39 protein-coding genes are annotated in these 44,517 nt (G+C 74.4%); 14 read left to right on the top strand and 25 right to left on the bottom strand.

Annotated elements, in window-relative coordinates:
• Positions 1-409: 409 nt before the first annotated feature.
• A complete protein-coding gene (locus ACGFSC_RS42290; protein WP_359915518.1) occupies positions 410-1,414 on the bottom strand; it encodes a stage II sporulation protein M in 1,005 nt (334 codons plus the stop codon).
• A gap of 308 nt (positions 1,415-1,722) precedes the next feature.
• On the opposite strand from ACGFSC_RS42290, the gene ACGFSC_RS42295 reads away from it, so the two are divergent.
• Positions 1,723-2,757, top strand: coding sequence for an RDD family protein (locus tag ACGFSC_RS42295; protein ID WP_359915516.1), 1,035 nt, complete (start codon positions 1,723-1,725; stop codon positions 2,755-2,757).
• A 67-nt stretch (positions 2,758-2,824) separates the two neighbouring features.
• Here ACGFSC_RS42295 and ACGFSC_RS42300 read toward each other — a convergent pair whose 3' ends face one another.
• Complete coding sequence (locus ACGFSC_RS42300; RefSeq protein ID WP_359915514.1) at positions 2,825-3,463, bottom strand: hypothetical protein; 639 nt, start codon at positions 3,461-3,463, stop codon at positions 2,825-2,827.
• Between the two features lie 108 nt (positions 3,464-3,571).
• On the opposite strand from ACGFSC_RS42300, the gene ACGFSC_RS42305 reads away from it, so the two are divergent.
• Together ACGFSC_RS42305 and ACGFSC_RS42310 are read left to right on the top strand one after the other, a co-directional pair.
• Positions 3,572-4,084: a SigE family RNA polymerase sigma factor gene (locus ACGFSC_RS42305; RefSeq protein WP_359915512.1), complete on the top strand. Its 513-nt coding sequence runs from the start codon at positions 3,572-3,574 to the stop codon at positions 4,082-4,084.
• Positions 4,081-5,130, top strand: a complete 1,050-nt coding sequence (locus ACGFSC_RS42310) for a hypothetical protein (RefSeq protein ID WP_359915510.1) — start codon at positions 4,081-4,083, stop codon at positions 5,128-5,130. Before ACGFSC_RS42305 ends, ACGFSC_RS42310 begins: the two co-directional genes overlap by 4 nt.
• Before the next feature lie 94 nt (positions 5,131-5,224).
• Here the strand turns inward: ACGFSC_RS42310 and ahcY are convergent, their stop codons facing one another.
• The 6 genes from ahcY to ACGFSC_RS42340 all read right to left on the bottom strand — a co-directional run bounded on the left by ahcY (position 5,225) and on the right by ACGFSC_RS42340 (position 11,677).
• Positions 5,225-6,673 carry an adenosylhomocysteinase gene (ahcY, locus tag ACGFSC_RS42315; RefSeq protein ID WP_359910063.1) on the bottom strand — a complete coding sequence of 483 codons (1,449 nt, stop codon included), beginning with the start codon at positions 6,671-6,673 and terminating at the stop codon, positions 5,225-5,227.
• 341 nt (positions 6,674-7,014) lie between these two features.
• Positions 7,015-7,992 carry a cation diffusion facilitator family transporter gene (locus ACGFSC_RS42320; protein ID WP_359910066.1) on the bottom strand — a complete coding sequence of 326 codons (978 nt, stop codon included), beginning with the start codon at positions 7,990-7,992 and terminating at the stop codon, positions 7,015-7,017.
• Positions 7,993-8,148: 156 nt separating this feature from the next.
• On the bottom strand, positions 8,149-9,396 hold the full coding sequence (locus ACGFSC_RS42325; RefSeq protein ID WP_359910069.1) for an SIS domain-containing protein: 1,248 nt from the start codon (positions 9,394-9,396) through the stop codon (positions 8,149-8,151).
• A 94-nt stretch (positions 9,397-9,490) separates the two neighbouring features.
• Positions 9,491-9,673, bottom strand: coding sequence for a Trm112 family protein (locus ACGFSC_RS42330; protein ID WP_224284587.1), 183 nt, complete (start codon positions 9,671-9,673; stop codon positions 9,491-9,493).
• 88 nt (positions 9,674-9,761) lie between these two features.
• Positions 9,762-11,147 (bottom strand): phosphomannomutase/phosphoglucomutase, encoded by a 1,386-nt coding sequence (locus ACGFSC_RS42335; RefSeq protein ID WP_359910073.1) that lies wholly within the window; start codon positions 11,145-11,147, stop codon positions 9,762-9,764.
• 164 nt (positions 11,148-11,311) lie between these two features.
• Complete coding sequence (locus ACGFSC_RS42340) at positions 11,312-11,677, bottom strand: DUF3499 domain-containing protein (RefSeq protein ID WP_359910076.1); 366 nt, start codon at positions 11,675-11,677, stop codon at positions 11,312-11,314.
• 164 nt (positions 11,678-11,841) lie between these two features.
• Between ACGFSC_RS42340 and ACGFSC_RS42345 the strand changes: the two genes are divergently transcribed.
• The gene (locus ACGFSC_RS42345) at positions 11,842-12,294 is read left to right on the top strand and encodes a metallopeptidase family protein (RefSeq protein WP_359910079.1); all 453 of its coding nucleotides are present in this window, start codon (positions 11,842-11,844) and stop codon (positions 12,292-12,294) included.
• A 41-nt stretch (positions 12,295-12,335) separates the two neighbouring features.
• Here ACGFSC_RS42345 and ACGFSC_RS42350 read toward each other — a convergent pair whose 3' ends face one another.
• The 3 genes from ACGFSC_RS42350 to ACGFSC_RS42360 all read right to left on the bottom strand — a co-directional run bounded on the left by ACGFSC_RS42350 (position 12,336) and on the right by ACGFSC_RS42360 (position 18,460).
• Positions 12,336-14,078, bottom strand: a complete 1,743-nt coding sequence (locus tag ACGFSC_RS42350) for a DUF5719 family protein (RefSeq protein WP_359910081.1) — start codon at positions 14,076-14,078, stop codon at positions 12,336-12,338.
• A 6-nt stretch (positions 14,079-14,084) separates the two neighbouring features.
• Entirely contained in the window at positions 14,085-17,963 is a 3,879-nt protein-coding gene (locus tag ACGFSC_RS42355) for a glycosyltransferase family 2 protein (RefSeq protein WP_359910084.1), read from the bottom strand.
• A 224-nt stretch (positions 17,964-18,187) separates the two neighbouring features.
• On the bottom strand, positions 18,188-18,460 hold the full coding sequence (locus ACGFSC_RS42360) for a WhiB family transcriptional regulator (RefSeq protein WP_030062195.1): 273 nt from the start codon (positions 18,458-18,460) through the stop codon (positions 18,188-18,190).
• 621 nt (positions 18,461-19,081) lie between these two features.
• On the opposite strand from ACGFSC_RS42360, the gene ACGFSC_RS42365 reads away from it, so the two are divergent.
• The 3 genes from ACGFSC_RS42365 to ACGFSC_RS42375 are packed head-to-tail and all read left to right on the top strand — an operon-like array spanning position 19,082 to position 22,065.
• Entirely contained in the window at positions 19,082-19,723 is a 642-nt protein-coding gene (locus ACGFSC_RS42365; RefSeq protein WP_359910087.1) for a cysteine dioxygenase family protein, read from the top strand.
• Positions 19,724-19,765: 42 nt separating this feature from the next.
• Positions 19,766-20,776: a 2-phospho-L-lactate transferase gene (gene cofD / locus ACGFSC_RS42370; RefSeq protein WP_359910090.1), complete on the top strand. Its 1,011-nt coding sequence runs from the start codon at positions 19,766-19,768 to the stop codon at positions 20,774-20,776.
• Positions 20,773-22,065: a coenzyme F420-0:L-glutamate ligase gene (locus ACGFSC_RS42375; protein WP_359910093.1), complete on the top strand. Its 1,293-nt coding sequence runs from the start codon at positions 20,773-20,775 to the stop codon at positions 22,063-22,065. The genes cofD and ACGFSC_RS42375 overlap by 4 nt, the downstream gene beginning before the upstream one ends.
• Before the next feature lie 33 nt (positions 22,066-22,098).
• Here ACGFSC_RS42375 and ACGFSC_RS42380 read toward each other — a convergent pair whose 3' ends face one another.
• Both ACGFSC_RS42380 and ACGFSC_RS42385 read right to left on the bottom strand, forming a co-directional pair.
• Positions 22,099-23,010 (bottom strand): DNA-3-methyladenine glycosylase 2 family protein, encoded by a 912-nt coding sequence (locus ACGFSC_RS42380; protein WP_359910096.1) that lies wholly within the window; start codon positions 23,008-23,010, stop codon positions 22,099-22,101.
• 164 nt (positions 23,011-23,174) lie between these two features.
• The gene (locus ACGFSC_RS42385; RefSeq protein WP_359910098.1) at positions 23,175-24,593 is read right to left on the bottom strand and encodes an N-acetylmuramoyl-L-alanine amidase; all 1,419 of its coding nucleotides are present in this window, start codon (positions 24,591-24,593) and stop codon (positions 23,175-23,177) included.
• A 104-nt stretch (positions 24,594-24,697) separates the two neighbouring features.
• Here ACGFSC_RS42385 and ACGFSC_RS42390 point away from each other — a divergent pair, with 104 nt between their 5' ends.
• The 3 genes from ACGFSC_RS42390 to ACGFSC_RS42400 all read left to right on the top strand — a co-directional run bounded on the left by ACGFSC_RS42390 (position 24,698) and on the right by ACGFSC_RS42400 (position 28,645).
• Complete coding sequence (locus ACGFSC_RS42390) at positions 24,698-25,489, top strand: TIGR03089 family protein (RefSeq protein WP_359910100.1); 792 nt, start codon at positions 24,698-24,700, stop codon at positions 25,487-25,489.
• Between the two features lie 36 nt (positions 25,490-25,525).
• Positions 25,526-26,818, top strand: coding sequence for an LCP family protein (locus ACGFSC_RS42395; RefSeq protein ID WP_359910103.1), 1,293 nt, complete (start codon positions 25,526-25,528; stop codon positions 26,816-26,818).
• Positions 26,819-27,043: 225 nt separating this feature from the next.
• Positions 27,044-28,645: an LCP family protein gene (locus ACGFSC_RS42400; RefSeq protein WP_359910106.1), complete on the top strand. Its 1,602-nt coding sequence runs from the start codon at positions 27,044-27,046 to the stop codon at positions 28,643-28,645.
• A gap of 60 nt (positions 28,646-28,705) precedes the next feature.
• Here the strand turns inward: ACGFSC_RS42400 and ACGFSC_RS42405 are convergent, their stop codons facing one another.
• From ACGFSC_RS42405 to ssuE, 6 genes are all read right to left on the bottom strand, one after another.
• Complete coding sequence (locus tag ACGFSC_RS42405) at positions 28,706-29,320, bottom strand: acyltransferase (protein ID WP_359910109.1); 615 nt, start codon at positions 29,318-29,320, stop codon at positions 28,706-28,708.
• Between the two features lie 87 nt (positions 29,321-29,407).
• Positions 29,408-30,448 (bottom strand): glycosyltransferase family 2 protein, encoded by a 1,041-nt coding sequence (locus tag ACGFSC_RS42410; protein ID WP_359910112.1) that lies wholly within the window; start codon positions 30,446-30,448, stop codon positions 29,408-29,410.
• 161 nt (positions 30,449-30,609) lie between these two features.
• Positions 30,610-32,646 (bottom strand): hypothetical protein, encoded by a 2,037-nt coding sequence (locus ACGFSC_RS42415; RefSeq protein WP_359910115.1) that lies wholly within the window; start codon positions 32,644-32,646, stop codon positions 30,610-30,612.
• Positions 32,647-32,818: 172 nt separating this feature from the next.
• Complete coding sequence (locus tag ACGFSC_RS42420; RefSeq protein WP_359910118.1) at positions 32,819-35,386, bottom strand: ABC transporter permease; 2,568 nt, start codon at positions 35,384-35,386, stop codon at positions 32,819-32,821.
• A 19-nt stretch (positions 35,387-35,405) separates the two neighbouring features.
• Positions 35,406-36,194 carry an ABC transporter ATP-binding protein gene (locus ACGFSC_RS42425; RefSeq protein ID WP_359910121.1) on the bottom strand — a complete coding sequence of 263 codons (789 nt, stop codon included), beginning with the start codon at positions 36,192-36,194 and terminating at the stop codon, positions 35,406-35,408.
• Positions 36,195-36,517: 323 nt separating this feature from the next.
• The gene (ssuE, locus tag ACGFSC_RS42430; RefSeq protein WP_359910124.1) at positions 36,518-37,072 is read right to left on the bottom strand and encodes an NADPH-dependent FMN reductase; all 555 of its coding nucleotides are present in this window, start codon (positions 37,070-37,072) and stop codon (positions 36,518-36,520) included.
• A 457-nt stretch (positions 37,073-37,529) separates the two neighbouring features.
• Here ssuE and ACGFSC_RS42435 point away from each other — a divergent pair, with 457 nt between their 5' ends.
• Together ACGFSC_RS42435 and ACGFSC_RS42440 are read left to right on the top strand one after the other, a co-directional pair.
• Complete coding sequence (locus ACGFSC_RS42435; RefSeq protein ID WP_359910127.1) at positions 37,530-38,870, top strand: LCP family protein; 1,341 nt, start codon at positions 37,530-37,532, stop codon at positions 38,868-38,870.
• Positions 38,871-38,908: 38 nt separating this feature from the next.
• Positions 38,909-39,394: a hypothetical protein gene (locus tag ACGFSC_RS42440; protein ID WP_359910129.1), complete on the top strand. Its 486-nt coding sequence runs from the start codon at positions 38,909-38,911 to the stop codon at positions 39,392-39,394.
• Positions 39,395-39,427: 33 nt separating this feature from the next.
• On the opposite strand, the gene ACGFSC_RS42445 is transcribed toward ACGFSC_RS42440, so the two are convergent.
• Both ACGFSC_RS42445 and ACGFSC_RS42450 read right to left on the bottom strand, forming a co-directional pair.
• A complete protein-coding gene (locus ACGFSC_RS42445) occupies positions 39,428-40,006 on the bottom strand; it encodes a hypothetical protein (protein ID WP_359910131.1) in 579 nt (192 codons plus the stop codon).
• A 318-nt stretch (positions 40,007-40,324) separates the two neighbouring features.
• Entirely contained in the window at positions 40,325-40,819 is a 495-nt protein-coding gene (locus ACGFSC_RS42450) for a peptidylprolyl isomerase (protein WP_359910133.1), read from the bottom strand.
• 161 nt (positions 40,820-40,980) lie between these two features.
• Between ACGFSC_RS42450 and ACGFSC_RS42455 the strand changes: the two genes are divergently transcribed.
• Positions 40,981-41,364: a MerR family transcriptional regulator gene (locus ACGFSC_RS42455; protein WP_359910136.1), complete on the top strand. Its 384-nt coding sequence runs from the start codon at positions 40,981-40,983 to the stop codon at positions 41,362-41,364.
• Positions 41,365-41,419: 55 nt separating this feature from the next.
• Here ACGFSC_RS42455 and ACGFSC_RS42460 read toward each other — a convergent pair whose 3' ends face one another.
• Entirely contained in the window at positions 41,420-42,073 is a 654-nt protein-coding gene (locus ACGFSC_RS42460; protein ID WP_359910139.1) for a methyltransferase domain-containing protein, read from the bottom strand.
• Between the two features lie 124 nt (positions 42,074-42,197).
• On the opposite strand from ACGFSC_RS42460, the gene ACGFSC_RS42465 reads away from it, so the two are divergent.
• A complete protein-coding gene (locus ACGFSC_RS42465; RefSeq protein WP_359910142.1) occupies positions 42,198-42,794 on the top strand; it encodes an NAD(P)H-dependent oxidoreductase in 597 nt (198 codons plus the stop codon).
• Here ACGFSC_RS42465 and ACGFSC_RS42470 read toward each other — a convergent pair.
• From ACGFSC_RS42470 to ACGFSC_RS42480, 3 genes are all read right to left on the bottom strand, one after another.
• On the bottom strand, positions 42,787-43,284 hold the full coding sequence (locus tag ACGFSC_RS42470) for a GNAT family N-acetyltransferase (protein ID WP_359910145.1): 498 nt from the start codon (positions 43,282-43,284) through the stop codon (positions 42,787-42,789). The two genes, ACGFSC_RS42465 and ACGFSC_RS42470, sit on opposite strands and share 8 nt — an antisense overlap.
• Positions 43,285-43,402: 118 nt before the next feature.
• Positions 43,403-44,269 (bottom strand): oxidoreductase, encoded by an 867-nt coding sequence (locus ACGFSC_RS42475; protein WP_359910148.1) that lies wholly within the window; start codon positions 44,267-44,269, stop codon positions 43,403-43,405.
• A gap of 160 nt (positions 44,270-44,429) precedes the next feature.
• Positions 44,430-44,517 (bottom strand): acyl-CoA dehydrogenase family protein (locus tag ACGFSC_RS42480; protein WP_157846636.1); only part of this gene is annotated, 88 nt, incomplete at its 5' end.

A 44,517-nucleotide genomic window follows, 5' to 3' on the forward strand; every position in this document is an offset into this window, starting at 1 on the left:
TTTGGCACGCTGTTGAGTTCTCAAGGAACGGACGCTTCCTTCGGACCGCCTTCCAGCGGACCCTCCGGGCTTCGTTCTTTCGTGTTTCCAGCTTACCAGACGTTTTCCGCTCCGTTTACCGGGGCTTCATTCATCCGATTCCCGCTGGCGGGATTTCCTGCGAACTTCGTTCCGAAGCCTATCAAGGCTTTCGGAGTGCTCAGTCCGTGGGATTTGCTTCGTCGGAGGGTGCGCATTTCGTGAAATGCACTCGCCTCGATTCGGCGGTGTCGTAGACACTAACGCCCGGAACCGACCGTTGTCCAGTCAGTCCCAACCGTTGAAACCTACTAGCCCGCCCTCACCACGTCAATGGTTTGGCCGGACGAGAGGAAGACTAGCAGGTCAGGGGCCTGTGGATCACATCGGCTCAGGCGGCGACCGGCTGGAGGTCCGCCCGGTCGGCCGCCTCCAGATCGCCGAACTCCCCGCCCTCGGCGGCCCTTCGGCCCAGCACCAGGGCGTAGAGGAGGAAGGCCGCCTCGGCCAGCACGCCGATGGAGATGCGGGCCCAGGTCGGCAGGCCGGACGGGGTCACGAAGGCTTCCAGGACGCCGGAGACGGCCAGGACCGTCGCCAGGCCGATCGACATGCCGATGATCGCGCGGCCCTGTTCGGCCAGCGCCACCGAGCGGGTGCGCGGGCCGGGGTCGATCACGGTCCAGCCGAGGCGCAGCCCGAGGCCGCCGGCCACGAAGACCGCGGTCAGCTCCAGCAGGCCGTGCGGAATGAGGAGGCCGAGGAAGACGTCGAGCCGCCCGGCGGAGGCCATCAGTCCGACGCCGATGCCGAGGTTCACCACGTTGGTCCACATCACGTAGAGCACCGGAACGCCCAGCGCGATCCCGAACAGCAGGCACTGCACGGCGATCCAGGCGTTGTTCGTCCACACCTGTGCCGCGAAGGAGCTGGCCGGCCGGTCCGAGTAGTACGCCTCGTACTGGCCGCCGGGGCGGGTCAGCTCGCCGAGGTGCTCGGGGGCGATCAGGCTGTTGCGGACCTCGGGGTGGGTGGCCATCCACCACGCGAGCAGTGCGGTGGCCACCATGGAGACGATCGCCACCGGTACCCACCAGCGGCGCGCGCGGTAGAGCGCGGCGGGGAAGCTCACCGCGTAATAGCGGGCGACGTCCTGCCAGCCGTTGGTCCGGGCGCCGGTGACCGCGCTGCGGGCGCGCGAGACCAGTCCGGTCAGCCGGCTCACCAGGGCCGGGTCGGGCGCGGCGGCCTGGACCTTGGCGAGGTGTCCGGTGGCGCGCTGGTAGAGCGTGACCAGTTCGTCGGCCTCCTCCCCGCCGAGCCGGCGCCGGCGGGCGAGGGCGTCCAGCCGGGCCCACTCCCCCTGGTGGGTGGCGACGAAGACGTCCAGGTCCATTTCGGCGGCTCCATGATCGGCGGCGGGCGCGGACGTGCGTGCGCGGGCGGGTGCGTCCAGGCGGGCGGCGGGTCCGGGCGGACACGTGCGGCCCAGCATGCCAGCAGCGGCCGCCGCCGCGGCCGCCGGGATCTCACTTCCCGTGCGCCCACTGGGCCCCGTATGTTTGCGGCTGCGGATCAGACTGCGGAGAGCGGGTCAGGGGGGCCGATCCGGGGTGATTCCCTCCCCCGGCACTGCCGCACTCCCAGGAGCGGATCTCCATGGGTGAGCCGTACGGGCTCCAAGAACGTGAACGGACAGGTGTCTTGAGCGACCTGGTGACGGGTGAGGCGGTCGTTCTCGGCCTCCGGACGGCGAAGCTTCCGAGCAGGGCCCTGGCGATCGTGATCGACCTGCTGGTGGAGTTCGCGGCCCTGCTGGTGTTCACGCTGCTGCTGAGCCTCGCCCTGATCGGGCTCGACGGCGCGGCGCTGGCCGCCACGATGATCGGCCTGACGGTGTTCTTCCTGGTGGCCGTGCCCGTGATGGTCGAGACCCTCACCCGCGGCCGTTCGCTCGGCAAGGCCGCGCTCGGCCTGCGGGTGGTGCGCACCGACGGCGGGCCGGTGCGGTTCCGGCACTCGCTGGTGCGCGGGCTGGTCGGCTTCTTCGAGATGATCGTGCTGACCGGCGCCCCGGCCGTGATCACCTCGGTGGTGCACTCGGACGGCAAGCGGCTGGGCGACATCTTCGCCGGGACGGTGGTCGTCCGCGAGCGCACCCCGGGCGCGGGCGGCACCGCCTCCCCGCTGCCGCCGGTCCACCCGCACCTGCTGCAGGCGATGGGCCACGAGCTGGTCGCGATGGACCTGTCCGCCGTACCCGAGCCGCTCTGGCTGGCCATCCGCCAACTGCTGGGCCGGGTCGGCCAGTTGGATCCGGCGGTGATGCTCCGGATGTCCACCCGGCTCGCCGAGGACCTGTCCGCCCGGATCGGCCACCCGATCGCGCCGGGGCTGCACCCGGCGGCGTACCTGGGCGCGGTGCTCACCGAGCGCCAGCGGCGGGAGTGGATGCGGGCCCAGGAGCAGCTGTGGGCGGCCGGACGGGGACCCGCCCAGGTGCCCGCTCCCCGTCCGGCCTCCGGTCCGGTCCCCGCGCCGGCTCCGACGGTCACGGCCGACGGACGGCCCGTCCGCGTCCTCGGCCTGCCGGCGCAGCGGCTCGCACCGGTGGCACCGACCGCGCCCGCCGCACCGCCGGTGCCCGTACCGCCCGCCGCCCCGGCATCGCCCCCGGCCCCGGCGGCTCCGTCCCTCGACAAGCCCGCCGCCGACACCGGCTTCGCCCCGCCCGCCTGAGCCGAGCCGGGTCGAGCCGGGGCGGGTCGGATCGGATCGGCCGGGCCGCCACGGCCCTGCCGGACCGCTACTCCTCCTCCGTCCCCACCCGCCAGGCGTTCGGCGGCGACGCCAGTTCCTCCAGCTCGATCCCCTCCGCCGCCAGCACCACGTCCCCCGCCAGGTGCACCACCTGCTGCTCGCCCGTCTCCAGGTCCGCCACCTGGTACCGCTCGACCAGCAGCGGCCCGGAATCCGTCTCGTGGGTGTCGACGCCCTCCAGCAGCCACCCCTGGTCGAGGGTGCGCGGAGCCAGCACCGGCTCGGTGAAGGCCACCAGCCGCACCCGCGCGCTCGCCCCCTCCGCCAGCCTCAGCAGCCGGGCGGTGGCGACCAGGAAGCCCGGCGAGCGGCCGGTGAAGGCGTGCGCCCGGTCGTGGCCCTCCGCCGCGTGCTCGCCGCCGGGGTCGGCCGCGTCGGTGCGGACCCAGGCCACCCCGTCCACCGCTCCGCCGCGCACCTGCCAGCCCCCGGCCCGCAGCTCCATCCGCAGCGGCCGGGCGCGCGAGTCCAGCGTGAGGTCGGTGCTGCCGAGCACCCGGCCGTCCGGCGCGTAGGTCTTGGAGACGTACCGCCACCCGGCCGCCCCGGGCGCGCAGCTGAAGCGCTCCTCCCCGAGCGGGACGTGGTCATGAGGGTCGTGGAGCGAGTACCGGCCGTTGGGCATGCCGGAAAGCCTACGTGCGCGCCGCGCGTGCAACCTTCCGCCCGGTGCCCGCATTAGAGCGGCGGACGGCGCGGCTGTGCGTCGCCACCACGACGAGAGGGGGTGCGGATGGCGAAGCGGACGCGCGACGCGGAGTTCACGGAGTACGTGGCCTCCAGGAGCGGCTGGCTGCGCAAGGTCGCCTATCTGCTGTGCGGGGACTGGCACCGGGCCGACGACCTGGTGCAGGAGTGCGCGACCAAGCTGTACGTGAACTGGTCACGGGCCGGCCGGGTCGAGAACCTGGACGGCTACGCCCGCAGGGTGCTGGTCAACACCTTCCTCGCCGAGCAGCGCTCGTCCTGGTGGCGGCGGACGTCGCGGACCGCGACGCCGGTGGACGTCGCCTCGGTGGCGGCCGACCTCGACGTCCAGCTCGACCTGCGCAGGGCGCTGGCCGCGCTGCCGCCCAGGCAACGGGCCACCGTGGTGCTCCGGTACTACTGCGACCTCACGGTCGATCAGACCGCCGAGGCGATGCGCTGCTCCTCGGGCAATGTGAAGAGCCAGACCTCGCGCGCTCTCGCCACCCTCCGGACGACGCTCGCCGCTCGCCCCACCACCGCCGAGAGGACGTCATGAGGACGCACGAGCAGCGTGATCTCACCGCCCGGCTGGGCGCCCTCACCGAGACCCCGGCGCCGCCCGCCGCGCTCGACACCTCGGCGGTGATCGCCCGCGGGCGGGTCCGGCTGCGCCGCCGCCGGCAGGCGCTGATCGGCGTGGTGGCCGGGTCGACCGCCACCGTGCTGGCCGGCGTGCTGCTGTTGCGCCCGGCCGGCGGGCCGCCCGCACCTGCCGTCCCCGCGCCGACCTCCCCGGCCTCGCCCACGCCGTCCCCGACCGCCGTCCCGACGCCGACGGCGTCCACCGGCCCGCTGAGCGCCGAGGCCCGCTTCGGCTGGCTGCCGCCGTGGCTGGCCCGACCGGCCGTCGGCTACGCGAACAGCGACGGACGGTCCGTCACCACCGCGGCCACCACGACCGCCGTCGAGAACGCCGTCCCCGCCCTGAAGCTCGAACTGCTGCGCGGCCCCGGCGAGCCCCTCGCCCCCGGGGTGCACACGGTCGCCGCGCCCGCGGTCGCCGGCCGGGAGGCCCAGTGGCTGGTCACCGACGCCTCGGGAGTCCCGGTCGGCCTGCGCTGGATGACCGCCTCCGGTCGCTGGGCCGATCTGAGGGCCACGCTGTGGATCGGGGCGAAGGTCAAGGAGGACCTGCTCAGGGTCGCGGCCGGGGTCGAGTTCGGCGGCCGGGACGTCCCGTTCCCGGTGCGGCCGACCGGCGTGCCCGCCGAGTTCGAGCCGCGGAACATCGAGGTCCACCGGCCGTCGAAGGACACCGAGCCCCCGTGGAGCGCCATCCTGTCGTACACCGTCGACGGGAAGTGGCTGAGCGTCACCGTCCAGCCGGAGAGCTTCGGGGTGTTCGTCGACGGCAGGCCGGACGGCGGCACCCCGGTGTGCCGCGTCGACAAGGGCGTCCGGCTCTGCGCCAACGGGACGGCCGCGGGGAGCCGGCCGGTGCAACAGGCCGGCGGACTGGCGGGCCTGCTCAGCCGGTTCACCGTGCTCGGTGCTGACGAGGCCTCCTGGACGGCGACGGGGCCCGCGGACCGGCCCCGCTGACGGAAGCGGCCGACGAACCTGCCGACGGGCCCCGCAGACGCCGGCGGCCGGCGCCCCCCGAGGGGAGGGCGCCGGCCGCCGGACGGTTCACCGATCAGTAGCGGTACTGCTCGGCCTTGTACGGGCCGTCGACCGGGACGCCGATGTAGTCGGCCTGGTCCTGGGTCAGGGTGGTCAGCTTCACGCCCAGCGCGTCGAGGTGCAGGCGGGCGACCTTCTCGTCCAGGTGCTTCGGCAGCACGTAGACGCCGATCGGGTACTGCTCGGTCTTCGTGAACAGCTCGATCTGGGCGATCGTCTGGTTGGCGAAGGAGTTGGACATCACGAAGGACGGGTGGCCGGTCGCGTTGCCCAGGTTCAGCAGGCGGCCCTCGGACAGCATGATGATGGTGTGGCCGTCGGCGAAGCGCCACTCGTGGACCTGCGGCTTGACCTCGGTCTTCACGATGCCGGGCAGCTTCGCCAGGCCCGCGATGTCGATCTCGTTGTCGAAGTGGCCGATGTTGCCGACGATCGCCTGGTGCTTCATCTGCTCCATGTGCGAGGCAAGGATGATGTCCTTGTTGCCCGTGGTGGTGATGAAGATGTCCGCGATCGAGACGACGTCCTCCAGGGTGGTGACCTGGTAGCCGTCCATCGCGGCCTGGAGCGCGCAGATCGGGTCGATCTCGGTGATGATCACGCGGGCGCCCTGGCCGCGCAGCGACTCGGCGCAGCCCTTGCCGACGTCGCCGTAGCCGCAGACGACGGCGACCTTGCCGCCGATCAGGACGTCGGTGGCGCGGTTGATGCCGTCGATCAGCGAGTGGCGGCAGCCGTACTTGTTGTCGAACTTCGACTTGGTGACGGCGTCGTTGACGTTGATGGCCGGGAACAGCAGCTTGCCGTCACGGTGCATCTCGTACAGGCGGTGGACACCGGTGGTGGTCTCCTCGGTCACGCCCTTGATCGTGGCGGCGACCTCGGTCCACTTGTTCGGGGTGTCCTTGAGGGTGCGGTTGAGCAGCTCCAGGATGATCCGGAACTCGTCGTTGTCCGCGGTGGACGGGTCCGGCGCGGCACCGGCCTTCTCGAACTCGACGCCCTTGTGGATCAGCAGGGTGGCGTCGCCGCCGTCGTCCAGGATCATGTTCGGGGTCTTGCCGTCAGGCCAGGTCAGGGCCTGCTCGGTGCACCACCAGTACTCGTCCAGGGTCTCGCCCTTCCAGGCGAAGACCGGCACGCCCTGCGGGTTCTCCGGGGTGCCCTCCGGGCCGACGGCGATGGCCGCGGCCGCGTGGTCCTGGGTGGAGAAGATGTTGCAGGAGCACCAGCGGACCTCGGCACCGAGCGCCGTCAGGGTCTCGATCAGGACGGCGGTCTGCACGGTCATGTGCAGCGAGCCGGTGATGCGGGCGCCGGCCAGCGGCTGCGACTCGGCGTACTCGGCGCGGATCGCCATCAGACCGGGCATCTCGTGCTCGGCCAGCTGGATCTCCTTGCGGCCGAACGGCGCCAGGGAAAGGTCGGCGACCTTGAAGTCACCGGTGATGTCGGTCGACATGCGTCTGCTCCTCGCTGATGGGGGTGGGGCCAAAGGTCCGGGCGTGCGTCGCGTGCGTCAGGCCGTACGGGTGCACGGCCACGCCGGAACAGCCGGGTCCGTGGTGGACCGGCTTCCCGTTGCGCAGCACAAACCGTCGGAGGACCTCTCTCCCTCGACCGGCGCACACCCTACGGGTGCGGACCGCCGATCGACCGCCATCAGCAGCGACGTTCTGGCTCTGGTGACGAATCTACACCGACGGCCCCGCCGGCCGTCCGCCGATGACCGATTTCGGCCCCCGGCCCGAGCGGCGCTCCAGCCGGGCCCCAGGGGCCCCGGCCGCGGGGCCGGGGCGGGGTTCAGTGCGCGTCGGCCGGGCCCGGACCACCGGGCGTGGCGGCCGGGTCGTCGCCCGCCGCGGCCTTCTCGGCGCTGTACACGTCGGGCTCCAGGTAGATCGCCCGGGCGATCGGGACGACCGCGCGGACCCGCTCCTCGGCCGCGTCGATCGCCGCCGCCACCCGGGCGGCACTGTCCTCGGCGTTGACGGCGATCTTGGCGGCGACCAGCAGCTCCTCCGGGCCGAGGTGCAGGGTGCGCATGTGGATCACCCCGGTGACCGTCTCGCCGTCCACCAGCGCCTCCCGGATCCGGTGCACCGAGTCCTTGTTCGCCGACTCGCCGAGCAGCAGCGACTTGGTCTCCATGGCGAGCACCACGGCGATCACCACCAGCAGGACGCCGATGCACAGGGTGCCGACGCCGTCCCAGACGCCGTTCCCGGTGATCACGGTGAGCCCGACGCCGAACAGCGCGAGCACCAGACCGATCAGCGCACCGGTGTCCTCCAGCAGCACCACCGGCAGCTCCGGCGCCTTCGCGGTGCGGATGAACTGCACCCAGCCCTGCCGGCCCTTGGCCTTGGCGGACTCCCGCATCGCGGTGAGGAAGGACCAGCCCTCCATCGCTATGGCGAAGACCAGCACGCCGACCGCCCAGCCCCAGGCGTCCAGGGTCTCCGGGTGGCTGATCTTGTGCCAGCCCTCGTAGATCGCGAACAGGCCACCGACGCTGAACAGCACGACGGCCACCAGGAAGCCGTACACGTAGCGCTCGCGGCCGTACCCGAAGGGATGCTCCTCGTCGGCCTCCCGGCGCGCCCGCTTGCCGCCGATCAGCAGCAGCACCTGGTTGCCGGAGTCGGCCACCGAGTGCACGCCCTCGGCCAGCATCGAGGAGGAACCGGTGAAGCCGAAGGCGGTGAACTTGGCCGCCGCGATCGCCAGGTTCGCGGACAGTGCCGCGATCAGTGCCTTGGTGCCGCCTTCGGTACTCACGCGACCGCCTCGCTGCGCTCGGCGGGCGCTTCGCACAATACGCGCCCTCTGATGATGAGCTCGCTTCGCTCACACATGCCTCGAAAGTCCTCACGGGTCGATCAGCTCGTCGAGCGCTTACCGTACCGGCCCGGAGGTTCCACCCGGCCGACCGTCTCAGGACTGCGCGGCGAGCCCCAGGTAGACGGCGGCGAAGTCGGTCAGCGCGACCAGGTCGGCCAGCGCGTGCAGCGGGTCCGGCCGGGCGCTCGCGTACTCGGTCAGCCGGACGTCGTGCGCGGCGGCCAGCCGGTGCGCCCGGCTCACGCCGAAACTGCGCGGCCCCGCGTCCTCCTCCGGCACCTCGGCCGGGCCGTCCTGCCCGTCCTCGGCCGCCGGGCCGGCCGCGCCCGGGGCGTGCCGCAGCAGCAGCACCTGAAGGTGCAGCGGGTCCGGCTCCTCGACCCGGTCGCGGAAGAAGTCGTCCGGGTCGGCACCCGCGCCCAACTGCCCGGTGAACATGCCGCGGTGGGCGGTGAGCACCTGCGGCAGCGGCCCGGCCAGCGCCGGGCGCCCGGCCCGGTCGGCCAGCTGGGCGGCGAACCGGGTGGCGGCCGCCCCCGCGATCGGGCCCTCGGCCCACAGCAGCGGGACCGTCCCGGCCAGCCGGGCGGCCAGGCCCTTCGCCGGGTTGGTGTACGCGGCGGCGTCCGGACGGCAGCGCACGGCGGTGGCGTCCAGCAGGTCGGCGACGGCCGGCAGCGCGTCGTACGGGAGCTGGGTGAGGCCGATCTTCTGGGCCAGCGCCAGCAGCGGGGTGAGGTGGGACCAGAGCGCCGCCGGGTCCTCGGCCGGCAGGTCCGGCTCGGCGGCCGCCACCGGCGCGAGGTCCTCGGACGACGCCGAGGCCACGAAGGGCAGCGGAAGGGCGCGCACCTGCAGCGCGGCCTCGGCCAGCGCGCTGCCGGCCGGGGCGGTGACGACGATCGCGCAGCCGCGCGCGTACGCCTGCTCGGCGAGGCCGACCAGGCCCTGCTCGCCGCCGTCGGCGGAACTGATCACCAGCAGGTCCAGCGGGCCGGCCCAGCCGGGCAGCTGCCAGCCGAGCCCGGCGGTGAAGGCGGGCGGGGCGCCGGCCCGGTCGGCGCGCGGGGCGGCCGCCTCGGTCGGCGGCAGCGGGGTGACCAGGGAGGCCGTGCCGGCCAGCGCGGACAGCATCTCGGCGGCGGTCAGCGCGCTGCCGTGCCCGGCGACCAGGACGGAACGCGGCCGGCCGTCCGGCCGCAGCCGGTCGAGCCCGGCCGCCTCGGCCCGGCGCAGCGCGGTGCGGACCCGTGCGCCCGCGCCGGCCAGGGCCAGCAGGGCGCGGTCGTGGTCGGCGCGCCGAAGGGCGGCCGGATCGTCGAGCAGGGTGTCGTCGAGCATGCGGCGAACCTCCGGCTGCGGTCCTCTGGGCGCGCGCTCCGCTGCGCGCCGGGCGGTCGGGGTGGGGCTTTCGCCCCGGGCAACGCCCCCAGCATCAGGCCGGGCGGCGGGCCTCGTCCACCAGGAGGACCGGAATGCCCTCGCGGACCGGGTACGCGAGGCCGCAGTCCGCGCCGGTGCAGACCAGCTCGGGCTGCTCCTCGGTGCCGCCCTCGGCGAGCGCGGCCCGGCACTGCGGGCAGACCAGGATCTCCAGCAGGAAGGATTCGAGCTTCATGGGGCTCTCCAAAGTTCGGGGGTGGCACGGAGGTGCCCCGGCCGATAGGAAATCCTACCGGCCGGGGCACCGGGGCCCGTGATCAGGCTCAGCCGCGGACGACGGCGAGCACGCCGTCGCGCAGCTCGGCCATCTTCGCCGGGTCCTTGGCCTCGACGTTCAGGCGCAGCAGCGGCTCGGTGTTGGAGGCGCGCAGGTTGAACCACCAGTCCGGGCCGGCCACGGTCAGGCCGTCCAGCTCGTCCACCGTGGTGCCCTCGGCGCCGGCGAAGGCGGCGCGGACGGCGGCCGTGCTGGCGGCCTGGTCGGCCACGGTGCTGTTGATCTCGCCGGAGGCCGCGTAGCGGTCGTACTCGGCGGTGAGCGCGGACAGCGTGCCCGGCTGGCCGCCGAGCGCGGCCAGCACGTGCAGGGCGGCCAGCATGCCGGTGTCGGCGCGCCAGAAGTCGCGGAAGTAGTAGTGCGCGGAGTGCTCGCCGCCGAAGACGGCGTCGGTCTCGGCCATCTCCTGCTTGATGAAGGAGTGGCCGACCCGGGTGCGCACCGGCTTGGCGCCGAGCTCGCGGACCACCTCGGGGACGGTCCAGGAGGTGATCAGGTTGTGGATGACCGTCGGCTCGGCCTCGCCGGCGGCGCGGGCGCGGGCGATCTCGCGGACGGCGACCAGGGCGGTGATCGCCGACGGGGAGACCGGCTCGCCGCGCTCGTCCACGACGAAGCAGCGGTCGGCGTCGCCGTCGAAGGCCAGGCCGATGTCGGCGCCGACCTCGCGGACCCGCGCCTGGAGGTCGACCAGGTTCTTCGGGTCGAGCGGGTTGGCCTCGTGGTTCGGGAAGGTGCCGTCCAGCTCGAAGTACATCGGCACGAGCTCGATCGGCAGGCCGTCGAAGACGGTCGGCACGGTGTGGCCGCCCATGCCGTTGCCGGCGTCCACCGCGACCTTGAGCCGGCGGATCCCGGTGAGGTCGACCAGGCCCAGCAGGTGGTCGGCGTAGCCGCGCAGGGTGTCCTGGGCGGACAGCTCGCCCGGCTTCACGTCCTTGGCCGGGACGGTGACGGTGTCGTCCTCGGCGGTCCAGGACTCGACCAGCTCGCGGATCTCGGTCAGGCCGGTGTCCTGGCCGACCGGGGCGGCGCCGGCCCGGCACAGCTTGATGCCGTTGTACTGGGCCGGGTTGTGGCTGGCGGTGAACATCGCGCCGGGCAGGTCCAGCTTGCCGCTGGCGTAGTACAGCTGGTCGGTGGAGCACAGCCCGATCTGCACCACGTCGGCGCCGTAGGCCGCGGCGCCCTCGGCGAAGGCCAGGCTCAGCGCCGGGGAGGAGGGCCGCATGTCGTGCCCGACCACGATCGCGGACGCGCCGGTGACCTGCACGAACGCGGCACCGAAGGCCCGGGACAGGCTCTCGTCCCACTGGTCCGGGACGACGCCCCGGACGTCGTACGCCTTCACGAGCTGCTTGAGGTCGCGCACTGCGGCTCCACCCTGGTCTTAGGACTGATCACGGAACGTCTGGGCCACCGCGCGTCGGATCGACGGGCGCGGTGACGGTAGACGGGCAGCGTACCCGGGCCGGACGAACACCCCGTGCCGGGTTGGTCCCGATCAGGCACGATCCGCCCGGCGGACCCCGGGCCTCAGTTGTCGGGCGAGCGCAGGACCCGGAGGTGGCCGCGGCGGCCGCCCTCGGTGGACTCGCCCTCGGGGCCGCGGCCCTGACGGGGGTTCTGCGGGCGGGCGGCCTCGCGAACGGCGTTGGCCAGCGCCTCCAGGTCGTCGCTGCTGCGGCGCAGCGGCCCGGCCTCGGCGGCGAGCCGGACGACCTCCCAGCCGCGCGGGGCGGTGAGGCGCTCGGCGTGCTCGGCGCACAGGTCGTAGCAGTGCGGCTCGGCGTAGGTGGCGAGCGGGCCGAGGACGGCGGTGGAGTCCGCGTAGACGTACGTCAGCGTCGCGACGGCCGGCCGGCCGCACGCGGTCCGCGAACAACGACGTACAGAGCTCACGAGGGTGGACGGTACCGCACTCCTCGCCGGGGAGCGAAGACCGCCTGCCCGGAAGGGGTGCCGTGTCGCACCGCGGGCGCCGGGGCCGCGTATCCAACGCCCCGTGCGATTCCCCGCCGGAGTGGTCCACTTCCGACCGTCCAAGGACTACCCTCGGCAGTGATATGGACAGCTCCGCACCGCAGTCATCGACAGGCCCGGCGCGCCGCCCCCGGCACCGCGACCGGCACGGGCGGGGCCTGCGCGGCCCGCTGGCGCCGCCCCAGGTGCCGATCTCGCTCACCCGCTCCGAACTGTTCGACGACTACGTGCGCGAGTCGGTGGAGCGCCTCGAACGGCGTTGGCCGCAGTTGATCGAGGTGGAGTTCGCCGTCCAGGAGGTGCCGCTGCACGAGCCGGACGGCGCCGACGCCGAGGACGGCGTGCCGCTGGGGCGGGTGTCGCCGGGCAAGCAGGGGCACAAGAGCCAGATCGTGGTGTACCGGCGGCCGGTGGAGATCCGGGCGAAGACCCGCGAGGACCGCGCGGCGCTGGTGCACGAGATCCTGATCGAGCAGGTCGCCGAGCTGCTGGGGCTGTCCCCGGACGCCATCGACCCGCGCTACGACGAGGACTGATCCCCCCGGGGCGGCACCAAGGGTGCCGCCCCGTCGGCTGCTCAGCGCAGGACGACGCCCGGATCCTGGCCGGCCTGCGGGACCTTGACGGTGCTGCGGTCGTCGCGCAGCGCCTGGACGGTGAACATCGGCACGTCCTTGGCCGGCAGGGAGAGCATCCGGGCGGCCACCACCGGGCCGCCCGAGACGGTCTCCGCGGTGAGCGCGAAGACGCCGTTCAGCCCGGCGGGCTCGGGCGCCGGGAGGGCGACCGTGCCGCCGGCCGGGACCTGGACCTCCTTGGTGGCCGGGGTGCCGCCGCCGCTGCCGGCCGAGGCGGTGACCCGGACGGTGGCGGCCTCGCCGCTGGAGGTCAGGTAGAGCGTGGAGGCGCCGGCCCGGTTGTCGGCGACGGTGGCGCGGGCTCCGACCGGGTTGCTGCCGGTGAGCCAGGCCGCGTCGGTCTTGCCGTTGGCCGCCGCCCGGTCGATCCGCAGTCCGGCGACGATCGGGGTGCGGTGCTTGTCGTCGCTGGGCGACAGCCGCAGCCCGGCGACCTCGTCGCGGGTGACCTTGCCGAGGTCGACGGCGGCCACCATGCCCGCCTTGACGTGGATCGACTCGTTGCCGGCCGGGCTGAACCAGCCGTTCTTGCCGGACAGCTGGATCTTCAGGTCGGCGTCGTCCTCCGGCGGCGCCCAGACCACCAGGCGGGCGGAGGCGGTGTCGGCGGGCAGGCCGGGCAGCACCTGGACGGGGGCCGGGTCGGCCGAGGCCGGGATCCAGTCCGCGCCCTTGCCGCCGTCGGCGGCGTGCAGCGCGGCGCCGACCCGTCCCGAGCGCACCACCACGTGCACCGCGAGGTCGGCGACCGCGCCCTTGCTGATGGTCGACAGCAGGACGGCCTGGGAGCTGCCGGGCGCGACGGTGATCCCGTTGGCCGAGTCGTTGTCGATCAGGCCCTTGTCGCCGTACAGCTTGATGTCCACCACCGCGGCGGAGGACTCGGTGTTGACCAGGCTGACGTAGTCGACCCGGTCGCCGGCGGTGCTGGCCCCGGCGAACCAGAAGCCGGTCCCGGCCGGGGCGCAGGTGAGGCCGGACAGGCCGAGGCCGCGCTGCTCGGTGACCACCGTGGTCTGGGTGACGGTGAAGCCGGGGGCGAGGGCGCCGGTGGCGACCGCCCCGGTGCCGGGCGCGGCGTCGCCGTTGGCGGCCGGGCCGGTGGCCGGGGTTCCGGGCTTGGGCACCGTCAGCCGGGCGTCGGCGGGCGCCGCGTTCTTGTCCTGGGCCGGGGCGGCGGGGGCGCCCGAGCCGGTCGGGGCCGGGGCGGCGGGGGCCGTCGGGGCCGCCGGCGCGGCGGTCGGCTGGGCGGCGGGCACGGCCGGCGCGGCCGCGTCGGAGAGCCAGCCGGCCCCGCCGGTGGCGGAGCCCGTCCCGGGCGGGGTGTAGGCGGTGAGCGTGGTCGAGCCGGTCAGGCTCTGGATCGGCTGCGGGCAGACCACCGAGGTCCGCTCGACCTGCTCGGTGGTGGGGGCGGCCCCGGTGGCCGCCTTGGCCGGGGCGGCCGGCGGGCGCACCTCGGCGATCCCGAACACCGCCGCGAGCACCACGGCCGCGGCGAGCAGGGACGGGGTGGTCCTGGCCCCGCCGCCGGCACCTGCGGCCCCCCCGGCGAACGGGCTGCGGCTGCGGCCGGGCCGGGCGGCCGGGGCCGCCCCGGTCGGCTCCGCCGCGAAGGCGGGCCCGGCCGGCCCGGCGGCCTCGCCGGCGCCGGACTTCTTCCTGAATGCGGGCTTCTTCATCGCGGGTCAGCTCCCCGATCCGTGCTGGTGCGGGTACCGGCCGGGGCCGTTGGGGTCGTTCGGGTCGTAGTAGGGCTCGCCCTGCTGCTGGCCAGGCAGCCAGGGCTGCTGCTCCGGCTGCTGCTGGTGGCCGTCGTACCCGTGGGCGTCGTAGCCGTACGGCTGCTGCTGTTCGGGCTGGTACGGCTGCTCGTAGCCCTGCGGCCGGGTGCCGTCGTACCCGTGGTTCTCGTAGCCGTGGGCGTCGTAGCCCTGGCCGCCGTACGGCGCGGCGACCGGCTGCTGGGCCGCGTACTGGTCGTAGCTGTACGGGTCGGCCTGCTGGTACGCCTGGTACGGGTCGGTGTACTGCTCGGCGTCCTGGATGGCGGCGGCCGCCTGGACGGCTCCGGTCACCGGCTCGCCGGCGGGCTGGGCCGGGATCGCGCCCGGCCGGTCGTACACCCCGGACTCGTCGGCACCGCCCTCGGCGCCGTCCGCGCCCTCGCCGCCCTCGCCGCGCTCGGCCATCCGGCGGGCCCGGCGGCTGCCGGGGGCGGGGGCCTGCGCCTGGGCGGCGGCGGCCAGCGCGGCGGCCGCGACGGCCTCCTCGGGCAGGTCGTCGTCCTTGTGGCTGCGGCGACCGGGCAGGGCCAGCACCAGGATGGTGAGGCCGAGCAGCACCTGGGCCCAGATCCAGCCGGTGTGGGCGGCGCCGCCCTCCCGGGTGACGGTCAGCTTCCCGCCGGCGGCCGGGAGCTTGAAGCCCTGCGCCCAGCCGTCGACCGTGGTGGGCTCCAGCGCGGTGCCGTCCACGGTGGCCTTCCACTCCGTGGCGGCGGACTCGGCGAGCCGCAGCACCCGGCCGTCCGGACCGGCCGGGACGGTGGCGGACAGGTCGCGGGCCCCGGACGGGACGACCACCGGGTTGGCACCGGGGGCGGTGATCACCGCGCGGACCGCGGGGGTGCCGTTGACCTGCCAGAGCGCGGCGGCACCGTCCTGGTTGGCCTTGACCAGGCCGGGGGTGGTGTCCAGGACGTCCTTGAAGACGTCGATCACCGGCTGCTGGACCAGCACGTAGGCGATGCCGTAGCCGGCCAGCGCGCTCGCCTGGTCGGCACCGGAGCCGGCCAGCAGGCTGCCGACCATCTTGTTCAGGCCGTCCTGGGTGCCGGTCGCCGGGTCGACGGTGGACTCGGCCTGGCCGAGCGTCAGCCCGGCGCCGCGCAGCACGGTGTAGCGGACCGCGCCGCCGCTCTTCTCCCCGGTGACGACCAGGGTGCGGGCCCGGTCGGTGGTGCCGGCCTCCTCGGCGATGAACGCGGGGACCTGGTCGGCCTGGCCTCGGTGCAGCGGGCCGCCGGCGCCGGTCAGCGCCCACCACAGGCCGGTGCCCAGCGGCGCCAGCACGGCCGTGGCCACCACCAGGGCGGCCACCGGCTGGCGCCAGCCGAAGGCGATCCCGGCCACGCGGGCGTTGGCGCCGTCGGCGCCGATCGCGGCGGCGGCCAGCAGGGCGATGCCGGCGATCAGGGTGGCCGGGCCGGCCCAGGCGGGCACCGCCGGGCCGCCGGAGGCCGGGGTGACGGAGGTGCCCGCCACCGCGACCGAGAAGACCAGGCCGGCACCGGCCGCACCCCAGGCGACGAGCACCGCGCGGCGGCGGTCGGCGCGCAGCAGCGCGGCCAGCGCGGCGAGCACGACACCCGCCGAGAGCCAGATCGGCGGCACCCCGGCGCCGCCCGGGTTGACCAGCAGCAGGCCGGCCGCGCTCGCGCCGCTGCCGTGCAGGCCGGGCAGCCCGGCCTCCAGCAGCAGCCGCTGCGGGTGCGACAGCACCGCGAGCGACCACGGCGCCAGCACCACGACGGGCACCGCCAGGATCACCAGGACGCGCAGGCCGAGCAGGCGCAGCGCCGCGCCGCCGGAGCCGAAGGCGCCGCCGCGCAGCACCGCGGCGACCAGCATCGCCAGGCAGAGCGGTACCGCGAGCGCCCAGGTCAGCGGGACGAAGGCGGTGGCCAGGGTGAGCAGCAGGACGGCCATCCAGACCGGGCGCCAGCCCGGGCGGGCGCCCTTGGCGGCGCTCTCGTCCCGGATGCCGAGGCCGGCCGCGATGGCGGCGGCGCGGGCCAGCGGCGGCAGCAGCACGGCGAGCACGGCGGTGCCGATCCGGCCCTGGGCGAGCGCGCCGGTCGCGGCGGGCAGCAGCGCGTAGGTGGCGCTGGCCCAGGCGCGGACCACCTTGGAGTCCAGCAGCGGCCGGGACACCAGGTAGGCGCTGACCGCGGCCAGCGGGACGGCGAGCACCACGATCAGGGTGAGCGCGAGGTCGGCGTGGTCGAAGAGCAGCCAGGAGAGCACGGCCAGCACGCCGAGGTACGGCGGCGCGGCGGCGGTGGAGCCGGTGCCGACCGGGTGCCAGGCGTCCGCGTACATCGACCAGAGGCCGCCGGCCCCGTCGGCCGCGGGCAGCAGGGCGCCGCCGAACAGCTCGCCGCTGCCGAACAGGCCGCGGCAGGCGATCAGGGCGAACACCAGCACGGCCGCGAACAGCACCGGCGCCGGGCGCCGGGCGAGCTTCTTGAGCAGCGCGAACTGCTCGACGACCAGGTCCTCGGCGTCCTCGTCGCCGCCGGCCTCGGCCGAGCCGTGCCGGCCGCTGTCGTCGCCGCCCCCTATCCCGAGCGAGCCGACGACGCCCTCGACCGCCAGCCGGGTGGTGGCGCCGGGGGCCGGGAAGAGCGTGCGGTCGTCCAGGGCGTCCGCCGCCCGGGACCGGGCACGGCGCTTGCGCGCGGCCAACAGCCGCGGGAAGCGGACGAGTTCGTGGCCGAGGCCGGCGAGTTCGTCGAAGGCCTGGCGCGGGTCCTTGCCGAGCAGGTTGGTGACGGCCCGCAGCAGGGTGCCGAGCACCAGCCGCAGCAGGACGTAGGGGAAGAGCGCGCCCTTGCAGTTGGTGAGCAGGGTGTAGACCGCGCCGGCCTTGTCCACCCGGTGCGGGTGGGAGGGGCCGCAGTCGATCGCGCGGCGCTCGCGGGAGGACGCCTCGGCGTGCCGCAGCACGGCGTCGGGGGCGACCACCACGCGGTGGCCGGCGGCGTTGACCCGCCAGCAGAAGTCGGTGTCGTCCCGCATCAGCGGGAGCGCCCTGTCGAAGCCGCCGAGCTCCTCGAAGACGTCCCGGCGCACCAGCATGCCGGCGCTGGAGACGGCGAGCACCGGGCGGACCTGGTCGTGCTGGCCCTGGTCCTGCTCGCGGCGGTCCAGGCCGGTCCAGCGGCGGCCGGAGTGGGCGATGGTGACGCCGACCTCCAGCAGCTGGCGGCGGTCGTACCAGCTGCGCAGCTTGGGGCCGACCACGGCGGCGCTGGGGGTGGAGTCGGCGACCTGGAGCAGCCGGCGCAGCGCGTCGGTCTGCGGTTCGCAGTCGTCGTGCAGCAGCCAGAGCCATTCGACCGGCCGGGTCTCGCGGGGGCCGCCGCGGCCGAGGTCGTCCTCCTGGGCGAGCGGGTCGCCGAAGTCGTCCCAGCCGCCGGTGACCGGGTCGTAGCCGGAGGGGTCGAGCCGGTACGGCAGGTCTTCCGGACGCAGGGGCGCGCTGCTCGACACGGCCTCGGCGACGGCGGTGCCGAAGCCGGCCCGGCGGCCGAGGACCAGCGGGCCGCTGTCCGGCAGCCAGTCGGCGAGGGTGTCGGCGAGCAGTTGCGGAGAGTTGTCGGTGGATCCGGTGTCGACGGCGAGGATCCGCTGGACCTGGCGGTCCTGACCGAGCAGGCCGGCCATGGCCTGCGGCAGCCAGCGGGCGCCGTCGTGCGAGACGATCACGGCGGTGACCAGGTGGCGCGGGTAGGCGGGCGGCCGGGAAGCGGTGGAGCCGCTCTGGTGGCTGTAGACGGTCATCGCGTGCGCGGGCCCCAGTTCTCGGTGGACACAGCCGGTGAACGGCAACCGGATGGCGCACCACACTAACGGCTCCGGGTGGCCGCTTCGTCCGGGGTGTGCGTGCGGAGACCGTGAAGGGGGCCCCGGGAACACGAAAGCGCCCCACCACCGCGGTGAGGCGCCCGTACGGCTGTGCGGCTGTCCGTCGCTGTCGAAGGGTCAGCGAGGGTCGGGGCCGCCCGTCAGACCGCGCTCTTCTTGAGCCGGCGGCGCTCGCGCTCGGAGAGGCCGCCCCAGATGCCGAAGCGCTCGTCATTGGCGAGCGCGTACTCCAGGCACTCGGAGCGGACCTCGCAGGCGAGGCAGACCTTCTTGGCCTCGCGGGTCGAGCCGCCCTTCTCGGGGAAGAAGGACTCGGGGTCGGTCTGGGCGCACAACGCGCGCTCCTGCCAGCCGAGTTCCTCCTCGTCCTCCGCGATGCCGTCCCCGATCAACAGCTCAAAGAGCTCGCTCATGTGGCGCGCCTCCTCTGCCCCTACTTGGCGTCCCCGTGGTTGCCGTTGCCTCGTGCGGCCGACGACACGAGTGAAATTACAGTTGCGTCACTCTGGCCCAGTCAAGCCGAGCTCTGGTATTGGGGCCGGGATTCACTCCCTGGCACCAAGCCGTTACGAATAGTGTACATATACGGACACATCGGACCTTCTGCCTCAAGGTCCTGAACAGTGCCGAACCATCCGCAACCATTCGGCAGGTGACGCCCGGTCACCGCCACAGGCCGGTCATCGGGCTGCCTTCCCGGCGATCTTCCCATCGAAACATAGAGAGTGATGAATCACCCCATCAGGGAAAGATCCGGACCTAACCCACTCGAATGCCGCATCCTTTGGTTTGACACCGCCCCCGCGGATGCGGTGTCCTTGCTTCTATGTCAGAGTTCGCCAGCCCCCGGAGCGGTTCCACCCTCCGCCGTGCCGTGAACTCTTGTTGTCGCCTCTGTTCCTGCTGTATCTAGGCGCCCGCGTCCCACCGCGCGCCGCCCCCAGGAAGCACAGAGGCCGCCCGCGATTCCCGTCCCAGGACATCCGGATCCGGCCGATCCCACGAACCGGCCGACTCCTCCGAGGACGACTCCCGTGCGCATGATCCGCATCCGCAAGCGGAACCGCGACCGCAACAAGCTCGCCCACCGCGGCCCCGCCACCGCCCCCGCCGGCACCCCCGCCGGCCCCCGGACCCGCCAGTGGGCCGACGGCCTCAGCGACGTCTCCATCGCCGGCGACCCGCTCGCCTTCCCGCACCTGGCCCGCACCGACCTGCCGGCCCACCCCACCACCGTCGCCGGGTACGCCCGGCTGGTGCGCGAGATCGCCGCCGACCGCACCCGCTGGGAGCCGCTCGTCCGCTACGACGCGCTGACCCGCTGGTACGCCCGGCTGGAGACCGGCCCCGGCTACGAGGTCTGGCTGCTCAGCTGGCTGCCCGGCCAGTCCAGCGGCTTCCACGACCACGGCGAGTCCTCCGGCGTGATGAGCGTCGTCAAGGGCGAGCTGATCGAGCGCTCCCTCACACACGCGGGCGAGGGCGCCCGCGCCCTGCGGCCCGGCGGCCAGCGTGTGTTCTCCTCCGGCTACCTGCACGAGGTCGTCAACGGCGCGCTCGAACCCGCCGTCTCCATCCACCTCTACACCCCGGGCCTGACCGAGATGAACCAGTACGGCGCCGCCGCCGTCCCCGAGCAGCACCCCGAGCAGCAGGCACAGGCCGGGTCGCACTGATCACGGGCTGACGGAGGGTCCGACCGTGGCAGGATGAGTCCCATGCGCATCGTGGCACTGGCAGGCGGAATCGGCGGGGCGCGCTTCCTGCGCGGACTCCGCGCGGCGGTCGGACCGCAGGACGAGATCACCGTCATCGGCAACACCGGCGACGACATCCACCTCTACGGCCTCAAGGTCTGCCCCGACCTGGACACCGTGATGTACACCCTCGGCGGCGGCATCCACGAGGAACAGGGCTGGGGCCGGACCGACGAGACCTGGTCCATCAAGGCCGAGATGAAGGCGTACGGCGTCGGCCCCGAGTGGTTCGGGCTCGGCGACCGGGACTTCGCCACCCACCTCGTGCGCAGCCAGATGCTCACCGCCGGGTACAGCCTCACCCAGGTCACCGAGGCGCTGTGCGTGCGCTGGAAGCCGGGCGTGCGACTGCTGCCGATGAGCGACGACCGGGTCGAGACCCACGTGCGGATCACCGACGAGCAGGGCACCCGGGCGATCCACTTCCAGGAGTACTGGGTCAAGCTGCACGCCGCGGTGGACGCCGAGGCGGTCGTCGCGGTCGGCGCGGACACCGCCAAGCCCGCGCCCGGCGTGCTGGAGGCGATCGCCGGGGCGGACGTCATCCTCTTCCCGCCGTCCAACCCGGTGGTCTCGATCGGCACCATCCTCGCCGTCCCCGGCATCCGGGAGGCGGTCGCCGCCGCGCCCGCGCCGGTCGTCGGGCTCTCCCCGATCATCGGCGGGGCGCCGGTGCGCGGCATGGCCGACAAGGTGCTCGCCGCCGTCGGCGTCGAGGCCACCGCGGAGGCGGTCGCGCTGAACTACGGCAGCAGGGCGGCGCTGCGAAGCGGCCCGGGCGAGAGCGGCGACGGGCGAGGGGCGGGCCTTCTCGACGGGTGGCTGGTCGACAGCGCCGACGAGGCCTCGGTGGCCGCCGTCGAGGCCGCCGGGATCGCCTGCCGGGCCGTCCCGCTGCTGATGACCGACGTCGAGGCCACCGCCGAGATGGCGCGCACCGCGCTGGCGCTGGCGGAGCAGGTGCGGAAGTGACGCTGGAGGTCCTCGGAGTCGACGGCATCCCCGAGATCGAGGCGGGGGCGGACCTGGGCGAGCTCATCGCCAAGGCGGGGACGTACCAGGACGGCGACATCCTGCTGGTCACCTCGAAGATCGTCAGCAAGGCCGAGGACCGGCTGCTGCACGCCACCGACCGCGAGGACGCGATCGACGCCGAGACCGTCCGGCTGGTCGCCCGGCGCGGACCGATCCGGATCGTGGAGAACCGCAACGGCTTCGTCATGGCCGCCGCCGGGGTCGACGCCTCCAACACCGCCCCCGGCACCGTCCTGCTGCTGCCCGAGGACCCGGACGCCTCCGCGCGGGCGCTGCGGGCCCGGCTCCAGCAGCTCACCGGCCGCCGGCTCGCCGTCGTCGTCACCGACACCTTCGGACGGCCGTGGCGCAACGGGCTGACCGACGTCGCGATCGGCGCCGCGGGCCTCTCCGTCCTGGAGGACCACCGGGGCCGCACCGACAGCCACGGCAACCAGCTGGAGATGACCGTCACCGCGACGGCCGACGAACTCGCCGCCGCCGCCGACCTGGTGAAGGGCAAGGCCTCCGGCATCCCGGTGGCGGTCGTGCGCGGGCTCGAGCACCTCGTCACCGCCGAGGACGGCGAGGGCGTCCGGCCGCTGGTCCGGCCCTCCGTCGACGACATGTTCCGGCTCGGCACCTCCGAGGCGCTGCGGCAGGCCGTCACCCTGCGGCGCACCGTCCGCTCCTTCACCGCGGAACCGGTCGACCCGGCCGCCGTCCGCCGCGCCGTCGCCGCCGCCGTCACCGCGCCCGCCCCGCACCACACCACGCCGTGGCGGTTCGTGCTGCTGGAATCGGCGGACACCCGGGTGCGGCTGCTCGACGCGATGCTCGCCGCCTGGCAGCGCGACCTGCGCGAACTCGACGGCTGGGACGAGGCGAGGATCGCCCGGCGCACCGCCCGCGGCAACGTCCTGCGCGACGCCCCCTACCTGGTGGTGCCCTGCCTGGTGACGGACGGCTCGCACGACTACCCCGACCCGCGCCGGGCCACCGCCGAACGGGAGATGTTCACCGTCGCCGTCGGCGCCGCCGTGCAGAACCTGCTGGTCGCGCTCACCGGCGAGGGCTACGGCTCCGCCTGGGTCTCGTCCACCATGTTCTGCCGCGACACCGTGCGCGAGGCGCTGGACCTCCCGGACGACTGGGACCCGATGGGCGCCGTCGCCGTCGGCCGCCCCGCCGAGCCGCCGAAGGCCCGCCCGGAACGCGGCGCCGACGCCTTCATCGCGGTGCGGTAGCGGCCGCGCGCCCGGACGGCCGGGCCGCCGCACTCAGCGGCGGCGGTGGTCGTTGGGGGTCAGGCGCGGGCCGTAGCGGGGGGCGTGGACGCCGGTGGCCAGCAGGAGGCGGCAGACGCGGTGGCGCTGGGGACGGTAGGGCTCCAGCAGCGCCAGCATCTGGGCGTCGTCGCTGCGGGGGCGGCCGGCCAGGGCCCAGCCGACCAGATCGGGCAGGTGGAAGTCCCCGACCGAGACCGCGTCCGGATCGCCGTTGCTGCGCTGCAGGGTCTCGGCGGCCGTCCAGACCCCGATGCCCGGGACGGCGGTGAGGCGGGCGAAGGCCTCCTCGTGGCCCATCGCCGAGGCCTCCTCCAGCCGCGGCGCCAGCCGGACCGCGCGCATGATCGTCGCCGAGCGCTTCGGGTCCACGCCCGCCCGGTGCCACTCCCAGCTCGGCACCAGCGCCCACTCGCGGGCCGACGGTGCCACCCGCATGCCCTCGGCCGGGCCCGGCGCCGGGGTGCCGAAGTCCCGCAGCAGGGTGCGCCAGGCGCGGTAGGCCTCGTCGGTGGTGACCTTCTGCTCCAGGATCGCCGGAACCAGCGACTCCAGCACCAGACCGGTCCTGGCCAGCCGGACCCCGGCGGTACGGCGCTGGGCGTCCCGCAGCGGGCCGGGCGGCAGGACCAGCGCCTCCGGGGCGTCGTCGGCGCCCAGCAGGGTGGGGAGGCGGTCGAGGAGCCAGTCCGCGCCCGGGCCCCAGGCGCTCGCCTCGACCTCGCCGGCGGCCGGACGCGGCAGCACCCGCAGGGTGCCGATGCCGGCCGGGGTGCGGGAGGCGCGCCAGACGGCGCCGTCACCGGTGCTGCGGTACGCCGGATCCGCGGGGCCCCGGCGCAGCGGGAGCAGGGTGCGGGCCACGTCCAGCGGGAAGCCCGGGCGCCAGCGCCGTACCGCTTCCACCGCTCTCGCCTCCCGCGTCGCCTCCGGACATGAACGATACGCGCGGGGTCGGACAGACCCGCGGGGGCGGCGAGCGGGGCGACGGGGGTCCGCCGGACGACATCGCCTCCCCGGCCCTTCCCCGTGCCCGGTCGGGACACGGGAAGGGGCGGGGTGGGGAGGGGTCAGCGGGTCTGGAGGAGGGCGGCCGCAGTGCGCAGGGCGGGGAGCAGGGCGTAGAGGGCGTTGCCCGGGCACTCGGTGGCGACGGCGTCGCGGTGTCCGGAGACGGCGTCGAACTCGACGACGCTGCCCCTGGGGAAGCGGCTGGCGCCCGAGGAGGAGGTGAGCTTGGTACGGCCGTCGGCGGGTTGGGCTTCGAGGCCGAGCTTCCAGGCGGCGAGCGCGGCGAGGCCGTCGACGAGCGGCTGGGCCGGCCGGCCGTCGACGTAGGTGCCGAGCGCGGCGACGCCGGAGGAGTCGGCGTTGAAGCCGAGGGTGTGGGCGCCCTGGACGGACCGCTCGACGCCGCCCGCCCGGCCCTCGTAGACGGTCCCGCAGCGGTCGACCAGGAAGTTGTAGCCGATGTCCCGCCAGCCGTTGGTCTTCACGTGGTACTGGTAGATCGCCCGGATCACCCGGGGAGCGTCGGCGCAGGCGTAGTCCGTGGCGGTGTCGGTGTGGTGGACGAAGACCTCGCGGACCGGGCCGGTGTACACGAAGTCCCGCTCGCGCAGTGACTCGTCGGCCCCCCAGCCGGCCCGGGTGACGATCGTCGGGCGCGGAGCCTGGCCCTTGGGCCCCGGCTCGGTGGACGGCCCCGGCTCGGTGGACGGCCCCGGCTCGGTGGAGGGCCCCGTCGGCGGGTTCGCGGGCGGGTCCGTCGGCGACCCGGTCGACGGATCTGTCGGCGGATTCACGGGAGGCCCGGTTGTCGGGTCCGGCGGAGAGGCCGTCGGCGGGTTGGCGGGCGGGTCCGTCGGCGGGTTCACGGGCGGGTCTGTCGGCGAGGCCGTCGGCGGGTTCACGGGCGGGTCCGTCGGCGACCCGGTCGGCGGGTCCGTCGGCGGATTCACGGGCGGGTCCGTCGGCGAGGCCGTCGACGGCCCGGTCGGCGGCTCCGCGGGCAGGGTCCGTAGGCCCGCCGGGGCGGCCCCGTTCCCCGGGTCGACCAGGTCGAGCCGCAGCCCGGCCGGGACTCCGGCGGGCCCGGGCCGGACCTCGACCGCGACGCCGTCGCTGCGGCCCGTCCAGAGCGGGGCGGTGGCGCCGTGCGCCGGGTGGTCGGGGCCGTCCTCGGGACCGGCCTCCAGGCGGTGCCAGGCACTCCAGCGGCCGGTGGCCGCGTCCCGGGTGCGGACCCGGACCACCGCCCCGGCGAGGGCGTCCGCCGGGCCGTCCCAGCCCAGGCCGAGGAGTTCGAACGGTCGGGTGCCGCGCGCGGCGAGGCCGGTCCCGGCGGGCAGCGGGAGGGTGGTGGTCGAGCCGCCGCCGGCGAACTCGCGGCGCTGCGGCGTCGGCGAGGGGGTCGCGGTGGCGGCGGGTTGGAGCAGGAGGGCGGCGGTGCATCCGGCGAGCAGGGCGGCCGGGAGTGAGAGGCGCATAAACCGGATCGTCGCCGCAAACCGGACCGCCCGCCACGTCGCTCCGCGCCCGTTCGGCCGCCCCTCCCGGCCTCCCACCCGAAGGCCGTAGGCTGGGGCGCACCATGACTGCGCCTTTCGCTGCCGATGCCCGCACCCCCGTCGAGCTGCTGCACGCATTCCTGCGCGGCGGCACCCCTTCGGTCGATCCCGCGGCCCCGCTGGTCACCTTCTACGACGACGCCACCGGCGAACGGGTGGAGCTCTCCGCCCGCACCTTCGACAACTGGGTCGCCAAGACCGCCAACCTCCTCCAGGACGAGCTGAACGCCGGCCCCGGTGACCGGGCGGCGCTGCTGCTGCCCGCCCACTGGCAGAGCGCCGTCTGGCTGCTGGCCTGCTGGTCGGTCGGGGTGGCGGCGGTCCCGGGCGGCGACCCGGCCGCCGCCGACCTGGTGGTCAGCGGCCCGGACGGGCTGGAGGCCGCCCAGGCCTGCGAGGGCGAGCGGGTCGCGCTCGCCCTGCGCCCGCTCGGGGGCCGCTTCCCGCAGCGTCCGGAAGGGTTCCTGGACTACGCCGCCGAGGTGCCCGGCCAGGGCGACCGCTTCGCGCCGTACTCCCCCGTCGCCCCGGACGGGCAGGCGCTGGAGACCGCGGTGGACGGGCTGCCGCTGAAGCTGACGGGCGAGCAGACCGTGGCGCTGGCCCGGGAGGGCGCGGCGCGGCTCGGCCTGAAGCCCGGTGACCGCGTCCTGTCCACCCTCGCGTACGACGACTGGGCCGGTCTGGAGGCCGGTCTGCTGGCGCCGCTGGCGGCCGGTGCCTCGGTGGTGCTGTGCCGCAATTCGCAGGCGCTGGACGCCGGGCAGTGGGAGAAGCGGACGGAGTCCGAACGGGTGACACTGCGCCTCGGCTAACCCCCGGCGCGGGCCCGGCGGGTAGGGATCGCTGCCATGGCCGAGGACGACACCGCGCACCCCCCGACCGGCACTCCCCCGGCGAACGGCCCCGCAGAGGACGGCCCGCCGACCGACACCCCTCCCGACGGGACCGGACGCCCGCGACGGCGCCGGCGGTGGTTGATGATCACCGCCGGCGCCGTCGCGTTCCTGCTGGTCGCCACCGGCGCGCTGCTCTGGATCGCCTACCGCAAGCTGGACGGCAACATCCGCACCGACTCGGCCACCGACCGGCTGCTCGCCCGGCTGGAGGCCGAGCGGCCGAGCCGCACCGCCGGGGCGCGGGGCGCCGAGAACATCCTGCTGATCGGCAGCGACGACCGCTCCGGCGCGAACGCCTCGTACGGCGGCGGGAGCGGCACCGAGCGCTCGGACACCACGATCCTGCTGCACCTGGCCGCCGACCGCAGGCACGCGACGGCGGTCTCGGTGCCGCGCGACGTCATGGTCTCCGTCCCCGCCTGCGAGAAGCCGGACGGCACCCGCAGCAAGCCCGCGCTGATGCAGTTCAACCGGGCCTTCGAGACGGGCGGTCCGGCCTGCTCGATCCGGACCGTCGAGAAGCTGAGCGGCATCCGGATCGACCACTACGTGATCCTCGACTTCAGCGGCTTCAAGACGATGGTGGACGCGATCGGCGGGGTCGAGGTGTGCGTGCCGCAGCCGATCCACGACAAGGACGCCAGGCTCGACCTGCCCGCCGGCCGGCATACCCTGCACGGCGAGCAGGCGCTCGGCTACGTCCGGGCCCGGGAGAGCCTGGGCGACGGCAGCGACACCCAACGCATGGGCCGCCAGCAGCAGTTCCTGGCCGCGCTGATCCGCAAGGCGCAGTCGCAGGGCGTGCTGCTGAACCCGGCGAAGCTGTGGCCGGTGCTGGACGCCGCGACCTCCTCGGTGCGAGCGGACGGCGGGCTGTCCTCGCTCGGCGCGCTGTACGACCTCACCCAGGACCTGCGCGGCGTCCCCTCGGCGGACGTGGTCTTCCTGACCGCGCCGCGCCGCCCGTACCGCTACGACTCGGACCGGGACGAGTTCGTGCAGCCGCAGACCGGCCAGTTGTTCGCGGCGCTGCGGGACGACCGGCCGGTCGCCGTCCGGCCGCCCGGCTCCTCGCCCTCGTCGGGCCCGTCCCCGTCCCCGGGCTCCGGCCCGGGGACGGGCCCGACGGCCGAGGCGGCGGCGGCGGTGACGGCCCCGGCGACGGGGACCGCGTCACCCTCCGCGAGCGCCGCGCCCACCTTCGAGGGACGCACCGCCGACGTGGACGCCTGCGCCCCGCACTGAACGGCCAGCCCCCGACCGCGCCGGCGCACCCCGGTCCGGCCCCGTCGGCCGATCCGGACGTTTCCGCAATTGCTCGGCCACGAGCGGTATTTATCCCCGCCCTGCCGGAACATGGCGGAGATCACACCGGGAACGACTCCCCCGTTCGGCTCGTCTAGTGTGTCCGGATCGGCCCGTCCGTACGGGCGGTCCGCAGCCGTGACCGGTCGAAGGTAGGGAACCCCCGTGCACGAGGAGCAACCGGAAGGCGGCCGGTACCGGGTCGACCCGGCTCCCGGCGTCCCCCGGCAGCGCCGGCGGGCCGTCGAGGCACCGGCGGCACCGGCCCCGGAGGGCCGCCGGGACAGCCGGCGGCGGGCGGCCGCGCTCGCCAAGCGCAGCCGGCGCCGACGGGCGCTCAAGTGGACGGCCGGGGCGGGCGCCCTGGTGATGGTGGCGGGCTGCGGCGGGGCGTACTACCTGTACCGGCACTTCAACGACAACCTGACCTCGGTCAAGGTCCAGCTGGGCGACGAGTCCGAGCGGCCCCCGGCCGCCGGGGACGCGCTGAACATCCTGGTGATCGGCACCGACAGCCGGGAGGGCCTCGGCCGGGAGTACGGCGACGAGGGCAGCACCGGGCACGCCGACACCACGCTGCTGTTCCACATCGCCAAGGACCGCACCAACGCGACGGTGATCAGCCTCCCGCGCGACCTGATGCTGCCGATACCGGAGTGCCAGAACGCCCAGGGGAAGAAGATCCAGGGCTCGGCGCGGGAGGAGTTCAACAACAGCCTCGGCCAGGAGGGGCGCGACGCGGGCTGCACCTGGAAGACCGTCGAGAAGAACACCGGGATCCGGGTCGACCACTTCGTGCAGGTCAACTTCGAGGCGGTGAAGACCCTGTCCACCGCCGTCGGCGGGGTCGAGGTCTGCGCGGCCAAGGACATCAACGACTCCGGCTCCCACCTCAAGATGACCAAGGGCCGGCACGTGGTCCAGGGCGAGGAGGCGCTGGCCTTCGTCCGCACCCGGCACGCGGTCGGCCAGGGCGGCGACCTCACCCGGATCCCGCTCCAGCAGCAGTTCATCAGCTCGATGATCCGCAAGATCAAGAGCGACGACACCCTGACCAGCCCGACCAAGCTCTACAAGCTCGCGGACGCCGCCACCAAGGCGCTCACCGTGGACTCCGGCATCGGCAGCGTGGACAAGCTCAAGGACCTCGCGCTGGACATCAGCAAGGTGGACACCAAGAACATCACCTTCACCACTGCGCCCGTCCTGGACGACCCCAAGGACGAGAACCGGGTGATCCTCAAGCAGCCGGACGCCGGGCAGCTGTTCGCGATGGTCGCGGCCGACCGCTCGCTGACCGAGACCGCCGCCCCGCCGAGCGCCCCGCCCGCCGCCGAGGCCCCGGCCACCGGCGCCGCGACCCCGCCGCCCGCCCCGGCCGCCACCACCCCGCCCGTCTCCGGCAAGGGCGTCCAGCTGACGGTGCGCAACGGCAGCGGCACCCGCGGACAGTCCGGGCCGACCGTGGAGAAGCTCCGGGCGAAGGGCTTCGACAAGGCCGTGGTGGGCAGCGACGCACCGCCCGCCGAGACCACCACGGTGTCCTACCCGTCCGGCCGGGAGGCCGAGGCCCAGGCCCTGGCCGCCGCCCTCGGCCTGCCCGGCGACGCCGTCCGGCCGGCCGCGAAGTCGGACCCGAAGGGCGGGCTGGTGCTGGTGCTCGGCAAGGACGTGCTGGCCGCCGCCAACCCGGCGGCGGTGCCCACCGAGGCACCCGAGGACCTCCAGCGGGTCCAGGCGGACGACACCGACGTCTGCGCCAAGTAGCCAGGTCCTGTCCGGCCGATCTCGGCGGATCAGTCCGCGGCGAGATCGGCCGGACAGGGCCTAGCCGGGCAGGAGGGTTCCGCCCTCCTCGCGGTACCGCTCGGAGGTCCGGGGGCACTGCCAGCCGCCGTCCCCGGTGGGCCGCAGCGGCTCGCCGGCCCGGCCGACCCAGCCGATCCGGCGGGCCGGGACACCGGCGACCAGCGCGAAGTCCGGGACGTCCCGGTGCACCACCGCGCCGGCCGCGACCAGCGCCCAGCGGCCGACCGTCACCCCGGCGACCAGCACCGCACGGCCGCCGATCGAGCAACCCTGACGGAGCGTCACCCCCTCGGCCCGCCAGTCGTGTTGATCCTTGGGGCGGCCCTCGGGAGTGACCGCGCGGGGGTACCGGTCATTGGTGAGGACGGCGGCCGGGCCGATGAACACCCCGTCCTCGACCACCGCCGGCTCGTACACCAGCGCGTGGTTCTGCACCTTGACCCGGTCCCCGATCCGCACGCCGGGGCCGACGTACGCGCCGCGGCCGATCACGCAGTCCGCACCGACCACCGCGTCCTCGCGGACCTGGGCGAGGTGCCAGACCGCCGTCCCGGCACCGATCGCGGCCCGTTCGTCGACGTCCGCGCTCGGCTCGATCCGGGCCGCGCCCGCCCCGCCCTCAACTGTCGCCATGCGCACCGACGATAGCGGCGCCGCACGGCACCGCGGGCTGCCGGGACGAATCGGCGGGCGCCAGGGCGTGTCGGGCACGCCCCGGGATCAACCCGTCTTCGAGAGCACGTCCTTGGAGGACGGGCCGACGCTGGCGATCACTCTTCGGGCCAGCGAGCGCGGAGAGGTCAGGAAGCCGAAGCCCCAGCTGAGGTGCATGGTCGCGAAGGCCACCGGCAGCAGCGCCCTGGCCTTGAACGACAGCCCCCGGCCCTCGACCGCGGCGCCGCCGAGGATGCCCATCAGGTACGCGCCGGGCACCGCCAGGAAGGCCGGGTGGACGGCGGCGCCGAGCACCAGCCCGAGGACGACCGCCGCCAGGGCGGCCGGCGGGGCGAGGTAGCGCATGTTGACCGAGCCGCGGTGGTAACGGGTGACCACCCGGCGCCAGCGGCCGTAGTCCTTGTACTGCTTGGCCAGCGCCCGCACCGAGGGGCGGGGCCGGTACGTCACCTTGAGCTGCGGGGTGAACCAGACCAGGCCGCCGTCCTGGCGGATCCGGTAGTTCAGCTCCCAGTCCTGGGCGCGGATGAACTCCTCGTTGTAGCCGCCGAGCTTCTCCAGCACCTCGCGCCGGAACACCCCGAGGTAGACGGTGTCCGCCGGGCCGGCCAGGCCGCCGGTGTGGAAGGCCGCGTTCCCGACGCCGATCTTGGAGGTCATCGCGGCGGCGACCGCGTGCTCCCACTCGGTCTCGCCCTCGGCGTGCATGATGCCGCCGACGTTGGCCGCCTCCATCTCGCCGAGCAGCCGGACCGCCGTGGTGATGTAGCCGGGGGTGAGCAGGCCGTGGCCGTCCACGCGCACGACTATCGGGTGCCGTGAGCCCCGGATCGCGGCGTTCAGCCCGGCCGGCGTCCGGCCGGTGGGGTTCGCCACCGTCCGCACCCGCGGGTCCTCGGCCACCAGCTCGGCCGCGATCTCCGCGGTGCGGTCGGTGGAGGGGCCGAGGGCGATCACCACCTCCATCGGCCCGGGGTACTCCTGGTCCAGGATGCGGCGGACCGCCGTGCGCAGGTGACGTTCCTCGTTGAGCACCGGCATGATCACGGAAACAGCCGGCAGCTCCTCAGCAGCCTTGGTGTTCATCGGGGCCAACCGTACCGGTGCGGACGCGTCCCCGTCTTGTCCCGGTCTGGGCGGCCGGGGACGCCTCGCGGCGCGGCACCGGTGCTGTGATCAAGAACACCGTACTCCCCCTTACGCGCGGGCCGGAAGCGGTGTGGATCCGGTGCCGGTCCGGGGTGGGTTCAGAGTGCGTAGTGAGCGACGGTGAACACCGCGTAACCGGTCAGCGCGAGCCGGTTCACCAGGTGCTGGGGGCCGCCCAGCCGGTCCGGCAGGGCCTGCGCCGGCCGCAGGTCGGGGCGGTGGGCGGCGGTGGCGACGGTCCGGGCCACCGCCGCCGGGTCGTACCGCCCGCCGAAGAAGGCGGCCAGCCGGGCCGCCGGGCGGCTGAAGAAGGAGAACTCCCGGCCGCCGCGCAGCCGGATCGTCAGCAGGCTCCGGTGCACCGCCGCCGCCGAGATCTCCGCCCAGCGGTAGCTGCGGGTGCGCAGCGCGGTGGCCACCCGCAGGCCGTCGCGGTCGGCCACCAGTTGCCAGGAGAACGTCTGGGCGCAGGCGTGGATCGCCAGCGAGCCGATCCACAGCGGGCGCACCAGCCCCTCCCACCAGCCGTCGTCGTCGAGCAGCACGACGGCGGCGACGACCAGCAGCGCCGCCAGCGGTCCGGCCGCCGCCCGCAGCGGCAGCGGCATCTCCCAGCGGCAGGCGTCCAGCGGCCGGGCGTCCGAGCCGGCCTCGGGGGCGGCGGCGACGGTCTCGGCGGTCAGCGCGGCGACGGCCAGCTCGCGCTCGCGGTAGCGCCCGGAGCGCCGGCCGAGCCGCGGGGCCCGGGCGACGGGCGCGACCACGGAGGCCACCCGGTGCGGGTCGCCGTCCAGCAGGGCCGGGCGGACCAGGAGCTGCTGGTCGGGGCCGTCCGGGCCGCGGTACAGCACGGCCGGGACGCTGCGGCCGGCCCGGGCCAGCCAGGCGGCGGCCTGGTCCGGGGTGGCGCGCTCGAAGAGCTCGCCGTACTCCTCCTCGGCCGGGTCGTGCGGCGGTCCCGACTCGGGGTAGTCCTCCTCGTAGCCCTCCAGGTCGGGGTGCTCGGGCAGCCAGCCGGGGCCCGGGCGGTCCGGCATGTCCGGGTGGCCCTCCCGGGCCCAGTAGTAGCGCTCCCACTCCTTCAGCCGCCACAGCGCGGGCCCGTCCGCCGGGCCGTCCACCGGGAGCACCAGCAGGTCGCCCTGGGCGTCGGCCCGGACCCGGACGGCCAGGGCCGGAGCGGTGCCCTCGAAGGCCGGCCGGGTGCGGCGGACGTCGTGGGCCAGGGCGGAGCCGAGCAGCAGCAGGCCGGGCAGGGCGAGCAGGCCGCCGAGGAGCGCCCCGCCGGACAGGTCGTAGTCGTCGCCCAGCGCGCGGACCCGGTCGCCGTCCAGCAGCAGCGGGATCGCCTGGCCCGGCTGCGGTCGCTCGGCCCACCACACGTCCAGCTTCGCGGTGGGCCCGGCGGCGGCGCCGGGCGGCGCGGCGACCGTCACGTCACCGCGGTGGGGGTCCTGGTAGTGGACGGTCAGCAGGCCGTCCCGGTCGAACTCCCCCGCGGTGCCGGTGACCCGCACGGCCGCGCCGTCCCGCTCCTCCTGCTGGGACTGCGCCCACAGGCCGTACAACGGCAGCGCGGCGGCGGCGACCAGGAACAGCGCGCCGAGCACCCGCCGCCCGACCGGCGCGTGCGGGGGGTGGACGGGCGAGGGCGCGCCGGCGGCCGTCCAGGGGAAGGGGACGGGCGGGGCCATCAGTTCGTCGAGCTGGTGGCGGGCGCGGCGGCGGCCGAGGTCGGCGCCGATCAGGACGGCGGCCAGCAGCAGGTGCAGCAGCACGGCGGACCAGCGGGCGAGCGGGGTGACCAGGCCGTTCGGGAGGTACCAGAACAGGGCCAGGGCGGCGACCGGGACGAGCGGCCGGACGCGGGGCCGGCCGACCAGCAGGACGGCCTCGGCCAGCAGCGTCCAGAGGGCCAGGGTCTCGCCCCAGGTCTCCCGGCAGATGCCCTGGGCGTTGCAGGCCCCTCCGCTGTCCGGCTCCACCGCGGCGGCCAGGGCCAGGAAGGCGACCGGCAGCAGCGCGAGCCACCGGCTGTCCAGCCGCCAGGCGGTCCGGGCGGCGCGCCAGCGGGTGGCGGCGGCACTGGTGAGGGGCGCGGCGCTGGGCAGCGGCGGGGCGTCCGAGGGGAACATCGGACGATCATCCCAGCCCGGGGGAAACGGAACGCACCTCGGCGGCGGCCTCCCGGCAAGGGGCGGGGAACGGCACCGGGGCCGGGTGCTGTGCGCTCCCGGCCCCGGTCCCCCGTTCCCCCCGTTCCCCCCGTTCCCCCGTGCTCCGGGGCCCGGCGACCCCGGAGCCGGCTCAGTCCGTCGCGATGGCCGCGAGGACGTTCATGCGTCCGGCCCGGAAGGCCGGGACGAGCGCGGCGAACAGGCCGATCAGCACCGAGGAGACCAGCGTGATCGCCACCATGGTGGTCGGGACGGAGAGCGTCCCCAGGCCCTGGTCCCGCAGCACCCCCTGGACGGTGACGCCCCAGGCGAGGCCCAGTCCGGTGCCGAGGACGGCGCCGAACAGCGCGATCACCACGGACTCCAGCCGGATCATCCGGCGCAGCTGGCGGCGGGAGAGCCCGATCGCCCGCAGCAGGCCGATCTCGCGGGTCCGCTCCACCACCGACAGCGCCAGGGTGTTGACCACGCCGAGCACCGCGACCGTGATCGAGAGGGCGACCAGCCCGTAGATCAGGTAGAGCAGGGTGTTGATCTGGGACTGGGCGAGCTCCTTGTAGCCGGCCCGGTCCTTGATGGTCAGCTGCGGGTACTCCTTCAGCCCGTCCTCCAGCGCGGTCAGCGTCTTCTGGACGTCGGCGCCCTGGGCGGCCTTGGCGAAGAAGGTCCACACCGGCGGCTGCTCGGCGGCCGGGACCGCCTTCGCCATGGTGTCCATGGCGACGAAGGAGCCGCCGCCGAACAGGTCGCCCTTGCCGAGGACCGCGCCGACCGGCAGCGCCTGGCTGCGGCCCTGGCCGTAGTCGACGGTGACCTGGTCGCCGACCTTCAGGTTGTGGTCCTTGGCGAAGGCGGCGCCGATCCCCAGCGAGCCGCGCTGGAGCGAGTCCACCGCACCGGAGTCGACGGTCGGCCGGAAGTCGGTGCCGAAGAAGGACGGCGGGACCGCGGTCAGCGGGGTCTTGGCCTGCTGCCCGTCCGACAGCCGGACCTTGGCGGCGAAGAAGCGCTGGGTGGTGATGTGGTCGATGCCCGGGGTCCGCTCGACGGCGGCCAGCATCTCGGGCGTGATCGCGGTGCGGCCACCGGAGATGATGTAGTCCGCGCCCACCGACTTGTCGATCTGCGCGCTGGTCGAGGTGACGGCCGAGGAGCTGAACACCGCGGAGGCGATCACCAGCGCCAGGCCGATCATCAGCGCGGCGGCGGTGGCGCCGGTGCGGCGCGGGTTGCGCATCGCGTTGCGCTGGGCGAGCTTGCCGGACGGCCCGAACAGCGCCGGCAGCAGCGCGCCGAGCACCCGGACGACGGCCGAGGCCAGCAGCGGGCCGAGCACCACGAAGCCGATCAGGGTGAGCACCACGCCCAGGCCCAGGTACTGGCCGCCGGCGGCCGCCTTCTCCGCCCGCGCGCCGAGCACCAGCAGGGCGCCGCCGCCGGCCGTCAGCAGCAGGCCGAGGACGGTACGGACCAGGTTGGCGCGGCCCTCGGCCGGAGTGCCGTGGTCGCGCAGGGCGGCCATCGGCGAGATCCGGCTCGCCCGGCGGGCCGGGAACCAGGCCGCGACCAGGGTGACCACGATGCCCAGCGCGTACCCGGCGACGAACACGTCCGGCCCGATCCGCAGGTCGGCCGCCTCCAGGTCCATGCCGATCGCGGTCATCAGCTTGATCAGGCCGACCGCCACGCCCAGGCCGGCCGCGACCCCGAGGGTCGAGCCGAGCACGCCCAGGATCAGCGCCTCGACCAGCACCGAGCGGTTGACCTGCCGCCGGCTGCCGCCGATGGCTCGCAGCAGGCCGATCTCCCGGGTGCGCTGGGCGACCAGCATCGAGAAGGTGTTGACGATCAGGAAAGCGCCGACGATCGCCGAGACGAAGGCGAAGCCGAGCATCGCGTACTTCATGAAGTCCAGGCCCTTGCCGACCTGTTCGGTGCGGTCCGCCTTCTGCTCGGCCGCCGTCTTCACCAGGTACCCGCCGCCGAGCGCGGACTGCACGTCCGCCTTGAGCCGGTCGTTGCCGCGGCTGCCGTCGCCGTACGCCTCGACGGTGCTGAAGGCCTGCTCGCCGAGCAGCACCTGCTGGGCGGTCGGGGTGTCCAGGAACGCGAGCGCCGCGCCCGGGTTGGTGGTGGTGAAGGTGCCGATGCCGACGATGGTGAAGTCGTGCCGGCCGAGGGGGTTCTCGACCCTGAGCCGGCCGCCGAGGCCGAGCTTGGCCTTCTTCACGGTGTCCGCGTCCAACAGCAGCTCGGTCGGGCCGCGCGGGGTGCGGCCGGAGGTGACCTTCAGCGGGTTGGCCGGGGTGTCCGTCCAGTTGCCGAGCAGGGTGGGCGCGCCGGTGGTCGGGCCGACCAGCTTGTTGGTGGCCGGGTCGATCAGCACGGCGTTCTCGACCAGGACCTGGCCGACGGCGCTCTTCACCCCGGGCAGCGCGGCGACCTGCCGCTCCAGCGCGACCGGGACGGTCGGCGGCTTGACGGCGGCCTGCTGCTCCTCGTCCTCGGCCGGCTTGGGCGGATTGACCGAGACGTCGGAGGCGGTCGCGGCGAAGAGCTTGTCGAAGGTGCCGGTGGCGGTGTTGGAGAACACCAGGGTGCCGGAGACGAAGGCCACCGACAGCACGACGGCGATGAGCGAGAGCGCCATCCGGCCCTTGTGGGCGAAGAAGCTCCGCAGTGAGGTCTTGAGCAGCATGATGGAGTCGTCCCGCCGCTCAGCTGGTGCGCTTGCCGTCGAAACGGCGCATGCGTTCGAGGACGGAGTCGGCGGTGGGCGCGTGCATCTCGTCCACGATCACGCCGTCGGCGAGGAAGAGCACGCGGTCCGCGTAGCCGGCGGCGACCGGGTCGTGGGTGACCATCACGATGGTCTGGCCCAGCTCGTCCACCGAGCGGCGCAGGAAGGTCAGCACCTCGGCGCCGGAGCGGGAGTCCAGGTTCCCGGTGGGCTCGTCCCCGAAGATGATCTCGGGGCGGGCGGCCAGCGCCCGGGCCACCGCGACGCGCTGCTGCTGGCCGCCGGAGAGCTGGGAGGGGCGGTGCTTGAGCCGGCCGGACAGGCCGACCGTCTCCACCACCTGGTCCAGCCAGGCCTGGTCGGGCTTGCGGCCGGCGATGTCCATCGGGAGCGTGATGTTCTCCAGCGCGCTCAGGGTCGGGAGCAGGTTGAACGCCTGGAAGATGAAGCCGATCTTGTCGCGCCGGAGTCTGGTGAGCTGCTTGTCCTTGAGGCCGGTGATCTCGGTGTCGCCGATCCGGATCCGCCCGGAGGTGACCGTGTCGAGGCCCGCCAGGCAGTGCATCAAGGTGGACTTGCCGGAGCCCGAGGGACCCATGATCGCGGTGAACCGGCCGCGCTGGATGTCCACGTCGACGGAGTCGAGCGCGGTCACCCTGGTCTCGCCCGAACCGTACGCCTTGGTGACCTGACGGGCCGACGCGGCGACGGCTGACGCTCCGCCGGGAAGCTGGGGGTCGTACACGGCTGCTGCTGCCGTCGTCACTGGACTCTCCTAAGGAAGATGCGCTCACCCGTTGGCCCCCAGCCTCGCGGGCCCGCCCGCCTCATGACATGGCGCAGGCGGTAGTCCTCGACCGGGAGTTGTCTCCACCCTCCCGGTGGACCTGGCCACCGGACCCGACGCAACCGGGCCGCTTCCTGGCGGGTGGGGATGTGTGAACCACGTTAGGAGTCGACGGCCGTCGGCTCGTCATCCGCCGGAATGAAGCCGCTCAACCAAGGTTCTACGGGCCGCGGCGCCGCTCCCCCTAGGGGTAGCCGCGGCCCGTCTCGGGGACGCCCCGTACGGGCCGCGGCGGCGGTCCGTCAGCTCGTCAGCGCGGTTGCGGCCAGCCGCTCCAGTGCCGTGGCGAAGCCCTCCACGACCGGGACCAGCAGGGCTTCGGTCTCGCGCTCCACCAGGGTCGTCCCGTCCTCCCGGGCGGTGATGTGGCGGTCGAGCACGAACCAGCCCTGGGTGACGTGGTCGGCGCCCATCGAGCTGAGCACCGGGCGCAGCGCGTAGTCCACCGCGAGGACGTGCGCGGGCGAGCCGCCGGTGGCGAGCGGCAGGACGGCCTTGCCGGCCAGCGCGTACTGCGGGAGCACGTCCAGCAGGGCCTTCAGCAGGCCCGAGTAGGCGGCCTTGTAGACGGGGGTGCCGACGACCACGCCGTCGGCGCGGGCGAACAGCTCGGTGACGGCGACGATCTCGGGGTGGTCGAAGTCGCCCGACAGCAGGGCGTGCGCGGGCAGGCTGCGGGCTTCGAAGGGGACGACGTGGTGGCCGCGCTCCGCCAGCCGCGCGTCGACGTGGCGCAGCAGGCGGGTGGTGCGGGAGGTGGGGGAAGGGGAGCCGGAAACGGACAGGACGACGGCCATGGGTTCACCTCTGGGTGGAAGCGGGGCGGCGCGGGGCGGCGGGTTCCGGCCGGGTGCGGCGGGGGAGGGCGCCGCGGACGGGGGCCGGTGCCGGGGCGGCACCGCGGGCGCTGTGCCGGCGGACGTGCACCGGGGGCGCTGTGGCGGGGGCGCTGTGCCGGCGGACGTGCGGCGGGTACGGGGATTCGGCGGGCGCGCGTCAGCCGCGACAGAGCGAACAGGCCACACCGCGCCGCAGGTCGACGTGCCGCCGACGCGTGAGTGCCCAACGCTGATCCATGCCTGGAATGCAAACACGCTGTGTTCGGGCTGGTCAAGAAACGTTTCAGCAGCTGGAACACCGGGTGTCCGGACGTTGCGGCGGAACGATCCGGCACGTGCATCAAAACTGCTACAAGAAGCCCGGTGGACCCCCCGGGGGGAGTCAGCCCGACCGGGGTCGGGCATCCTCGTCGGCATGAACACGTGGCAGGAGGGCCGCCCGGGGGGCGGCGGGAACCCGTACGGCGGAAACGGCGGGGGCGGCGCGGCCGAGCCGCCGCTGCCGTCCTCGCTGAACCCGCGCGGGCCGGGGGCGGCCGCGCCACGGCAGCCGCGACAGCCCGGGCAGCCGGGGCCCTCCCGGCTCGGCGGCGTCCCCCCGCAGGGGGCCGGCGCACCCGGAGGCCGTCCCGGCGCACCCGGCGGTGCTCCCGGCGGTGCCGCAGGCCACGGTGCTCACGGCGGGCCCGGTGGCCCCGGTGGCCAGGGCCGCCCCGGCGGGCCCGGCGGGCCCGGCGGCACCCGCCCGCCCGGCGCCCAGGCCCGGCGCTGGCCGCGGCGGCGGATCGTGAAGTGGTCGGTCTTCGGCGTGCTGATCGCCGTCATGGTGACCGCCGTCTCCACCTGGTTCTGGGCGGACTCCAAGCTCAACCACGAGAACGTGCTCGCCGACTACCCCGGCCGCCCGGCCGCGGGCAAGGGCACCAACTGGCTGATCGTCGGCTCCGACAGCCGCCAGGGCCTAACCGACGCCGAGCAGGACGACCTGCACACCGGGCACGACACCGAGGGCAAGCGCAGCGACTCGATGATGATCCTGCACGTCGGGGACAACGGGAACACCCTGATGAGCATCCCGCGCGACTCCTGGGTGCCGATCCCCGACCACCCGGGCAGCAACGGCAAGCCGGTCAAGGGCACCACCGCGAAGATCAACTCGGCCTTCGGCAACGGCGGCGGCCGGCTGCTGGTCCAGACCGTCGAACAGAACACCGGCCTGCGGATCGACCACTACGCCGAGATCGGCTTCGGCGGCTTCGTCGGCATCGTCGACTCGATCGGCGGCGTCGAGATGAAGATCGACCAGGACGTCCAGGACAAGGACTCCGGCCTCGACCTCAAGGCCGGCGACCAGACCCTCACCGGCAAGCAGGCGCTGGCCTTCGTCCGCCAGCGCCACCAGATGGCCGACCAGGACCTCGGCCGGATGCGCAACCAGCAGAAGTTCCTCGGCGCCCTGGCCCACCAGGCCGCCTCCCCCGGCAACCTGATGAACCCGTTCACCTTCTACCCGCTGGTCGACTCGGCGCTCGGCACCCTGATCGTCGACGAGGACTGCGGCCTGACCGACCTCGGCTCGCTCTTCCTCGCCATGAAGGACGTCAACGGCGGCAGCGGCAAGTCGCTGACCGTACCGATAGGCAACCCGGACTACCGGACCAAGACCGGCGAGTCCGCCGTGCTGTGGGACGCCAACAAGTCCAAGCAGCTCTTCGCCGCCTTCAAGAACGACACCGCGGTGCCGGACTTCAAGTAGTCCGCGACTTTGTGCGACCGCGTCGACACAATGGGTGGATGCCACTCGTCACCGCGCTGATCCACCGCCGTCGCCACCGCCTCCTGGGCCGCCTGGTCCAGGAGGCGCTCGCGCTCTACGGGATGGAGGTGCCCGCCGCCTGCGAGATCGGGCCCGGACTGCTCGTCTTCCACCGCGGCTTCGGCACCGTGCTGCACCCGTACACCACCCTCGGCGCCGGCGTGACGCTCTACAACGGCGTGACCATCGGCCGGGCCGACCCGTGGGTACCGCAGGAGGAGAGCGCGATGCGGCGGGTGGTGGTCGAGGACGGCGCGGTGCTGTGCGCCGGCGCCAAGGTGGTGTGCAAGGAGGGCGTGCTGACCGTCGGCGCGGGCACCGTAGTCGGCGCCAACGCGGTGCTCACCCGGTCGACCGGCCCCGGGGAGGTCTGGGCCGGCGTCCCGGCGCGCAAGGTGGGGATGCGGACGGGCGGCCGGTGGGCCCGCCCGGCACCGGCCCGGCCCGCCCCGAGCCCCTCCTGAACGCGCCGGACGCACCGGTGGCGAGGGAACGGCCTAGACGAACGGCAGCAGCCCGGTGCCGCACTCCGGGAAGCGGACCAGCCACTCCCCCTCGCCGCCGGCCGCCTCGGTGGCGCCCGAGAAGCCGTAGTGGATCGGCTGCCCGTCGCCGCTCAGCCACCTCGCGTGGGTCAGCTGCACCGAGAGCGAGGCCGGGCGGTACGGGGCCGCGGCGGCCTGGACGACCGGGGCGGGCTGCTCAAGCACCAGCTCGTGCTCGGTCTCGCCCGGCCGGAAGGTCACCACCGTCTCGGTGCCCGGGCGGCGCGGGAAGGCGCCCGTCGGATCCGTCCAGTACGCGGCGACCATCACCGCGAGGGTGCCGTCCAGGCTGCCGGTGTCCGGCCGCACGTACTCCTCGTCCGCGATCCAGCGGGCGTGGTGGCGGACCTCCTCCGCGCCCCACCGCTCGTCCCAGCGCACCCAGTAGCCGGCCACCCGCTTGACGGTCATGCCCTCGCGGACGACCCGGACGGCGAACCGCGCCGGGCCGACCGGCTCGCAGCCGGCCAGGGAGACCACCGTCACCTGTTCGTAGGTCACCTCGCCGTCGTCGGCGCCCTGCTCCACCATCGGTCAACCACCTTGCCGCAGAGTCGAGTTCGGCCGCGTCTTGGGCCGCGTCCGAGAAGTCGAGCGTAGGGCCCCGGCAAAGGAAGGCCGCACGATTGCCCGGTTCCGGCCCGGACGGCGGCGCTCCCGGCTACCCTGCCCGCCGCACCGCGGCCCGGCGCGGGAACGGGCCCGGGACGGATGCGGGGGCGGCGCGGAAACGGGCTCGGGGCGGGTACGCGAGCGGGTGCGGCGAGCGGATACGAAACCGCCCCGGAGCAGGAGGCCGGAAGATCCGACGTCCCGCTCCGGGGCGGTGCGTGCCAGTGGCGACGGCGACTACTTGACCTCGCCGGAGGCGGCGATGGAGATCTTGGCCGAGGTGCGGCCGCTCTGCGAGCCGAGGCCCTCGATCTTCTTGACCAGGTCCATGCCCTCGACGACCTCGCCGAAGACGACGTGCTTGCCGTCCAGCCAGTCGGTGACGATGGTGGTGATGAAGAACTGCGAGCCGTTGGTGTTGCGGCCGGCGTTGGCCATCGAGAGCAGGCCCGGGCGGTCGTGCTTGATCTGGAAGTTCTCGTCCGCGAACTTCTCGCCGTAGATGCTCTTGCCGCCGGTGCCGTTGTGGTTGGTGAAGTCACCGCCCTGGAGCATGAAGGCCGGGATCACGCGGTGGAAGCCGGAGCCCGCGTAGCCGAAGCCGTTCTGGCCGGTGGCCAGCTCGCGGAAGTTCTGGGCGGTCTTGGGAACGACGTCGTCGTACAGCTTGAAGACGATCCGGCCGGCCGGCTCGTCGTTGATCGTGATGTCGAAGAAAACGTTGGAAGACATGCAGGGATGATGGCACGATCACCTGTTCGGCGCGCGCTGCCCCCGGTCGGGCGCGGCCGGACGCGGCTGTGTTATCCGGTTTCCGCCCCGGAGCGAGACCGGGAAGCTAACATCGATGTCAGGTTCAGGCCTCTGTGCGGCACGGGGACGGGGTGGGCGGCATGCGGATCGGTGAACTGGCCCGTCGGACGGGTGTGAGCGAACGCTCGCTGCGCTACTACGAGCAGCAGGGCCTGCTCGCCGCCCGCCGCACCGAGGGCGGCCACCGCGAGTACCCGGAGGCCGCCGTCGACCGGGTGGTGCACATCCAGGAGCTGTTCGCGGCCGGGCTGCACAGCCGGACCATCTACAAGATCCTCCCCTGCATGCGGGACTCCGACGGCAGCCCGAACGAGGTCGCCACCCCGCTGCTGGTCGAGGAGCTCACCGCGGAGCGCGAACGGATCGACCGGACGATCAGCGACCTGCTGCGCTCCCGCGAGGTGCTGGACGAGGTGATCGCGACCGCCTCCGGGCAGCCGCCGTCCTCGTCCGAGGCCGCGTAGAGGACCGCACGGAAGACTGCCCGGAAGACCGCACCGGAGGCCGCGCAGGAGGGCCTCAGCCCTTCGGCCTGCGGGCCAGCAGATAGGCCTGCGGGGTCTTCTCGTCCCCCTCCGGCTCACGGACCGTACGGGAGGTGACCGGCAGGCCCGCCTCCCGCACCAGCTCCTCGACGTGCTCCGGCCGCAGCCGGCGGAAGTCCAGCGACACCGGGTGGCCGAAGGGGCGCTCCTGGCGCGACGGCAGGTCGCCGACCTGGAAGGCGAGCATCAGGTGGCCGCCGGGGGCGAGCACCCGGGCGCACTCGGCGAACACCTCGGGCAGCCGCTCCGCCGGGGTGTGGATGATCGAGTACCAGGCCACCACGCCGGTCAGCTCCCCGTCCCGGAAGGGGAGGTCGAACATCGAACCGACGCTGAACGGCACCTCCGGGTGGGCCTGCCGGGCGAGCTCGACCATCCGCGGTGAGAGGTCGATCCCGTGCACGTCCACGCCGAGCCGGTGCAGCGGGCCGGTCATCCGGCCCGGGCCGCAGCCGAGTTCGGCCGTCCTGCCGCCCGGCCGCTCGGCGCGGACCAGGTCGGCGAAGAGCCCCAGCATCGCCCGGTCCATCGGCATGCGGTCCAACGCGTCCCGGAAGAGCTCGGTGTACTCGGTGGCGACGGCGTCGTAGAACGCCCTGGTCTCGGTGAGGAAGTCCGGCTCGGTCATGGCCCCGGACCCTACCGGGCGGCCGACCGGACCCGGGGCGTGTCCGGCGGATCCTTGCCGGGTGCGCGACAGCGGGGCACGCGCCTACCATCGGTCCGGCCAACCAGCCCGAGGGGGACGGAAGATGAGCACGATCGGGGTCTACCTGGCGCATCCGCGGCCGGGGAGCTTCAACCACGCGCTGTACGGGGCCGTGGTGGACGAACTGCGGGGGCGCGGCTGCCGGGTGCGCGCCCACGACCTGTACGCGGAGGGCTTCGCGCCGCTGCTGGCCGCCGAGGAGACCGGCACGGTGACCGCGGCGGAGCGGTCCGGGGATCCGGTCCTCGCCCTGCACCGCGCCGAGGTGGCCGCCCTGGACGCGCTGGTGCTGATCCACCCCAACTGGTGGGGCATGCCGCCCGCGGTGCTCACCGGCTGGGTGCAGCGGGTGCTGGTGCCCGGCGTCGCGTACAAGCTCGGGACGGCCGACGGCGAGCCGGCCGGGCTGCTGCGGGCCGGCCGGGCGCTGGTGCTGAACACCTCGGACACCCCGGAGGCCCGCGAGCGCGAGGAGTTCGGCGACCCGCTGGAGCGGATCTGGGCGGCCTGCGTGCTGCCGTACGTCGGGGTCGCCGAGGTGCGGCGGACGGTGTTCCGCACGGTCACCGACTCCTCCGACGCCGAGCGCGCCGGTTGGCTGCGGCAGGCCCGGGAGCAGGCCGCGGCGCTGCTCAGCTGAGCGGCGGGAGGTCCAGTTCGGCGACGGTCTGGCCGCCGCTCAGCTCGCCGGTCGGGCGGAAGCCGAGACGGGCGTAGAACTCCTCCGGGCCGTCCGGGCCCGTGTGGTGGGTGACGGTGACGCGGGATCCGCCGCGGCGGCGGATCTCGGCGCAGACCTGCTCGACGGCGAAGCGGCCGTAGCCGCCGCGCTGCCGCTCGGCGTCGATCAGCAGCCGCCACAGGCCGGAGCGGGGGCGGTCGCCGGGGCGGTCGGGGTAGAAGGTGAGGTCGAAGAAGGCCATCACGAAGCCGACCGGCCGCCCGTCGTCCAGGATCAGCCGGGGCCAGGCGGCCTCCCCGTACGCGTACGCCTCGGCCAGCGACTTCACCACCGGCGCCACCAGGGCCTCCTGGTCGGGGCGGACCCGCAGGGCGAGGGCGGCGTCGACGTTCTCGGGGGTGATGGGGGCCAGGCTGAGCACGGAGGGCCTGGTGGGCGCGGAGGACATGGCGGGCAGCCTACGGAGCGCGGCTGCCCGCCGTCGCGCGGATTTCGTCGCGCGGCCCTCCACCGACCGGGGACGGGGCCCTCCATCGACCGGGCCGGGGCCCCCGCCGCCCGGTGGGCTACTCGCCGGCCGGGAAGTCGGTGCCGCGGCCGACCGCCGCCCACGTCTCGGTCTCCCGCCGCGCCTCGTCGAGGGTGCCGAGGACGCCGTCGACCGCGTCGCTGCCGAGCGCGAGCCGCAGCGGGGTGTGCTCGGCGGCCAGCGCGGCCAGGATCGCCTCGGCGGCCCTCGCCGGGTCGCCGGCCTGCTTGCCGTCGCTGTCCGGCAGCCCGGTGCGGACCGGGCCGACGATCGGCTCGTACGCCTCGATCGGGGCGCTGTGGGCGAGCGCGTCGCCGCCCGCGAAGCCGGTCCGGAACGCGCCGGGCTCGACGATCAGCACCTTGACCCCGAAGCCGGCCACCTCCTTGGCCAGCGCCTCGGACAGCCCCTCCAGCGCGAACTTGGTGGCCGAGTAGGCGCCCACGCCGGGGAAGCTGAAGCGGCCGCCCATGCTGCTCATCTGCACCACCGCGCCCGAGCCCCGGGCCCGCAGGTGCGGCAGCACGGCCCGGGTGAGTGCGGCCGGGCCGAAGAAGTGCAGCTCCATCAGGTCCCGCAGCTCGCGGTCGGTGGACTCCTCGACGGCGCCGATCAGCCCGCGCCCGGCGTTGTTGACCAGGACGTCGATCCGGCCGTGCCGCTGGACGGTCTCCGCGACGACGGCCGCGATCCGCTCCTGGTCGGTGACGTCCAGCCGGACCGGGAACAGCCGGTCCGGGTGCGCGGCGGCCGGCTCCGCCAGCGTCTCGGGGCGCCGGGCGGCGGCCACGACGGTGTCGCCGGCCGCCAGCGCGGCCTCGGTGAGCGCCCGGCCGAAGCCGGAGTTGGCGCCGGTGATCAGCCAGACCTTGCCAGCGGGGTGCTGCTCGGGGGTGCTGCCCATGATCGTCGATCTCTCGCAATCGTCGCGTGCTGCCCATGAGTTGACGATCATTTATGACACCGTCACAGGGGCCGCGTCCAGGACGGTTCGATGCCGGACGACATACGGCCCCCGACCGCGGACGGGCGGTCGGGGGCCGTATGTGCACGTCGAGGTGGGGTTACGGGAGGTTGCGGGCCATCACGATCCGCTGGACCTGGTTGGTGCCCTCGTAGATCTGCGTGATCTTCGCGTCCCGCATCATCCGC

Origin of the sequence: Kitasatospora sp. NPDC048715 (assembly GCF_043198905.1) — a bacterium.
In the GTDB taxonomy this organism is placed as follows: domain Bacteria; phylum Actinomycetota; class Actinomycetes; order Streptomycetales; family Streptomycetaceae; genus Kitasatospora; species Kitasatospora lactacystinica.

Coding starts and splice junctions, on each gene's coding strand:
- ACGFSC_RS42290 (WP_359915518.1), bottom strand. CDS start 1,414: ATGGACCTGGACGTCTTCGTCGCCACCCACCAGGGGGAGTGGGCCCGG.
- ACGFSC_RS42300 (WP_359915514.1), bottom strand. CDS start 3,463: ATGCCCAACGGCCGGTACTCGCTCCACGACCCTCATGACCACGTCCCG.
- ACGFSC_RS42305 (WP_359915512.1), top strand. CDS start 3,572: ATGGCGAAGCGGACGCGCGACGCGGAGTTCACGGAGTACGTGGCCTCC.
- ACGFSC_RS42310 (WP_359915510.1), top strand. CDS start 4,081: ATGAGGACGCACGAGCAGCGTGATCTCACCGCCCGGCTGGGCGCCCTC.
- ahcY (WP_359910063.1), bottom strand. CDS start 6,673: ATGTCGACCGACATCACCGGTGACTTCAAGGTCGCCGACCTTTCCCTG.
- ACGFSC_RS42325 (WP_359910069.1), bottom strand. CDS start 9,396: ATGCTCGACGACACCCTGCTCGACGATCCGGCCGCCCTTCGGCGCGCC.
- ACGFSC_RS42330 (WP_224284587.1), bottom strand. CDS start 9,673: ATGAAGCTCGAATCCTTCCTGCTGGAGATCCTGGTCTGCCCGCAGTGC.
- ACGFSC_RS42345 (WP_359910079.1), top strand. CDS start 11,842: ATGGACAGCTCCGCACCGCAGTCATCGACAGGCCCGGCGCGCCGCCCC.
- ACGFSC_RS42350 (WP_359910081.1), bottom strand. CDS start 14,078: ATGAAGAAGCCCGCATTCAGGAAGAAGTCCGGCGCCGGCGAGGCCGCC.
- ACGFSC_RS42355 (WP_359910084.1), bottom strand. CDS start 17,963: ATGACCGTCTACAGCCACCAGAGCGGCTCCACCGCTTCCCGGCCGCCC.
- ACGFSC_RS42360 (WP_030062195.1), bottom strand. CDS start 18,460: ATGAGCGAGCTCTTTGAGCTGTTGATCGGGGACGGCATCGCGGAGGAC.
- cofD (WP_359910090.1), top strand. CDS start 19,766: ATGCGCATCGTGGCACTGGCAGGCGGAATCGGCGGGGCGCGCTTCCTG.
- ACGFSC_RS42385 (WP_359910098.1), bottom strand. CDS start 24,593: ATGCGCCTCTCACTCCCGGCCGCCCTGCTCGCCGGATGCACCGCCGCC.
- ACGFSC_RS42390 (WP_359910100.1), top strand. CDS start 24,698: ATGACTGCGCCTTTCGCTGCCGATGCCCGCACCCCCGTCGAGCTGCTG.
- ACGFSC_RS42395 (WP_359910103.1), top strand. CDS start 25,526: ATGGCCGAGGACGACACCGCGCACCCCCCGACCGGCACTCCCCCGGCG.
- ACGFSC_RS42405 (WP_359910109.1), bottom strand. CDS start 29,320: ATGGCGACAGTTGAGGGCGGGGCGGGCGCGGCCCGGATCGAGCCGAGC.
- ACGFSC_RS42410 (WP_359910112.1), bottom strand. CDS start 30,448: ATGAACACCAAGGCTGCTGAGGAGCTGCCGGCTGTTTCCGTGATCATG.
- ACGFSC_RS42415 (WP_359910115.1), bottom strand. CDS start 32,646: ATGTTCCCCTCGGACGCCCCGCCGCTGCCCAGCGCCGCGCCCCTCACC.
- ACGFSC_RS42420 (WP_359910118.1), bottom strand. CDS start 35,386: ATGCTGCTCAAGACCTCACTGCGGAGCTTCTTCGCCCACAAGGGCCGG.
- ssuE (WP_359910124.1), bottom strand. CDS start 37,072: ATGGCCGTCGTCCTGTCCGTTTCCGGCTCCCCTTCCCCCACCTCCCGC.
- ACGFSC_RS42435 (WP_359910127.1), top strand. CDS start 37,530: ATGAACACGTGGCAGGAGGGCCGCCCGGGGGGCGGCGGGAACCCGTAC.
- ACGFSC_RS42440 (WP_359910129.1), top strand. CDS start 38,909: ATGCCACTCGTCACCGCGCTGATCCACCGCCGTCGCCACCGCCTCCTG.
- ACGFSC_RS42445 (WP_359910131.1), bottom strand. CDS start 40,006: ATGGTGGAGCAGGGCGCCGACGACGGCGAGGTGACCTACGAACAGGTG.
- ACGFSC_RS42450 (WP_359910133.1), bottom strand. CDS start 40,819: ATGTCTTCCAACGTTTTCTTCGACATCACGATCAACGACGAGCCGGCC.
- ACGFSC_RS42455 (WP_359910136.1), top strand. CDS start 40,981: ATGCGGATCGGTGAACTGGCCCGTCGGACGGGTGTGAGCGAACGCTCG.
- ACGFSC_RS42460 (WP_359910139.1), bottom strand. CDS start 42,073: ATGACCGAGCCGGACTTCCTCACCGAGACCAGGGCGTTCTACGACGCC.
- ACGFSC_RS42465 (WP_359910142.1), top strand. CDS start 42,198: ATGAGCACGATCGGGGTCTACCTGGCGCATCCGCGGCCGGGGAGCTTC.
- ACGFSC_RS42470 (WP_359910145.1), bottom strand. CDS start 43,284: ATGTCCTCCGCGCCCACCAGGCCCTCCGTGCTCAGCCTGGCCCCCATC.
- ACGFSC_RS42475 (WP_359910148.1), bottom strand. CDS start 44,269: ATGGGCAGCACCCCCGAGCAGCACCCCGCTGGCAAGGTCTGGCTGATC.